This window comes from Bradyrhizobium sp. USDA 4503 (assembly GCF_054055815.1).
In genome coordinates this window covers 8,042,015-8,099,685 of the sequence record NZ_JBSRXS010000001.1, presented here as the reverse complement: position 1 = coordinate 8,099,685, position 57,671 = coordinate 8,042,015, and the positions used below count along the sequence as shown (strand labels likewise).

Sequence of the window (57,671 nt, the reverse complement as noted above, 5' to 3'; positions counted from 1 at the left end):
TATGACGTGGCCCTACTACGAGACAATGATGTGGAGCTGTCGAAAAAGCAGCTGGCTAACCTTACCAAGGCTAACATCCCGATTTTCCAATGGGATGGCAACAAGCCGTTCGAAGCAGCGCTCCTCGAATGCTGCCCCGCCGTCGCGCTGCTTGAATTGTTAGATATCGCAATAGAGGCCCGCGGCCAGGATACAGTGGACGCGGATATCCGGGCCGTTTCGGATGGGGCGATCAATTTGGCGATGTGCCGAGATAACCTGGCCGAGGAGGTTTTGAGAAAAAATCTCATTGCTGCATCTACCAGGAAGAGTGACGATGGCACCATCACGAAGAACTGGTTCAAACTCATAGAGCCCGCCGAGCGCGTTGCTCATGAAGTGTACGCGAAACACGCCGGCCAGTTCGGGGCTGCCTTTCGTAAGGTGGTGAACGACCTGAAGGCCTGGGTTGATACGTCTGCACCCGATGAAGCTGCTGCAGCCAAATAATTGGCGCGGAAGCGTTTCCGCGCCAGCAGGGTATGGCAAAACCCATGCAATTGTCGAAGTCGTAAAATCAACTCAGGATAAGCCCGCGCTTATTCTGACACATACGAATGCGGGAGTGCATGCTCTCCGGGAACGATTACAAAAGGAAGGCGTTCGACAATCCGCCTTCGCGTTGACCACGCTTGACGCGTTTTCTCAACGGATTGTGCGCGCCTTCCCGGCACGGTCCGAATACCAGATCAATCCCACGACTGCTCTGTCGTACGTAGAGATTCGTCAGGCTGTTCTTCGAGCGCTGGCCGCTGGGGCGCTAGATCAGATACTGCCTGCTTCATTTTGTGGTGTACTCGTTGATGAATACCAAGACTGCGACCTCCTCCAGCACCAGCTTGTCACGGCGATCGACCTGCGGCTGCCCGTTCGGGTTTATGGCGATCATCTGCAGGCCATCTTTGAGTTTGGGGAGGAGCTGGTCGACTGGTCTCTTGTCGAAAAGGCATTTTCACCCTTAGACCGACTAACCAAACCGGAGAGGTGGGAGAGAGCTGGCTGCCCGAAACTCGGAGAATGGCTGCATGAAATCAGGCAAGCCATCGAAAATGGTCAGTCGGTCAATTTTGATGGATGCCCAAGAGCGCATGTTACGCTGAAAACGCACACAGACGATCAAATCGAGGGGGAACAAGACGCTTTGTCCCACATGAGATTAGCAAGAGGCGAAAAGTTATTCATCATTGAGAATTCGCCTGCGATGGCCGTGCGACGCGATTTCGCTCGGCGGCATCCGGGAGTCACGATGGTGGAAAGATCTGATCTGCCGGACCTTCAACAGTTCTGCAACGAGGTGGTGGACGCGTCTGATGATCCCAAAAAGATCGTGAATTTAGCCATCCGGCATGCGGAAGCGGTCATGACGTCGGTTCGTGGGACCGTTCTGTCACAACGAGTGGAAAGCCTGCTGAGTGGCCGTGCTAGGAACGCTCCTGACCAGGCAGAGCAAGCTGCCCTTTCTTTCTTATCAGACCCCTCGCCGAATGGCCTAATACAAGTCCTAATGTCCCTCCGAGCAAGAAGAGGTACACGGCTGTTTCGGCCGGAGCTTTTCGAGGCTACCACTCAAACGCTGTCTCGCTGTCAAGCATTCAGCGAAATTCAAGCTAGCGCCGATATCATCAGAAACAGACGTCGCTTTGTGCCCCGGGCTCTTTACCAAAAATCTATCGGAAGCACCTTGCTGCTAAAGGGCTTGCAGTCACACTCAGCGATCGTACTCGATCACGGAGCCTTGCCTACACGCCATCTCTATGTTGCCCTGACAAGGGCTTCCAACAAACTCCTTGTATTATCCTCGCGCTAGAGAAGCGGCGTTGGACGAGATAAAATCGTACGCGCCGAACCGTGACGTCTGCGTCAGATGGCGCGCCTCACTCGGCGGCTTCAGCGGCCTGGTTTTTAAGCTCCGCGAACTTCGCGGCCATCGTCGGGTTAGACCGGGTCAGCTTCTTAATCGTCACGTCTTGCGCCTTGTCGTTCGCAAGGCGCAAGTTGCGGTCCGCGCCGATCAGCGCATCCTTTGTTTTCTGGAGATGATCGATGGACTTATCGATCTCAGTGATCGCCGTCTGGAAGTGCCTGGAGGCAAGATCGTAGTTCTTGGCGAACCCGTTCTTGAACGTCTCAAGCTGGTTTTCAAACTGTGTGATGTCGATGTTCTGCGCCTTAACGAGCGCCAGCTCCGTCCTGTACTTCAGTGAGTTGAGAGAAGCATTCCGCAGAAGCGTGATCATGGGTAGAAAGAACTGCGGCCGGATGACATACATCTTCGGATAGCGATGGAAGACGTCGACGATGCCCGCGTTGTAGAGTTCGCTGTCAGGTTCGAGCAGTGAGACCAGGATAGCATATTCGCAGCCCTTCTCATTGCGATCCCGGTCGAGCTCCTTCAGAAAATCTTCATTCTTGCTCTTCGTCGCGGTTCTATCGCTCTCGTTCTTCATCTCGAACATGATCGAGATGATTTCGCTGCCGGTCTCGTCCGAGTCCCGAAAGATGTAATCACCCTTGCTGCCGGTCCGCGCGTCGTTGTCTTTCTCGAAATACGCTCGTGGAAAGGCCATCGATCGCACCCGGTTGAACTCGGTCTCGCAGTGCTGTTCGAGGGTCTCGCCAACCATCTTGGTCGACAGGCGGGCCTTCATATCCTTTAGCCGTTCGATCGCGTCATCGCGATCCTTGAGCTGCGTTTCGTACTTGTCCTTGAGCGACTGTTCAGAGAGCTGCTTTTCAAGCTGTACCTGCTTGATGCCGTTTTTCAGCTCATCGCGCTCCTTTTCGATCGTGCCGACGGCCTCGGTCACGGCGAGCTTTTTCTCAAGCTCGACGCCTTGGAGCTTGGCCTTCAGCTCTCGGATTTCCTCTTCCTTGGCGGCGGAGACTTTGTGCAGCTCGCTGGCCAAAAGGGCCTCAGCAAGCTCTGAGGAAGCTTTCTTCTCGCGTTCAGCTTGCGCGAGCGCGTTCGCTAGCGTGTCACGCTCTTTTTCCACTGCACTAAGGGCTTCGGTGACGGCGAGCTTCTGAGTAACCTCACTCGCCTCAAGCTTGGACTTCAGCTCCTGGATTTCGGCATCCTTGGCGGCCGCGGTCTTCTGCAAATCGCTGCTGACCTTGGCCTTGGCCAATTCCACAGCGTTCTGCTTTTCCCGCTCGGCCAACTCCAGCCGTTCGTGCAGTTGTTTCTCAAAATCGCCGTCACGGACCTGCTTCAGAATCTCGGCATAGCCGGATTCGTCGACTTTGAAGGCCTTTTCACAGTGGGGACAGATGATCTCGTGCATTTTTCCTGTCCGAAGGGTTGGGGCGGCTGCTGTTGTCTAGAAAGCTTGGGGGGAACCCGACCCAACCTGGCTGATCGGCTTTCTGATAGGCTCCCTTGCGCATGAGAACAAAATTAGAACTTGCCGCTTTGGACGGTCAAGCAATGCGCAACGTTTCCGGGCATTTTCCCCGGTTTTCCGATCGGGCGAGTTGGTTTGGCGGGCGTAGGGGGAGAAAAGCTGCCCAAACGGAGGGCTCCGTCCTACCTAAGGAAAGGAAAACCAATTATCCTTTACTTACACGAATCGTAAGGAAAGGATAGCTTTCTTGGCTAATGCGACCGGAACCCGGCTGGGTACTTTCATCGAAAGCGCCGTGGGGGGCGAGGTCGTGCGCGCCTTCATGCCGCCCCCTCTCCCGCCGGTTCCGCCCATTGACCTGGTCAAGATCGTCGAGCTGCTGGATCGGGCGACGGCCGCCTTAGGCCGTCTGGACGGCGTGACCACCGTTCTACCAGCCCCGCCACTTTTCATCTACATGTACGTTCAGAAGGAAGCGGTCCTGTCGTCCCAGATCGAAGGCACGCAGTCCTCGCTCTCCGACCTCCTGCTCTTCGAAGCCGATGAACTTCCCCACGCTCCGATCGACGATGTCGAGGAAGTGTCGAGCTACGTGGCCGCCCTCAACCACGGCCTGCGCCGCCTGCGCACAGATAATTTTCCTCTGTCGCTGCGGCTGATCAGAGAGATTCACGGCGTACTGCTCCGCAACGGACGCGGAAGCACCAAACAGCCAGGCGAGTTTCGGCAATCCCAGAACTGGATCGGTGGAACGCGACCCGGGAACGCAACGTTTGTGCCCCCTCCCCCACATCTCGTCATGCAATGCCTTGATGAGCTGGAGCGCTTCCTTCATGCGGAGCATCAGGGCATTCCTCTCCTCATTAAAGCCGCTTTGGCGCACGTTCAATTTGAAACCATTCACCCATTCCTAGACGGCAACGGCCGTCTCGGCCGCCTGCTCATCACATTCCTTCTTTGTGAAGCGGGTGCCCTCAAAGAGCCTGTGCTCTATCTCAGCCTCTATTTCAAAACTCATCGAAAACGCTATTACGAGCTGCTTCAACGAGTCCGCGAGACCGGCGATTGGGAAAGCTGGATATCCTTCTTCCTTGAAGGCGTGATTGAAACCGCGACCCAGGCAACCGAAACCGCGCGCCAGCTATTGGAGCTGTTTGAAAAGGACCGGCGCGCCATATCCGCGCTTGGCCGGCCTGCGGCATCGACGCTGCGTGTGCATCAGCTTCTGCAGAAGCGCCCACTTCTATCGGTGCCGGCGACGACAAAAGAACTTGGTCTTTCGAAGCCTACTGTCGCCAAGGCGATGGAGCATCTGGAAAAACTCGGCATCGTCCGCGAAATCACCGCCAAGCAGAGGCGGCGGATATACGCCTACGTCCGCTACCTCGACATTCTCAATCAAGGCACCGAAGCGCCAGCATGAGACCATAACCACCAGCACGTCACCTTGGTCCAGCGCGGCGATGGCACGGGCGAGCTGTGGCCGATCGGCCCTCATACCGCTCGTCTTTTCACTGAAGACCTTGACGGCGCCGGCAGCCTTTAGAGCGTCGACTTGCCCAGCATGATCCTGCTCGGAGGTCGACACGCGGGCGTAGCCGTGTTTCACTGTCTGTAATTTGCAACGGACTGGTGCAACAGTCAAAGCGGCTACGAAGACCGATGACTACCAGTGTTGCAAGTTTTTGACTTGTGCAACAAGCTCGCCAGTGACTCACACATCATTCATCGTCGTGCGAGTCATCCTGATCCGATTCCAACTCCTCCTCGAGTGTTGGGATGAGCTCATCGTTCTCGCGAAGCGTTGAACGCTCGTTGGCATCTATAAACTTCACGGCCGTTACGGACTTGGCGGCTTCGAGTGCTTTGGACTGCAAAGCGCCATAGCCGCCCGAAGCCAGTTCGAAAAGAATCCAATCGTGATCGGCCATCCGGCAGCGCCTGCGCGACGCCGAGGCCATCCACAAGGCAACAAAGGGAGACCCAGATACTGGCCGTCATCGAATCCACGGTGGGAATGGTCGGCGACCTTCAGGCCATAGCTGGGAAAGCCATGCCAGAGATTCCAAGTTTGGAGGTGCGCTTGCTGGAAAGCGACAGCGAACTGGAGAGAAAGCTAGGATAGCACTGCAGCAGCTGGTGCTCCGGGGCCACAGGGCTAATCGCAGATGCTTATGTCAGTTTTCGGAGTCGATCGACCAGTTGAGCGTACCGGACGCCGCTTCCGCCGGAGAAGTGCCCGCACCACGCGGCAAGGAACTGTTTCTCTAAATCCAATCTCTTTTCGCGCCGTAGAATGATGGCAATGCGCCAGGGATAGTGCGGGGCCGGGACTTCGCCCATCTTCAGGTACTTGGAAAATGCGTCGGCAACGATGGCCGTCTGCTCTCAGAGATTGTTATCGATTGCCTTCAGGTGGTGTCGGAATTCGCTTTCGCTTAGGGAAAGAAAAGCGGGCTCGGACGAGGCTTGATTCCAGCTTTCGCCGCTCGCGAGCATTCGCTCAATGACGGTATCCTGGTTGGCGGACAAAACAACGATCTCTTCGTGAGATAGCGGTGGCGTCTTCTCCATACAGTCGATGAGTACGCGCAGTGCATCATAGTCCGCTTCACTCACCTTGGTTTCAGACATAGTGGGAGCCCCTCTAATCGGCACGATAATAAGGTACGCCAGATCAAATCGTATAATCGTAAATGCGATTTCACGATGATGGTGAGCTAACTCGTTGATAAGCCGCTGCGCCGCACGAAATCGGCCAAGCGTGCACCGACTTCAGGAAACAAAAACGATAGCGCAGGCATCCATTCTTGAGGCGGCGCGTACTTTGGATCTCCCTTGCGCAATTGGGTACGCATTACCTTACACCGTGAAGCCCACTTCCCGGTCGAATCTTGGCTTTTCAGCAACTCCTTGTGGCCCGCCACCTCGACAGCAAAAGCAAACGCAAGCAGGCTTTCCGGGTGCTTTTCGGCAGCCTGGTGCGCGCACTGTATCAACGTATCAAACTGCCATCCTACGCCGTGGCCCTTCAGGCCACTCAACACGGCATGCATCATACCCCTAAAGCAACTATCCCATGCCGGGCGGTCTGGCACGGCGACGTGGCGCTCGGCAAGTTTCCCTTTGATAGCGAGCCAGCGATCCTGATGTCCCGGCCTTCCCTCCATCTGCCGGGTCATATTCTCCGTCCAATAGGCAATGACTTCGTCACGCAACTGCCGGTCCAAAGCCTTCGCTTCTTCCGCCTCATAATCGAAATAGTAGGCGCGTTGCTGCTCGATCTCCTTCTTGACCGCGCTAAAAGGAACCACAGCTTCCTGCCACTTGTCGCCGACGGAGCCGGCATTGCAGAACGGAACGCGGTAGTGGCATCGCAGGTGAAACTGTTTGGTTTCTTCCGACAAGCGAACCGTTTCCTCGTCGACGACAAAGACGTTTGAGTTATTGGAGAACAACAGGTCGTCAGTGGTCATGCGCCTGTAGCCTTCGGAGAAACTCGCCAAAACCCAGATCAGGTGCGCTCCAACCTCGCGATAGAACATCCGACGACTGACCACGACATCCAGAAAGGTCGTCGATAGCTGGGCCTCAAAGGCAAACTGTCCTTCAGTCGAGGTCGCCTGCAGATCGGGCTTGCGCCAAGTCCGGGGATCGTCCGCCGCACTCCAACGTTTCTCTTGAACGATTGTCTCTGTGTCGAATGCCGGGTCGGCCCGCAAACTGCGTTCAATAAGCTGCTTGATGCGCTTGTGTGCTTCGCTTTCGCGCAGACCATGATACTTTCGCGCGCGGATTTCTTCTTCGCTTAACGCACCCCGCGTTATCGCGGGGCATGAGCCATCTTCTGTCTTATGGCGAAAGAAGAAGCGCTTGCGCATGTTGGCGACTAGGTGCACTGGCGTACCGCAAATCGCGCAAATATGCCGTGGCTGTCCCTTCTTCATCCGCTCGCGCATGGCGACACGCGCTTCCACCAATTCGCTGTAGCGGTGCGACGCTATGAACGTTGTTGCGCGCTGTACCTCACCTGAATTGAGGTCGATAACCTCTGCGATCTCCGGGTCATTCACTGGCGCCGCGAAAGCGCGCGGTTCGATGGTGACGTTATGGCCCTTAAAGGTCATTGGCGGGTGCTCAGGCGGGGAGGTCGAACAGACGACAAGCTTGGCCGATTCGCTCGTAATATGGTTCAATGATCTGGCTGGCCACGACTTCACTAATCCAAGCTGCCTATAGGGAGTGAAAGATGATTCCCACTAGGAAGCCCATAATGCCCGTCCATTCATGCGACCAACTCTCGACAAACGGTCGTGCGAGACCGAGCCAAAACAAGAGGCTGGCGATGCCCACGATCATGGTGAGCAGGATGCTGCCACCGATGAGCATCCGCTCCCGCGTCGTTCGCAGCAAAGCTGCCGCATCGTCATGAAGGACCAACATGGCGACCCCGGTTTTGGCAGAAACCAGTACTATCGCCAGGATGACTGCTGACCAGAACCGGCCGTTTAGTGGAGTGAGGTGCGAGATCAGCCACCCCGCCGGTAAAACGAAGACTGACTTAAACAGGCCGTCCGCTGCTCCGTCGAACTTACTGGTCCACCATCGAAGTAGCGCATTGGGAACCTCTTCGGGGCTTCGCTTAAATTGGGTCAGAAAGCAGCCACCTATTGCGGAGCCAAATGCGAAAGAGCCGAAGAACGCGGCTGCTATAGAGTATTCTCGTGCTTCAGAAATAAGTGCGATCGCAAATAGGACCATCGTGTAAAATGCGCTGACCGTCGCCATGCCCCAAGATGGACCGTCTTCGATCCTGTGTGGGTTCATCTCGGTCCACTTCTTGGCAGGGATGAGGAATGCGGTAAGTATGCCCAGGAATAAGAGGTTATTGGCAAAAGGACTCATAGATTGCAGCCCCCGCGAGCCTTCGCAATAGGCAAAGCTGTAACTTCGATGTATCAACTATAACGAGTATGTCCGCCCTACTATTACTCGCAAGAACATTCTGGCGATAGCCGCGCTTAAGGGTCAATGCCATGGCGATGTCCGTCGTGCCCCGGCTCTGATACGCTTCAATGCGAACCGTGCCAGTGCGGCCAATACGTCCCAATTCCCTGACCAGGGGACACTTGCCAACCAGCGTCGGCTGGATACGCTAGTGCCATAGCCACGCCACGATACCGACGATGAGGATGGCCGCGACGATCGCCTGCCATCCCTTGGCATCGAAGTCGAAGCCGGGATCTTTGAATTTCAGTTGATGGTCGGACATACAGCTCTCCATTGAAAACCTTGAGAGCCGGTGGGGATTCCTATGTCGGGGTTTCGGAGCTGATCCGCAACGCACATAATCGGTTATGCACGTTTCCCACAGGCAGCTGTGCGAATCCCGGTTTTCGTCAGTTCTTCCAGTTGGTTATGAAACTTTATCCCCGCTATATACAAGATTTTCCAACACCCGCCGCTGAACCCGTCAGCGAGCACCGGCTGGCACATTGCGCACGTGCTGCATCGTCAGCACCTCGTGGGCTTTCCCGTCTTCCCAGCTCATCGTAAGCCAGTTGGTGGAGGTCGGGTACGATATGACAATTCTGGCTGGTCGGTACTTTGCCCCCTGTAAGAAGGGATGCTTGCTGACATCGAGCGGTTCGAGCAGCAACACAAAAACCAAGCCCATGATGCTGAGCGCCAGAGCTTCGATATCGTCTTGCGCATTGGTGAGTGGCTGCAACTGAAAGCGCGACTGGTTCAGCAGCGTATCGCCCGTGTTCATTACACAATAGAGCCCGGCCCCGTCGGGCCAGTGACGCGGATCGTCGAGCATGTCCAGTATCGCCGCGTCCCGCGAGAACGTGCCGGAAAGCCGCTCCCGCCCCCTTGCAAGATTCTTCGAGACGGCAGCCGCTTTGGCCGTTTTCAACAGCCAGCGCTCAATGTCGTGCCCCGACACCAGGGCATGCCTCATTCCCGCGTCGTGCTCAAGATACGATTTCAGCGACGCAAAGAGATACTGTGCCGCATCGTCGAGCGGATGCAGCGCGCTGTTGTGCTTGGTGCAAAGGCAGTTGGTCCGCAGGCTTTGGGGCGCCAGTATCTTGGTCTCGTCCGGCGCAAGCCATGGCAGGCCGGCAACCGAGAATTCACCGTCCCCTTTTAACACCCGGATGACCGACTCTGAGATGATGTGTTCGCCGGATATTGGGGCAACACAAGACCCTAATTCCTTCATGTAACACTTGGCGACACTCGATGACGGCGGAAGCGACCTTAGCCCGAGAGAGGCGGCAGGCTTGTGCCAGTCTTTGCCGTTAAAGCAGCAATGGCGGGCGGTCTTCTGCGAACCGCACGGACAGGGGCCGTTTAAAACCGCTTCTCGCCTTCGCTTCCGCTCGCCCATCACGTACCCGCATGTTACGCCGCTTCAAACTTGTTTGTCGCATCTCCTCAGCGCTACGGGTCAAATACCGCGCCCATCTTGGGTAGGGGATGGGTGATCGTTGGCGTCAAGCCACTTCATGCTGAACGCCGATCAGACCGGGCCTTCCTGCGGCGCCGCCGCGACCTGCGACGGCGATCGCAGGGAGCAGTATGTGGCTTAGCGGCATCCAACGCATGCGCATGGAGTTCGTTGGACGAGGGATCGATGGTTGATTGGGGCCGCTCTCTTTGATCGGCGACCGCTTTTTCGAGCGCAGAGAGGAATTGCCGCCCCTCTTGCGTGATTTCCCAGCCGAGAGCGTCACGAATGACAAACTTCGCCGAAAAGATATTCAGATCCGGGGCATGTTCGGCCAACCGCTTCATGCGATCGGTCCAGTCGCGGCCGCTGTTCATCAGGATCTCCACGGCGCGTCGGACTTCGGCAACAGAGGCCCGCCCGGTGGGCTGACCGGCCAGCACTTTCAGGACGGTCAGCTGGAAGGACACTTGCCGTGTCTCCGATGGGCTGTGTGTGCAGTTCCCGTCCAATGGTTCAAGATCAGGGAAACGTCGTCAACAACGTGCCGCCGTTAACCTCAACTATATTGGCTAACTACGAGCGCCGGCGTCCTTAAGATTGCTCGCCTGCTCATGCGCGAGCGGTCCTCGAGCGGGCACGCTATCAGCACGCCGCAGGCTCGTATCGTCCATAACGGACGAACTCGCCTCGGTGAGCTCGTTTTAGAATCGACAGCACAAGCTTTGCGTCGGCCGTTGCAGCAAGTTGCTACAAGGACATGCGCGGCGTACACCTCCTGGCCCGCTGGGCAGGAGTGTACGGTTCGGACCATTCATGGCACCGAGGATATTGTGTCAGGTCCACACTGCTCCAGGGCGGGCAGAATCCGGAACTGCTGTGGCACCGGCGCGCAATGCCTTGATTAAAGCCGCCACGGGGCTTGCGGCAAAGCCTCAGTTGGAAGCGACGGTCGTAAAGAACCGCCCGGCGCACCAGATCAAGGCATCGCCGGACAGGCGCGAGATCACAAGTTGCAGAGGGCAGCCCGCAGGTGCACTTCAATCAACCAACCCGAAGATTCTCAGCTGACGTCTTGCCCGAGCGCCCGGCCTTGAGCTCGTAACTGACGCGCTCCCCCTCTTCGAGAGTGGTGTAACCGGCCTTTTCCACGGCACTGATGTGTACGAACACATCGGCGCTTCCATCCTCCGGCCGAATGAAGCCATAACCTTTGCTGGAATTGAACCACTTCACAATACCCATTGCCACGGCGGCATCTCCATCAGTGAACCTTCGTGATCTAGCGAAGACTCTCGCAGCCATCAAGGTGGGCGGCAAAACGACGCTCGTCCGCCGCGGCAATCACGCCCTCAACTTTTTGCCCGATGACCAAAGTGCTGACTGTTTTGTGCGACGGCCGGCAGCAAGACCCTGACGTCGCAAATCTTCGTTTCAGGGGCGAGTTCCGGATGGGCGTTCGGCCCGCGGCTCAATCATCGCGCGCCACCTTGTTACAGGATAGTTGCAGAGCCGACGACGTCGCATGCGCATCCGGAGCCGAGCTTGCGCGAATGCTGCGGTCTCCCTTGCAGAACCAGGCGACGGCAAACTCCTTTGCGCAACTCGGAGCAGGATCAGCAATCCGTATCATCTCTGTACGAAACGTACACTCACTCTTACCATTACACGCTTCTGCAAGCGCATCCGTGGTGTTGCCGCGCGCTGACATCCAGCGGCAATTGCCGCCATACGTACCGGAAACGACCGAAATACCCGATTGCGTGATGGCATCTCCGGTCGCATCCCGCAGTGCATACGCGGCCGCCGCACCAACAAGAGCGGCAAAGCCGACAGTTCCCAATCGCACTACGAGCCTGCGCTGTTCCGCCGAGGCCGACTGATAGGCGCCGCGAATTCGCCGTCGGGCCGGCACTTCGAAGCCGAAATGCAACAGGATCGCGGCGCACGTCGCCAGGGCGAAAGCAAGAGCGAGTGCACCGAGATGGCCAACCAGTTGACTCGCCGTTTCCCAACGCACCACCGGAAAACGCCGGAAGATGATGATGTGTATCAGATAGAGGGCAAAGCTGGCCTCGCCCAGAAAGACAAGCCACCTTGCTGACAACAGCCGTCCTGCAGTGCTGTTGGGCTGAGTCGCCGCGACAAGGATGAGCGCAACCGGCGCCGCCAGGGCGATATTGTTGCGCGCAATATCGAACAGGCTCATGGAAGCCCCAAATGGCGGCTTGTGGGCGGTAAACCAGAACACCCAGCTAATCGCTCCGACGCCAACAATTGTTGCGATGTCGAGCAGAGCGCGAGACGGTCTAAAATCCTGCGCCGACCACACTTCATGGAGCCTTGCCAAGCAACAGCCGAGAACGAACTCCCACACCCTGCAAAACGGCGAAAAGTAGACGATCCAGAGGATGAGCGTGTTCTTCCAGTTCGGCAGAGCCGCCTCGGTTCCATAGGCATGAAGCGCAAACAGGTTGATGCGGCCCTGCAGCATGAGCACGACAAGGTCGATGCCAAGCTCGACTGCGACGGCTCCAATGGCGCACAAAACCGCGGCGGGCACAGTTCTGACCCGCGCAAGGAGAGGGCAAACGAGGGGAAAAACGAGATAGAAGAACCATTCGGTGCTCACCGACCAGGAGACGATGCCGACCTCCTCGTACTGCCAGACGGGAGCCACACCGGCGATATTTGCAAAAAACCAGGTTTGCACCATCCCGAGTTGAAACGGGATGAGGTGCGTTGAGAATCCTTCGGCCGGCGCCTCGGTTCCGAGGAGCCACGGCCAGACAAACGGTCCGGTCAGCAATTCGACGAGAAACAGAACAACGAACAGAGGATAGATTCGCGCTATGCGCGCCACGAGAAAGTCCGGGATCGCTTTCCGCGGGCTGCTCACAATCGAGCTGCCATAGTTATATTGAATGACAAAGCCACTCAGCGTGAAGAAGACCGACATTCCGAGCAGGCCGAGTGTCCCGACGCTGATATCGAGTCCGAGGCTCGGTCCCTGCAAGAACACGCTGCCGCCGTGAGACAATGCGACCGCTGCCGCCGCGACAAACCGGATACCGGTCAGCGCGGGTATCTGCTTAACCATCGATGTCGCTCGTCATTTGCGAGGTGGGTACAAATCCTGGCGATCGATGGCACCAAAGGCCGGCGGTTGGACTGACCGCTAAAGGCAGGAAGGCTGATCGCATCGAGCGAGCGTGCCATGCGATCAGCCAAACTCCAGCGGTTGCTCAAATCCGTAATCAGAGCGCCCTCGCACCTTATTGGGAAGTCGGCTAGCGCTGAAACTCTGACTTCTGGTAGGGGCTGCTCGGATCGAGGTCCATATTCGGTCGGTGCTGGCCCACGCTACGTCCGCTGACCTGTCATACTTGAACCGCGCCATTGTCTCACCGGAGGCCTCCCTAAATGGGTTTGCGCCAGCCAATTTGCTCCTCTGCGAAGGGAGCTTGCGGCGCAAGGTACCCGATGAGAGCCCAGGTCAGAGCAACACGCTGTCGTCTCTGGCAGTCTCACAACGGATACATACACCAGTTCACGTCCTACGCAGAAAAACGCGAAGGCGATCATCAGCCAGCCACCAGGAGGTTCATGTGCAGAAGCAGAGCGCACAAGGCGCCTATCCTCGTGACACTCCTTGCGACGAGGTTCATTCTTACGCCCCCGCCGCCAGCCGGCCCAAGGCTGCTGAGCCTGAGATCGCGATACCTGAACGCATCGCAAAAGGAAGGGCGCAGCTATTGCTGCCGGCTCGGGCAGCCGATCCGAATCGCGCGTTCAATCTTTTTGACAACGACTGTCAAGGAATCTCGCTGCGGATTGGTGCAGCAATTTACTATTCTTGTCCTGCACGACTGGCCGCGCCTTCGCTTGGGCCTGGCGTGCCAGAGAAGGAAAGGAGCATATGATGAAAAAGAAGATCGCTGAGATCAAGACCACGATCCGCACCACCACTCCGTACACGGGTACGCTCTAGGTTGGTGTGACGGATGCCTTGGATGCATCTACCTGATGAGAGCATGGCGGCATCGGAGGGTGGTCGTTTCGACCACCCTCTTTTGTGACAGTTGGGGAGAGTAAAATGGTTGATCTGATCCAGCAGCGCGTGCTTTCAGCCATATCAGCATCCGTCGAGCTCAGTCCGATTACGATTTTGAAGACGGAAGCGGGCATGGCACCGGTGCCAACGATCAAATCGGCACTCGCGAGCTCCAATTCCAACTTCTCTATCACTGACGGCGACTGGCGGACCGGCGGCTATCTTGCCGGGCTGCAAGCGCTCGTTGACGCCGAACTAAGGTGGGCCAATGAAGCTAGGCTCAAACTGGTTGAGGCGGCACAACAATCCTTGAAGCGGCTATTCCCCCTCCTAAACAGCGACGCCTTTACCGTGCCGAAGGATCTCACCAATACCTCGAGCAAGGAGGAGCGTACCCGGTTCTATCATCATGAATATCAAAACAAGCTCCTGGTCGGACTAGCCGAATTCCTGATCAACTGCGCCCAACAGCTCAACGAGCGTCACATTATCGTCATCGATCGGGCGGCGGCCCTGTCCGGCTCGGCCAGGAACCTGATCAAGCTGCTCGTCAGGCTGGACGACGATGCGCGGCTATTTCGCTTCGTTCTGATTGACTATGAACAACGTCTCTATTTCCCGGACGCCAGCGAGGTTCATTTCGGCAGATATAGCTCGCAAGAGCTAGGCTCGATCCTTGATCGAGACCTACCCGCCGAGAAACGACGGCAGATCTACGAGGCAAGCGGCGGCAATCCGTTGATTGCGGAGGCTTTGAGCAAATGCGCTGCGGCAGGATTACCAGTCGTCGGCTATCTCGACCCGACCGCGACCGTGGATCTCTATCTGGCCAGCCTTAACACGGGGGAACGGCATAGCCTTCTCAAATCTTACATTGAATCCGATTGCGCCGCGCCCGATCTGATCGCGCAGCGAAACTATGCGATCTTCGAGCCGGCGACCGCAGATCATCTGCACGAGCAGTTGCACCACGCGTGCCTGGAGCGTTATCTGGCGGGCAAAGCGCCTCTCGTCCTGCTTCATGCGCTATCGGTACGGGACAAGTACAAGCGTCTGGAGCTGCTTGCAGAGCCGAGTCAGATCCTCCAGAGCATTGGCCTGTATGATGTCTGGTTTGGCTATTTCGGGGAAATTTTCGCCGACCCTGCGCTTCGCACCTACGGTTCGGGGGATGCTCCCGTGAACGCCGCCTTCATCAACGCGGCTTTTGTGCTGTACTCACTCGGCTGCGGGCGGGTGTCGGTTCCCTATCTGGATGAATTTGACAAAACCTTCCCAAAGAGCCGGTACACGCCAACGGTTCTCTATGCCCAATCAATGACGTATGGACGCTATCAGCAGCCGGTCAACCTCACGCTGGCCGAAGAGTGCGCGTTACGGAACCTGGAGACCATCGAGCGGGATTTCAGGGAGCACGACAAGTACGACTACATCAGGGTGTTTGCAGAGAACGCCTATGCTTACATCAAGGCCAAACAGCAGAAGTACGACGAAGCCCTCGCTCTTTGCGCCGAAGGCCTTGGCAAGATGCTCAAGGCGTATGGCGACGAGCGCTTCAAGCTTCACCAATCGATTCTGGTCTACAACACCAGTCAGGTCTATGAGCTCATCGACGAACTTTCTCGGGCTGAGACGCAGTTGCGTGAGGCCATTGCGTACGATCCCTACTATGGAGAGTATCACAACGACCTGGGGAACCTGCTTTCGAAAGTGGCTGGGAGGGAAGCTGAGGCTTTGGAGGCCTATGCGCGCGCCATTGAACTTTGCCCACCCTATTATGAGGCTCACCTGAACAGGGCCGCACTTCGCAGCAGAATGGGAGATGCCGCAGGCGCCCTCGCCGATCTCGACAGGACACTTGTCATCAAGCCAAACGAATGGCGGGCTCACTTCGAGAGGGGCAACATCTTGATGCGGCAGGACAGGCCGAAGGCTGCCCTGGAGTCCTATCTCGTGGCAGCCGAGATCAATTCCAAAAACCCCGACCTGCAGAGCAATATCGGCCTAGCCTATTCCGAGCTTGGCAAGGCGCACGAGAGCATCGCACACTATGTTCGAGCTCTTGACCTTAACCCTCGACATGCGCTCACCCACAACAATCTCGCCATCGAGTACTTCAACGAAGGCCGGCCAGATATGTCACTGAACCACGCGACAGTCGCTGTCGAGATAGGAGGAGATCCAGACTACGTCCTCACCCGTGAGCACATTGAAAAGAGCCTGCAAGCTGACCTGGCTTCGCGGCGGGAGCGAGTTTCTGCATCTTCCGCGAAGCCGCGGTGAGCTTGCGGCTCATAGCACTCTTGCCATCGAGCTCGAGCGACGTGAGACAGGATCGCTAAGGACATGGGTGCTGCACCTCACAGCTCCGGCGGGGTCTACCGGACGCTGTTGCGGCAAGCGCTGCAACTCAAACTGACCGGCAAAGCAAGCGCCTGGGCCGGCATATCCGGGAATGACCGAACGCCGACAGGGAGGTAGATAGGTAAATGCGGTGCCTTTTGCCAAACCGTCCTGTTGCGAGAGCGTTGATCGTTGGCTTGCGGGCTCATCGCACCGATGTCGCGTCAAAAAGCCAGTGCCATCCAGCTTCCCTTCCGCGTCAAGCGATATCCAATGATCCTCGATGAGTTAAGCCAACAATGAGTGGGGCGAGCACACGGCAGTTCATCTATCTCTCGCATTTGATCATTCAGATCGGCGGTTGGGCGTTCCGTATCGGCATCCTGATCGGCCTTCTGCAATCCGGCATGAGCGCCGCGGGTCTCGGCGTTGCGATTACTTTTGCGCCTATCATGCTCGGGAGCCTCTTCCTGTCGCCGTTGGTCGACCGAGGCGATCCGATCTCGGCCATGATGATCGTCAATGCTGTTCGCATATGCGCGCTGCTCGCCATCTTCGGCAGCGACGGAGCCGATTCCTTTCAGAGCTATACCGCAATGGCCGTCCTGAGCCTGGTCCAGCCGGTCTATTTGTCTGCAGAGGTTGCTTTCTTCCGTCGTATTACATCGGAAGACGGCATGATCTCGGTGCTACGCAACATCGCCAATATCGACTGGCTCACCTATCTTTTGGGAATGTTTGCAGGTGCCATGCTGTCCGATCAATTGCACTTGCCCGGCGTTTTGGCCTTCAACATATCGGCGATCATGCTGTCCTTGATTGTGCTCCTTGGCATCAAGCAGCAGTTCAGAAGAACGCCAGCAGTGCTTGAGGCGCGGCCTTCGGGAACCGTCCAGGACTTGGCACCGCTCTATCCCGCATTCTTGGCTGTTTTTCTGCTCAACCTCGGCGCCGGCATCATCAATGTCTATCCTGCGATACATGCCACAGCTGACGGGGTTCTCGACAAAAGCGTTCTATTGACGATTGTCATGACGAACGGCGTTTTTGCCTTGCTGGGCGCGCTAGCCGTCAAGCCGATTTACGACCTGCTAGGCGCTTTGCCGACCATTGCCGGGGCCGCGATGCTGCTTGCGGCATGCCTTGCGCTGATGTCACTCGATGCCGGCCTTTCCGTGGTCATCGCGTCCAGCAGCGCGATGCTTGGTTTTGGCCAGATCTTTGCGGCTGCCGCTCACGCGCACATGGTGTCTTCAGTGGCTCCTGACCGCGCCGGTCGCCTCTCTGGGATATTTCAATGCTGCACCTATAGCGGCGTTGCGGGAAATGGCATTGCTTTGTCGCTTCTAGGTGATTGGCTTGCTCTCGGCACGATCGTTCTCCTATGCGCGGCGAGCGTATTTGTTGCCTTCGCCGTTGCGACCTTCGCGGTGGTCAGATCAATGGATTCTCAAGCTTCATGTCCTGCCGATCGCTAGATCAGGGATCCACACCATGCCATGGGATCAGCTGTTCCTTTTAGAACGCCCTTTTTCGGATCCGGCCTTGCCGGGACGACAATTCTACTGCTGGCAATGTTTGCTATTGGACGGGTTGCTATCCGCGTTTCCAAGCCGCGCTGCGAGGCTCGACGTTCGCCGGATTTCCTGGGCGAGACCACGGGCCGCGCTTATCGAGAGGCTTGGGCAGGATCATCAGTCCGCGCCCGTTCTGATTTTGGAGAAGGAAAGCTCTTTACCAGTGAATGCGAAGTACGCGAACGGGCTCACCTATGTCGACGATGTGTTTGCAATCCTTGATCTTCTGGCTGCGCGCCACGGATTTCCTGCGTCTTACCGTCGAACAGTCCGCAGCTGGTAGGTCCATGATGGCCGTCAACGACTTGATGCCAGCAGGGACCCATCCGGCAGACCCTTCGATTGAGCGGCTTGCTTGATCTGCCGAGTCGGTGCCTCGAAAGGCGATGGCTGATGATTCGGCATCAGTATTTCTGACAGCGCCCAGCGCTCAAACTGTTTGACGGACGCGCTATTGCGCGCGTGCCCATTGACGAACATATAGATTGAGCGATTAACCGGCACGAAGCCGAATGGAGCTACGAGCTCTCCTTTCTCAAGGTTGCTTCTGACCATAATTTGCGAGGATATTGCGGCTCCCAGCCCACTTTTGGCCGCCTCCATAGTCAAGGAAAATGTATCGAACACGACCTTGCGCGATGCTTGCAAACATATTGCAGCTGCGCTGGCCCATTCGCTCCAGGCGTCCAGCCTGTCAGCCTCGTGCAACAGAGAGATAGACAGAATATCTTCCGGGCTTTTGATCGCCTCGAGCGTAGCTGGCGCACAGACTGGGCCAATCATCTCATTTGATGCGTGCACCCCGCGGACGGGAAGCGGCCGCTTCAGCGGGCCGGCGACAAACAATACGTCCAACGCACCAACAGCCAGCGCGTCAAGATCGGCTTCGGTTTCAAAGACAAGGTCAATGTCCGGATAGAGTTTGCGGAACCGACCGATACGGGGCAACAGGCCGTGCGACAAAAACGTGGTTGAGCACCCGACCACCACAGAACGTCCTGCATGGCGCCTTCGCAGCTCGTAGCATCCCTTCTCGAGCATAGTGAATGCGCTTGCACAGTTGCGCTTGAGCTGTTCGCCATCGGATGTCAGCCGCACGCCCGAACTGTGCCGCACGAATAGTCTCCTGCCGAACCAATCCTCAAGCAGGCGCATCTGGTAGCTTACTGCGCCGGTCGTCATGTTTAGCCGCTCGGCCGCCCTTGAGAAACTTGGAAACTCGCTGACTGCCTCAAACAGATGGAGGCTTTTCAGGATCGGTAGCTTGCGCATCTTCTTTCCTGCCTCTCACTGGGATAGCTATTGTGGAGCCGTGCAGTGTGCACCGATCTTCTCCAGCGCCAACAACCGCTATCGCTGACTGCCGGGACCGCGCACGACTGAGACTTCTTTCGGGTCGGCCTGTCACGGCGAACTCAACGACCTGGCTCCTTACCCCACCCACAGGACCAGATATCGATCCAGGTACACAAATCTTCGAATCTTGGGTTCCCTAAGGCACAGTTGGATTTGAGACCATTCGGTGCAGGGTTCATCGCTACGCGATTCTCCAGAAAAGCCAGGACGGAGCTTTAGGTTTGGAATCCCTACTCATGGGCCAATCCGGATCAGCAAAACTACGGTCCTTCATGGGGATGTGCTGCCTGGCCAGCCATATTGCATGACGAACTGGACATTGCGGGCTTGTGTTCGAACACCTCTAGCGCTGTCGGGATTCGTCCAGTTCCCCTTGAGATCTGCGGCATCTTGCCTGTCGATTGGCTGGTTCTGTGTATCGCCTCGCATCTCGCCTCAATGATTCAGCTGGCGGACGTGGTGACCAGGGATCATGAATGGTCTGGAGCCTGGTTCGATTGACCCGCCGGCTCATTCAGAACAAAAGCCGCCTCGATGCGTAGGTGTATTCAAGGGCTAGTCGACGCGCCGTTTCGATGAGGTTGGCCGCCGCGCTGTGCCCCCCATCGATGTTCTCGTAATAGAAGTAAGGTTGGCCCAGGGCGGCGAGCTTTGCTGCAGCCTTGCGGCCGTGCGCGGGATGCACGCGATCGTCCTTGGTGGAGGTCAGAATTAATGGCGCGGGGTATGGCTTGCCCGGCACCAGTTTCTGATAGGGCGAGTAGCCTTCGATCCACGCGCGCTGCTCGGGAAAATCGGGATCGCCGTATTCGCCAATCCAGGAGGCGCCGGCGCCCAGTTTGGTGTATCGAAGCATGTCAAACAGCGGCACCTGAATGATCGCCGCGTTGAAAAGCTCGGGACGTTGGGTGATTGCGGTACCAACGAGTAGCCCGCCCTGGCTGCCGCCAATGACGCCGAGCCGGCGCGGGCTTGTGATCTTGCGGCGGATCAGGTCCTCGGCAACGGCGATGAAATCATCCCACGTCGTCTGCTTCGCCGCCCGCTGGGCTGCTTGATGCCATTGCGGGCCAAACTCGCCGCCCCCGCGCAGATTTGCAACGACATAGGCATTGCCCTGTTCGAGCCAGAGCCGCCCCACAGGGGCTAGATAAGAGGGCAGAAGCGAAGCCTGGAACCCGCCATAGCCATAAAGAAGTGTCGGAATGGCGCCGTCAAATCTTGCGTTTTTCGGTCGCACCAGAGAATACGGTATTGACGTGCCATCACGCGAAATCGCTTCGAACTGCTCTACGACATGCTTGGAGGCATCAAACGCAGTAGGTGTCGTCTTCAATTCCTCGAGTTTTTGAGTTTTGGCATCAAAATACCAGACCGACGTCGGCCTGAGATAGCTTGAGACGGCGAACATGGCCCGGTCCGCTTCGTCGGAGGCGGCTGTCACACCTACATTGGTATGTTCCGGCAGCGGGATCGGCGTCGCCGACCACGCTCCCTGATCGTACTTGTAAACGAACGCTTTGCTTTGAACGTTGTCCAGGATCGTCAGGATCAACAGGTTCTTCGTGAAGCTAAGCCCGCTCAGCGCCTGACGAGGCCCAGGCTTGAAGACAAGCGAGGCTTTGGCGCGCAGCGGATCTGCTTTCCATTCGGTCAGGTCATACGAAATCAGCGAGCCAGCAATAAAGTTGAGATCACGCGACGGCGTCCACTCCTCGTCAAGTTTCACAAGCAGGCGGCCCCTCACGAGGCCTACGAGCTCCGCTTTCTTCGGCAGATTGAGTTTGACGGGTCCGTCGGGGCGGAAGAGCACGTACTCATGCTCGAAAAATCCGATCGCATGAATGGCCCCCGTCGCATGAACATGACCTTCACTGTCTCGAAGCACCAAAGGCACCGCCCGAACATCGCTGGGTTCGCCGCGAAAGACCTCGCGCGCCTCGCTGAGCGGTTGACCGCGTTTGAGCTCCTTGACCACAAAGGGGTAGCCGGCCTGCGTCAAAGAGCTCTCGCCCCAGTCCCGTGCAACAAGGAGCGTGTCACGATCGACCCAGCTGACGCTCTGCTTGCCCTCTGGAAGATAAAAGCCGTTCGCAACGAACGTCTTGGCCTTGCAGTCGAACTCACGTATGGACGCGGCATCCTTGCCGCCGTCGGACAGGCTGATCAGGCAAAGGCGCTCTTCAGGCTGAAGGCAGCTCGCGCCTTGAAAGATCCAGTTCTTGTTCTCGGCAACAGCCAAAGCGTCCACGTCAAGGATGGTTTCCCACTGTGGGTCCTGGCGACGGTAGCTTTCAAGCGTGGTGCGCCGCCAGATGCCGCGCACATGGTCCTCGTCTTTCCAAAAGTTCTGCAACCCGCGACGTCCCAGGGAAACGTATGGAATTCGATCCTTGGCCTGCAGGATAGAGAGCGCCTGTTCGTAGAAACGCTGATAGCGGGGATCTGCCTGGAGCACGCCGAGTGTCTTCTCGTTCTCGGCGCGGGCCCAAGCCAATGCGCCTTGTCCTTCGATCTCCTCGAGCCAGAGGAATGGATCGTCAGTGATCGTCGCAGCCTTTCGCTCCTGTGAAAGCGAACGCTCCTGTGAAAGCGCAATGGCGGTGAAGCAGGCAATCGAAAGCAACGCTGCGGAGAGGACTGACGTGTTCATGGACTTGCTCCGGCTGAGATCGAGCGGCCACGCGGGCCTGCGCGTCAAGCCGAAGCCGCAGAAAGTACGCAACGCATGACATGGCTCGGCTCGCGCTCCCTCGCGAACCGGTCACTGCAAGCTGCATGCCGACCACAGCGCCGCAAGTTTCGGCCGCTCACGGCTGCACGAGGATGTCCGCTTGCCGACATTGGTCGCCAAACAGACAGGGCGATGTCGGCAAGATCGAGTGTCAGACAGCACCGTCGGCTCTTTTGCGGCCAAGTACCGGAATAGAGGACGCTCCTCGCCCGCCATCGGAACGCTTACCTCCAAATAGAAGCTATAATCTTTCGAGTTGGGTCATCGGGCAGACTTGTCGACGCGCGTCAGCATGGCATAGAACAGCACGTTGATCATCAGCCAGATCGCGATCAGGCTGATGGCAGTGTGCATGGCGATTTCCGATTCGTGACTGTAAGGATTCGCTGCGACGTTCCGTTCACCATGCGGGCCAGCGCGGGCCGAAAGAACCGCGCCAGCCGCCAGACCTGTATTGTGCCTCTCGCCTGCTACAAAAGCGCAATCCGCCGTGCTGTTCGCCGCGTCAGTCCTCCCCGGCGCCGGACTGTCAGGCGCCCGGACCTAGGCGAAGCCGTCCGGTGCTGGCGGGACCCAGAGTCTGTCCTGCGTATGCATCAGCGGACCCGCCAGCGCCTCAAAGCTTGACTTAACATCTGCGTAGGCAGCCTCCTTCAAGGCGGCATCCGCGGGGTCGACCTCGTTGAAAGCAGTCAAAGCCGTGGCATAATTCTGGTACAGCGGCATTTGAGCTTCGTTGGTCCAGCCAAGACCGAGATGGTGGAACTGATCAGCCGGAACGGTGACGCGGCTTTTGTCCAGTTCGCTAACGTAGTCCGCCGCCCAGTCGTGGATGGTGTAGGATTCAATCTTGTCTATCATGGAGCGCCAGCGGGTGACACGCTCCTCAAGCGGCATGTGAATCGCCCTCGAAATAGCAGCTGCGATCTCTTCAGGGTGGTTCGGATCCACCAGAAGTGCTTCGTTCTCGTTGAAGTCTTCAGCTGCGCCCGCAAACTTGGACAGGACCAGCACGCCGGGATCCTTCGGGTCTTGTGCCGCAACATATTCTTTCGCCACAAGATTCATGCCGTCGCGCAACGGGGTCACGACGCCGACATGGGCGGCGCGGTAAAGACGCGCGAGTGCCGCTTGGCTGAACGAATCGTTCTCGTAGTGGATCGGGCTCCACCTGTCTGTGCCATGCTCGGCATTGACGCGGTTGATCGCGCGCTCCACGTCTTCTTTATATTTCTGATACTGCTCGACATCGGCGCGTGAGGACGGCGCGATCTGCAACAGCGAGATGCTCTGGGGCTCCGTCCTTAGAAGCTGATTTAACCCTTCGACCCGCTTGTCGATACCCTTGGTGTAATCGAGCCGGTCCACGCCGATCGCAAACTTGGATCCCTCGAAGTTTTGCAACAGTGACGAGACTTTTTCTTGCTCTGCAGGAGAGAGATCTGCAGCGAGATAGTCTGCGAACTGCTTGGGATCGATCCCGATTGGGAACTTTTTCAGCCGCGTCTGACCGTGCTCCGTGGTGACAACGCCATCCTTGGTTTCCAGTCCGAAATGGGTTCGGAGGTACGCCGAGTAGTTATTCAGATCTTGGTTCGTCTGGAAACCGAGCAGATCATACTTCAGGGTCTCCTTCATCAGTTCGCGATGATTGGGTACGTACTCGACCATGTCGGGCTCGGACCACGGCGTGTGAAGGAAGAAGCCGGTCGGCCGGTCGATGCCGAGTTCACGCAGTCGGGCTCCGAGCGGGAACAAATGATAATCATGCACCCAGAATGCGTCCCGGTCCCGTACGTCGAAGACGGCACCCGCAATAAACTCGTTGGTCCTCTGATAGCTGTCATAATCGTCTTCCGAGACCGACATCTGCTCCGGAAGGGAGTGCAATGCCGGCCATAGCGTCGAATTCGAAAAACCTCGATAGTAGCCGCGATAGTCAGCGGCCGGTAGATCGAGCCTGGCGACAAATCCCGCACCAGTCGCGGCCAGTGGCAGGGGCACCTGGGTCCCGTCGCCCCGGTTCTCCGAGGAGCCGACCCAGACCGCGCCGGACCGTTGCACGACCGGCTCGAGGGCCGCGGCGAGGCCGCCGGTCTGGGGTTTACTGGGGTCGAAGGGTGCAACGCGGTTCGAAATGACGACCAGCTTCAAATCAGGTTGCTGGTTGACCACATTCGTCACCTCGTCCGAGGCAATAGAATGGGCGGGACCTGCGCCGGCTGGCTCATCCGGCTCCGGCGCTATCTCGTCCAGCTGATGGTCAAAAGCGTGCTGGTTTATGGTTTCATCTTGCTGGGCAGCGCCTGATGTACTGCCGTGAGTCAACGTTGCCGTGTCGAGCGCATCATGAATTCGAACCATCTCAAAACTCCGTTTGACGATGTTTGCGTTTGATTCAGTCGCAGATCAGCCCCGAACGATATCCCCACGACGCCAGGATGGCAGAGCTAGCTTTCGGGAAGCTGACCGGACATATCCCGATGACTTCGACGCGATCGTGCGGGAAGGCCCCGACGTGTCGAATGAAAGCAAAACAATGTTTAGATTCAACGGCTCGATGAGTGAACGCAGGATGCCGCTGTGATAGGGTCGAGACACAACGGAGCTCGGCCCAATTTGAAGCTCTGCGCGCTATCGTGAGTTCACCCTCCTGATCGGAGGCATCATCAGTTGAACGGCATCGACGCATCTACGGAGTGTCACTTCGAATGGCGCAGCTCTTGGGCGCCGGCATCGGACCGCCCACCGCCTGCGACGGTGCGTGATCGCCGGCCATGGCAGGGCCCTTGGCCCACGTGGTGCCGCGTCATCGACCGAGACAATGATCGTTGTCCTCTTTTGCCCTCGCAGCCCGTTGTTGCGCACGAGGTGCGGTCGATCATCTGTATGTCACCATCATTGGCGGCGGTCACGGCATCCATTATCCCACACACCCGCTGTCCGGCGTCGCACAAAGTGGTCGTAACAGGTGACGCGAGGGCCACAACGCCTGTCGTCGGACCGAAAGCTTGCCCCTGAAAGCCGCCGACCGTGCTCGCCCGAGTGTCAAAAAAGCGAAGGTTGTGTGGAAGCACTCCGGCCCAGAGGCCCCCGTCAGGTCCGGCGCCCGACCCGCTGCGCGACGTGGCGCACGCCATCCCGGCATGAGAGCTGGAGGGCAACCAGCTCGGCGAGCTTGGCCGCGACGTCTGTCATCGGATTTTCTGCAGTACTCAGGCCGGTTCGCGTCGCCATAAGTCGTGCCATGCACGATCGGGACGAGTTGGTCGCGCGCTAGAAGCACGAATAGCTCTTTGTCGGCGATGCCCTCCTTTTGAGGCGGCGCAGCAACGCCGAGGTCACCAGCACGATCCCAATTCGCGAATTCGCTAGTCTCCCTGTCGATTTCGTGGAACGATGGCGTGCCGAGGGCGACGTCCTTCTCGCAGAACCAATCCTTGACACCGCATGACTCGAGCGGATCGTGCAGCTCGTTGGCGGCACCCGGCCGATCATCCCTTGGATGGCGGAGAAAGGCGTACCGAAGCTCAGGCAGGGACCCTCGCTCTTCGACGCTTTCTTGGATCAGCGCGAGTGCCCGCAACCCGGCTGGCGTGTACGATACGGACAAGCCGGCTCGCGACCATCTCGCCCCTACGCTGCTGTCGGACCTGCTGCTGCTTCGGCGGCAGGCCGCTGCAGCCTTCGCGGAGCGATGGCCTTCTCCTGGTGCTCTGCACGGATGGAGTGTAGGTCGGAGCGTAGGACAGGTACGACCTGAGTCCGCGATAGCGTAGCCATACGGCCGATAATACCGTGAGCGCGTGCATTACGTACCGTTTTGTGGGTCGTTGGCAACATAACTGATTGAAATCCGAGCGGTCCGCTACATCGCTTTGCGTCTTCAGCAAAAAATAGGCTACGAGCAGACTACAGCCTTTCGTCGCCCGTGGTTGTCTCTGCAATATGCCGTCGCAGCGATGGTTCATTTTGCGTGCTTCGCCTCGACGACGGCCCCTGTTTCGCCCCGCGATGGGCGGAGACGCAGCAAATACGGATCATTCAGGGGACGTTAAGCGGCACGGGCAATCGAGCAGTCCAGACGGTCTGAGCAACATGGACGAGTTGACTCTCGTCAGGGTAATTCAGCCGCGCAAGTGACATTGGCGAAGCTGGCGAACGCCATCGGCCGAAGCACGTTACCTCCTGCGATTGAGCGCATGCAAGGCAAAGTCGCTAAAGAACAAAACTCGACGTGCAAAATGCGCGTCATCCTGCAGGCCAAATCCAGGTTTGGGCAACGCGCACGGGGAACGCATGCTACGTTTTAGAGTTGAGCCCAGCTCCGGGGACGGCAGGGCACGGGCCGTTCCGACTGGCGACCAAGGAGAAATGAGCTGCGCGTTGTTGCCGGCAGAGAACGAATGCACTGCGAGCATCGTCTTGAGCTTCCCGCAATGGGGACACCAAAGGAGCAAAAAACTGACCATCCGCAATCTCGAGCTAGCGAGCTTGCCTCATGGCTAGCAGGAACGCCGCTAGGGACGCTCTTGTGGCTGCAACCGCACTGCTGGCCGGAATCGACCGATGGTTTGCCTCTCAGGGGCAAGACGGGCGCTTGCGCGCGCTTCCCAGCGGACGAACAGCTAACTGAGTGCCCGATCAAGATGCCCTCTCCGTACGTATTCGTCACGCGTCGCACTCGGTTGCGCTTCAGTTTCGTTTTCCTTCACATGTTTGCCGAGAACGACGGCCCGGATCGCATCCGAAAGGCCGGCTCTGCGGCTCCACTTGCTACCGCACCGCAGAGTGTCAATGCCGACGCCCCTCGTCCCTGCTCGGATCGTGCTATGCGACAACACCCATTCAAGTTCGGGCTTTATCACGGAAGATTTCCTCGTATTTTTGACATAGGAGGATTTCCTGCGCTGAGCGGTCATCTCGCGGCGAAATTCGTTTCAAGCTGGAGCTGATCATGCAATACGATCGGATAGACGCCCGCATCCTCGAGATCGTGCAAAAGAATAACCGCCTGACCTCAGATGTGATCGGTGAGATGGCCGGACTTTCTCCTACGGCATGCCAACGACGGCTGAAGAGGCTCCGGTCGGAAGGCATCATCCAGGCGGATGTATCGGTTGTTTCGCCGAAGGCGGTCGGACGAGCTATTCAAGTGCTCGCATTGGTGACGTTGGAGCGGGAAAGCGCCGATATTATCGACAGGTTCAAGAAGGCCATCAAATCGTCGGTCGACGTCGTCAATGGCTTTTACGTCACAGGTGATGCCGACTTCGTCCTATACATTACCGCGCGGACCATGGAGGAGTACGAGGAGTTCACGCGGCGCTTCTTTTATGAGAATCGCGACATCAAGGGTTTCAAGACGATGGTGATCTTGGATCGCGTAAAGGTCGGATTTGCCGTTCCGGTTGAGCTTCCCTCAGATGATTGATTGCATTGCGGGCGAGCGTCTCGCCCGGGGCACCGAGGTATTGACCTGATCGATCCCCATGGCCTTTTGAACGATCTCAGTCGCCCGCAGAGCCACAGAGCGTCTTTGTCGTCGGACAGCAAAGAGCCCTTTGTGGGCTCCTTCGCGCGAGCCATGTCGCCCTACGCACATGCATAAGCCAAGGCGCCCTTGTCCGGGCACCTGCTCCCGCCATCCCGTCAGTCGGTTGCAAAGCTGCGATAGAAGGACGAGGCCTCGGTTCGGCGGACGCCGCTCTACTCGGCTGTTCCGAATTGCCGCTACCCACAGCAGCCAAGGGCAATGTCGTGAACGCGGCGATCGTCGCGCTCCCGAGAAGGTGCAAAAGCAAGAATGCGGCACCTCGTCCGAGCCGGCGCTCGCACCCAGCTTAAATTCCTCGAATACCGGCCTCTCAACGCGGGATTTGAGCGTTAATGCGTTACTGGTTGCATCAATCAAGATGAAGATGTTGCTACAGTCGTAATCACGTTCTCGTTACGGTCAGCGCGCAGGCTAGTCAACGCTTCCTGCCAGGAGAGGGACCATGACCGATCGCGTGCCCGCCGTCATCGAAGTGCGTGACTGCTCCCAAGATGGACTTCTCAAACAACTGCCCGGCACACGAGCGGCGCTTCAGCGCGCTGTTCCGGTGCATCCTGCGAAGCGGCCCTTTGTGAAAAATGTCATCTTGGCGCGTCTTTCGATCCAACAGCTTTCGGCAGTGGGGGAGTGCCTCGAGCCGGTCGTCCTGAAAGAGCGCATGGTTCTGCAAGAGCCAAAACGGCCGGTCGAACACGTCTACTTTGTAGAACGCGGCCTCGTCTCACTGAGAATTGTTGCCGCGGGCAGCATGCTTGAAACGGCCGTTATAGGCTATCGAGGCGCTGTCGGTACTTCGTTTTTGTGGGGAGGACATCTTTCAACCCATCAGTCCGTCGTCGTCTTTCCGGGAAGCGCGCACCGAATTCGGGTTGAAGATTTGCGCCGCGTGATGAAGGCACATCCCGAGGTCAGAGATCACCTGTTTGAGTACGTCCAAGCGCTGACATTCCAGTGTGTCCAGACCGGATTATGTGGCGTTCGGCACCATCGTGAACAACGGCTTGCGAGCTGGCTGTGCCTTGCGAGTGAAGCAGTGGACGCCCGCGTGCTGCCGGTTACCCATGATTATCTTTCCTCAGTGCTAGGGCTGCGTCGCGCTGGGGTCACGGAAACGTTGCTCCGGTTTGAAGAGCAAGGATTGATTCGTAAGATGCGCGGTGTCCTACAGATCGATGATCTCAAATCACTCGAAGACAGGGCGTGCTGTTGCCACAAGCTCGTGTCAGGTGCTTATGCCATGTCGTTAGTGCGCCCCCTCGGCGAAGGACACGCGAGCTAGCAACTCATAAGCAGCTTTCTGTGCCAACTGCTCTGGCAAGTAGACTTATCCGGCGCGCAGATGAAGCAGATTGGAGGCCTCGCTGGACAGTTCATCTACCGGGTCGGCGCATCCATTTTCGACATGACAGGCCCGATCTTCTCGGCGGCACCATGCTAAACGAAGACGTGCCGCTTCGATGACGCAACGGCCAAGCGAGAGCTTCTAACGACAGGCTGACGTTCTGCACCCGATCGGATCGTTCGCCAACGGCCCGCGTGCGGCGGCTCGATGTAGCTCAGCTGGTTAGTAGAAGTAGGAGCTGCGCCGGCGCAGTGGGTTTGGCGACAGAACGCTCGATGCGCGCGATCGCCCTTGGTGAGAGGCAAAGGCGCGGGTAGGTCTTGGCCGGGGCTCGCTTTTTGGTAGGACGGGCAGCTTCGATCCACGCGCGCTGATCGGCGATGGCCAGTTCTCGCACTCGGCTGTCTATGAGGCCACCTTGCGCAGTTCGGTGGTGGTATCTGGATGAACCCCGCATTGAAGCGCTCAGTCGTTGAATGGAATCAGCAGCCGATGCCATGGCCGCCGCTCCTGCGACAGGCCATGGCAGCGCAGCAGGCTTGCGAGAGCAGCGAGGCGCACATCGGTGATGCATTCATAGGCTTCGTCCTGGATCAGATCGGGCCATGAGGATCGTAGGTCTAGCGCGCCAAACCGAGCAGCCGAAATGAGCACATCCACTCTCGCCAGCCTGCACAGCCGGTCTAAGCCTGACAGCCCGAACACCATGGCTGCATGTCGATGCCGGCTTGCCGAGATGGGATCCAAAACCGACCAACAGTGTGTCGGGCCGGATTGTTCCGCATTCTCGTAGAGCGCCAGCGGCCTCGATCGTCAAAGCGGCATGGCGGGGATATAGCGACGCAGGCCGCTGGGCGGCTCAATCTCTACTTTCGAAAGGAATGCCACCTACGCTCTCGTTTCCACTGGCCGTTACTACAGGCCGCCTTCGACGCCGGTGTCATCGCGACAAAGAGCAGCACGTTAATCAGCAGCCAGATCGCGAGCAGGACAAGGGCAGCGTACATGAGGACCTCCGCATTCGATCATGCAAGGCTTTGCCAGTTCCAGAGCTAGTCGCGAACACCAACGATTCAGCTTCTCGCTTAATTCCAAGCCCACATCGTCCGAAAGGACTGTGCCTGCAATCTCTCACTCCGGAACGGCTTCAACGGTTCAACTCAGTGCATACGAGATAGAAACGCGTCAGCGAAGCAGCATGCAGTTCCGACACAAGACCCGCCTAAATCGTCCTGCGCACCCCGGATGATGCGAGCTTGGCAACTTGAGAGCTCCCGTTTGCTAATCTCTTGCCATTGATCAAACTGGCCGATCTGAATATTTTCGGCAGGCATTCTGCCCGAGCGATCCGCCATCAGCTCGCAACTGACCCGAGTCCTTCTCGTAGTCCGCTGTAGCGCGCTTTTTCAACTGCACCGATGTGCAAAGATACCACGTCCTCCGTCCTTTGGTCTGATGACGCGATCCCCTAAACCCCTTCACAATCCATCGCCACGGTACGGTCTCCAAATCGAACGGCGGACTGTAATCTAACCCGGAGTCTTGCAGCCCTGAGCTTAGCCGCATGAGCGCCATGTCGCTTGAGACGACGGCTCCATGAGCGGCGCCGCCGGTCAACCACTCGCACGATCGAAGCTGACGAGCCGGCGAGCGTATCGTTCGGCCGCGCCAAATGCCCGCCTCGCCATCGAAGTTTACCCCCCTCGACCAGTTTGCCCCATAGTCAAGAAGCCAAACTGCCCAAGTCGCCCCACAGCCGCAGATTCCCTGCGAGTATCGACCTCATGAGCAGCATTCCAGCTTTGTACATCGCTTATGGAAGTGGCCTTGGCGAGTCTGCCCGATTTGGACAGTTCAGTACGATCTAATTTGCTACTGTGGAGCGCGGTGTGAGGATTCGAGCTGTTCGGGTACAAAACTTTAGAGGCTTTGAAGACGAAACGGTCTCATTCAGCCCATGCACCTGCTTGGTTGGTCCTAACGGCGCGGGAAAATCGACGATTCTGTCTGCGCTGAACGTGTTCTTTCAAGAGGCGAGCAGTGCAACGGATGTCGCAACGCTCACGGCAGAAGATTTTCATGGTGGGAAGACGGACATTCCCGTTCAGATCACCGTCACCTTCGATCAGCTGAGCGAGGGAGCTAAGGAGGCGCTGTCCCACTACGTGCGCCATGGGGAGCTGGTGGTCACCTCAGTTGCGGTTTTCGACCCTCAAACCGCCAAGGCTCCGGTCGAGCAGTGGGGAGAACGGCTCGTGTTCAAGCAGTTCGCTCCGTTTTTTGAAGACGAGAAGAACAAAACGACCATCGAGCCTCTTCGCGCTCGCTTCCTGGAAGTAACTAAGGGATTAGCTGATTTTCCCGATGTTGGAAAAAAGCCGAGCAAAGCCGCCATGATCGATGCTCTGCGATCTTACGAGGAGGCCCGGCCAGAAATTTGCGAAACCCAGCGCAGTAGTGACCATTTCTACGGCGTCGGTCGAATCAAGGGAAAGCTCGAGCCCTTCGTGCAGTGGATCTATCTGCCGGCCGTGAAGGATGCCTCCGCGGAAGCGGAAGAAGCTGGAAACACCGCGTTGGGCAAGCTGCTTCAACGGACGGTACGTCAGAAAGTCAATTTTGACGATGCATTGGAGGCGCTGCGCACGCGCGTCCGGGCGGAGTACGACGCCCTGCTCGAAGCGCAGCAGGGCACACTTCATGAAATCTCGGACAGTTTGGCAAACCGGCTTGCCGTCTTCGCGCATCCAGATGCGAGCCTTATGGTCGAATGGCTGCAGGGCAGTGAGAAGTCTGTTTCCATCGGAGAGCCCAGGGCAACCATCAAAGCAAGGGAAGGCCTGTTCAAAGGTAGTATCTTACGATTTGGTCACGGCTTGCAGCGGTCGTTCCTACTCGCAATTCTGCAAGAGCTGGCCTCCGTCGAAAGCGCGTCAACAGTAGAAGACGGTAACGAAAAGCCAACGCTTATTCTGGGGTGCGAGGAACCCGAGCTTTACCAGCATCCACCGCAAGCGAAACATCTATCGACCGTGCTGAGAGAGCTTGCCTCTCTTGGCAATCAGGTCATGCTTACGACTCACAGCCCCTATTTTGTATCCGGCGAGGAGTTCGAGGAGATTCGGCTTGTTCGTCGGGAGGCGAACACGGGCAAGTCGAACGTAAAATCGACTGACTTCGACAGGTTTGCCCTGCGGATCGCCAAAGCCACCGGTAGGAAGCCGGATAAGCACCCGGTTGCAAGGGCCAAGCTGCTTGCCGCGCTAAGGCCCGAGCCTTCTGAGTTGTATTTCAGTCAACGCCTGGTGCTGGTCGAAGGTATTGCCGACCGCGCTTATCTCTCAGCGGCCCTGCATCTCGATGGTCAGTGGAACACGATGCGAAGGGCGGGGCTACATATTCTACCGACCGAAGGAAAGTCGAACATTCTTCAGCTGCTGACGATCGCTCAAGAGCTGGAGATTCCCTCCTTTGTCATATTCGATGCCGATGGTGATGAAACGCATTCCGATCGTCGGCGCCGCCATGAGATCGACAATACGGCTTTGGTTACAGCTCTCCAGCTAAAATGTGGTGCTTTCCCGCCGGAGATCGTTTGGGATGACTGCTGTGCGATTTGGCCCAACAACATTGAAGATTCGGTTCGGCTGTGTTTTGACTCTGCGGATTGGCTACGGATCAACAATGAGGCTCGGCGCGCCATTGACCCCTCTGCTGGAGGTCTTGGCAAAAATCCGGCATTGATTGGAGAGCTGCTTGCTCTGGCGTGGGCTGAGGGTAACAAGCCCACCGTTCTGATCGAGCTCATGAAGCGGCTCAAGGCATTTGGCCAGCAGCAGGCAGCCGCAGCATGATGAGAACACCAGTCCGATCGTCGACCTTGGTTTCCGTCGGCTACGATGAAGCCAAGCAAGTGCTGGAAATCGAATTTCGAAGGAGTTCCGTCTATCAATATTCAGGGGTGCCGATGCCGATCTACAAAGAGCTGATGGCCGCCTCGTCGAAGGGAAGTTATTTTGACCGGCGCATCCGAAATCAATTCAAGACAATGAGAATTTCCTAGGCGCAAATGTGATTGGAGCAAGGTGCTGCACCGACGAGCCGCTCATCTGGTCACAGCCGACGGTCAGCGCCGCAGTGGATAAGTTGTTGAGGACCTACGTAGACGGCGCCTGCCATCTCGACTGTGCAAGACAGTCCACCTCGTACCCGAAATGTCATTTCGAATGGCATTCTTGCCTTAGGGGCAGAGTGACACCAGATGCTGCTCTCTCTCCTTTCGCAAAGCAGAATATAAGATCGTCGAGGCGGCGTCCAAGCTGGCGCCGGCGAGGCCGAAGGGCCACGAATGGTCTGTGGGGATTGTGACGCTTGCCGAGTGTAACGGCTTGCGACGGGCCGGCTAGGTCAAGAACCGTCGGCGAGATGGCATCGTCACTATGCTTGGCATTCATGATGGGCGTCCAGCGCGCTCGGATCGAGCAACCTGAAGGATCCTTGCTTCGTCAGATCTGGTAGGAGAACTCGGTTTGGGGTTGACGTATCTTTCACCCTGCACACCCGTCCTCTGCCCGGCGCTAGAGCGACAAGTTATGGGCGTTGGCCGAGGAACAGATATTTGAGGCTACTGCATGGCGGGCTCTCGCCAGCCATCGTGCAACATACCCCCCAATTCAAGAATCAGGTGTCGATCACTCAAGGTGAGCCCGCATTTTCACATCTCGGGAGGATACATGGTGATGATACAGCTTTTAGATCCTCCTTCCCATGGCTCCGCCCCGCGCGTCGTGTTCGTGGGGAGGAACCGGCACGGTAACTGGATTGCACGTGAACAAAGGGGCGCGTTTGGCGGCATCTTTATCAACCGCGCCGAAGCCGTAAAATTCGCCTTGTTCGAGAACGGCCATCGCCCAGAGAATATCATCGAAGTGACACGAGAAATCGAACTTTGCTAGCCTGGTTCACCAATGTCCGCGCGCTGCACGCCGCATCAAGACCATGCGAGACGGCGGCATCATCGACGCAGCGCGCTCTTCAATCCTAGCACGACCAATTTGCGCACTCGTTTTCTGCACATCTCGGACTTTTCGATGTGTAGCCAACCTTCTGACGTGATATCGAGATATTCTAGAAACGCGAGCAAGCTGCCGATCGATGCACGATCCTGCCGACCGCAATCGACGATCGACATTTCGAGCGACGCTGAGTCGCTTTTGAACCCATACGCGTTCCGCGAGCCGGCTACCATTTTCCGGCCCGCAGCGAATCGAACGAGGATCGGCCAGCCTACGGACTAACCCGCAATACGTTATTGAGCCTCTCGAGTGTCAGCTGCTGGGACGTCGCGATTATTTCCGGGTTGCGGTCCGGCGGCAGAACTCTAGGTCTCACAACCAATGTCGGTTGGGGCTTTGTCTCGTCGATTTTCTTTTGAGCGTCCTTGATCGCCTTCTCGTCAGACTGATTTTCTTCTTGTAGGGTTTTTAGCGTGCGCAGCTGCTCGAGCTGTTCTGAGTTTAAGCTGAACTCCCTTTGCTGCCCCGGGTCTGTCGGCAAAATGCCTTGTATGCTCATTCTGTCGAAGTTGGGCACCTTCTCAATCAGCTCTTTGTTATCGGGAGCATTCAGCTTTGCTGTGCGCTTGGCGATGTCTTGCTCTTTCTTTGCAATCAGCTTCTTCAGTTCAGCGATCAGCTCGCGCTCCGCCTTGGTCAATCCGACGATCAGATCGGGCAATGGATCAACGGCAGGCTTGGCGATGACAACGTCCACCACGCCGTCATCTACTCGCTCGCCTGATATGGATGGATTGATACCGATGGTCGGGGCTGGACCAATGACGAAGCCGGCCCCGGCACTCGCGTTTAGATCGACGATGAACTCAAAGGTGTGGCCCAAACTGGAAATCCGCTGCGATTCATGATTCTGAATTTCCCCGCCGTACTGCGCGGCATCGAATGCTCTGTCCATCCATTCAGCAAAGCCGATTTTTCCGGTAAGGAACGGATGATGCGAACCATGTGGAACGTCTGCGCAAACCGGCTCTCGCTTGACGCTGTCAAACGCCAGGCTGAATTTCATGACGGCCGTTCTGTTGGCAGTTGCCGTTGCTGCCGCTCCCAGGCTTGCGTTTATCGCCAAATTCTTCGCGGGAAGGAATGGGAACGTATTCGATAGAGCCTTGGCGCTCCCGGTCTCGTTGCTTTTCAATGTGACGCCGTACTGACCCTGCCACCCCGCAAGGAACGTTCGACCCTTGACGTATTTCTGCGCCCAGACGGCCTGCTGAAACTCGCAGTCGATGTTCGCTATCAAGACTTCCAGCGGCAGAGCTTGCCTGCTTGTAAGCTCCGGCAGATATGTCCCACAGCCCGTCAATACGGTCGACAGCGAAAGTATCGCCCATTTTCTCATATTGCCCCCTTCCCCGTTGGTTCACGGGGATAACAACTAAACATGGTACTTGCAATCTTAAGTTATGGCTTGAGGCCAATACCCGTATAAATACGGTCTGGACAATTGAGCGCTCTTCCCAGTTCTCGCGCGCTAGCACCATCTTCAAATTGCATGGTGTCGCCCTCGAGAATCAGTTCGCCGAGGCGATATCTATTTCCTTCGGAAAGCTCCGTTGAGTGCGCGATCAAAGATAGCCCCTTTATCTCTGCTGCTTGCATGTCTTGCCAGTCATCGCCGACGTCTTCCACCGCGTTTCACGCTTGATAGAGGCGGTATTCTGCGTTTTTGACGCCGTTGCTGCATTCCTTACGCAGGCTGACGATGCGCCATCGAGATGGCGGCAACTCTCATCGAAACGCGCTTGTGGGCAGGAGCATCCAGTGCTTGATTTTGGAAGATCTTCGACGATTGAGGTCCTGGAGGCGTACGGCTGCAGGCGCCTGAGCCTGGCGCCGGCAGCTTTGTTAAGCTGCGCAGCGCAGCTGATCATGGCTTGCTTCCATTGTCCCAGGCGGCGATATCGCCCGACTGAACTTGTTGGGAAGCGAGCCTGCTGAGCGCGGGCTCGGAAGCTTTCGCCATTGACCGGTTGTCGAACAAGCGTCCCGTGAGGCGGTCACGGTGCGGCGCGATATCAGCGTCTGCCAATGATCATGTGACCTCACATCAGGACAGACGGTCATAGATCCGACAGCATCGCCTCAAGAGGATTTCACAGCAGCCCAAAGACTTGCGTCGAGGGGCCATAGCATCGCCATGCGGCTCCTCCCGTCAGCCCTTACGCATTACGAAAGCTCACGATGAACACTGCGATTAATCGTCTGCTTTAGAGACGATGAAGTGGAACAAGCACGCCAAGGAAATCGTCCATTTCCAAACTTTGCCAGGAGCTTTGCCACGATCTGATAAGTGTCCGGATTTGAAGAACTCGAACGTCCAGAGCGGGATGCAGGGTCCTTCGTGGCTGTGTCAGCTACCAGTTCTAGCAATTGAACGAGATGACAGACACGTGTCACCTCTTTCGTGATGACAGTCGGGCGGTCGAGCCATAGGCAATCTCCATGCAAGACCATTCACCATTTCCCGTTGCCGATAGCATTCATCAACCTGTGCATCGCTCTCGAGTTGATACTCTGCGCGCAGAAGTCTGCTGCAACAACAAGCTCTCCTTCCTTATGGAGGCACATGATGGTCTCTCGGCCGCGATCGCAGAGCGTGGGGGCTTCAAGGGCCTGTGGGCATCCGGCCTATCGATCGCCTGCTCTCTGGGCTATCGCGACGCTAACGAAGCATCGTGGAGCCAGCTTGTTGATGCAGTTGAACGCATCGTCGATTCGAGCCAACTTCCCGTGCTGGTCGATGGCGACGGCGGCTTCGGCAATTTCAACAATGCGCGCCTGCTGGCTCGCAAACTTTGCCAGCGCGGCGCGGCGGGTATTGCACTGGAAGACAGTTGTTTTCCAAAAATGAACTCTTTTGTTGGCGACCGTCATCCACTCGCCGATGTCGACGAGTTCTGTGGCCGCTTGCGGGCGGTGAAGGATACCATTGCAAAAGACCTCGTTCTCGTAGCCCGGATTGAGGCGTTGATCGCCGGCCACGGAATGCACGAGGCCATCTCGCGTGCTCACGCCTATAGGGAAGCGGGGGCGGACGCGATACTTATTCATTCGCGAAGCAGTTCCGCGGACGAAGTCCTTTCGTTCGCACGCGCCTGGCAAAACAGATTGCCTATCGTGATCGTTCCAACGAAATACTATCGGACACCCACTTGCGAGTATCGCCGCGCCCGCATCTCGACCCTCATCTGGGCCAACCACGCCATGCGGGCGGCCGTCGCCGCGATGCGTCAGGTGTGCGGCCGCCTCGTCGCCGAAGAGAACGCGGCAACGGTCGAGCCGGAGATTGCGCCGCTCGACGAAGTCTTTGACATATTCAACTACGATGAACTTGCCAAGGCTGAAGCGCGGTACCTTCATCCTGACAAGCTGCGCCAATGAGGCCGTTCGGCCAAATAGTGGTTGGCTTGATCGATGCCGGCTCCATGTTCCGCGCAACACTCACGGAGATGATACGCAAATTGCCTGACGCCCGAGAGCGAAACGGATATCCGTTCGCGGTGGGGGCAATCGGATGATGAGCAATGTCCCTAAGAAGGCCGTCATTCTTGCCGCTGGCGTCGGCTCTCGGCTAAAACCGCTGACAGAGCTGCGCCCAAAGCCTTTGGTCGAGGTCAACGGTACGCCTATTCTCTATAATGCCCTGCGTAACCTTGACACGGCCGGCGTCGAAGAGGTGACAATCGTCGTCGGCTACCGAAAGGACGCCATTCAATATGCGTGCGGTCGGCGGTTCGGCACGCTCAAGGTTCACTATGTCGAGACGCCGGCGTTCGAGCGTACCGGAAGCGCCTATTCGCTGTGGCTCGCACGCGACGCACTGCTTGCGGGCGACTGTTATCTTCTCGAAGGAGACGTCTTTTTCGAGGAGGACGTTCTGCGCTGCTTGACGATGGACGAGGCTCCCGATGCCGCCGCTGTCGCTCCCTTCACTGACCTGATGGAAGGATCGGCAGTTATGCTATCGGATAGTGGACTGATTTCCGCGTTTCTGATGAAGCAAACCTCGGCAAGCCGCCCTGCCGACGGTCCCCCCCTCTTCAAGACACTCAATGTGCTGCGATTCGCGGCTTCGACCCTCCGGAGCACGATCGTTCCAGCGCTCAACGAGATCATCGGCTCCGGCGCAACGCGGTCCTACACTGAGGAATTGCTCGCTTTTCTGATTGAACGGCGCGGACTGCAGCTCGCGGCGGTGCGATGTGATGGTCTTAAGTGGTACGAGGTCGACACACCTGCCGATCTAGAGATCGCCGAGGCCATCTTCGCGACTCGGGCAGTATCGCAGCCGCGGCCGAGCTCACAAAATGACTGAGAGATTGCCGGGTTCGAGATCCCGAGCGAACCGCAGTCAGAGCCAACAAGGCGCGTCCTACGCGACCACATCTCCGCCGCCTGGGTGCTCCTTCCTAGTCCTACGGTCTGCCTCTCCTTCGGCCCAAGCGCGGCTAAATAGGGTGAAGGAACGGATCAGCTTGGGTGTCCAAAGCAGAATTTTTCAGAACGCGATTGGTGAAGACCTTGACCTGTCAAAAGCAGCGGCCCGCGGCTTTGGCGTATGGGTTGGCGCAGCAACGCACCTCGCCAAGGATTAGATGACCGGAAGAGTGAAGAGATGATTGAACATCTGGCTGATCGTGCAAACGCCGTTACCGCCTGCTCTTTTTTCTTCGCTGTCATCGGCGTCTTCCTGGCCCTTAACGGTCAACCGGAACTCGGCGCTGCGGCGATGCTTTGGACCTGGTTTTTGGATCATTGGGACGGGCACATCGCTCGGACGACCCGTCATAAGCGTCTACCCGGAACGGCAGCGTTCGGAAAAACTTTCGATGGCTTTGGCGATTTTGTTCACGGCGTCTGGTTCCCAGCCGTGGCTATCATCCTTGTGGGGGACGGTTCGGTGATTTCGTTTGTGGCCAGCCTCGCGCTCGTCATAGCGGGCGCGATCAGGTTAAGCTATTTCGAGAATGTCGGGCTGACTGCCGAGGCGAAATTCATCGGAATTCCGGTTTCATATGCTACGCCGTTGCTCGCGGTGATATTTCTGCTGCGGCCACTCATCTGGGCCGAGATATTCCCGACGATGCTGGCTCTTGCTTTCTCGGCGCTTGCGGCTCTCTACGTTTCGACCTTTGTGCAGGTTCCAGCGATCCAGGGCCGGGCAATTCCAATTGCAACGATGGCGGCCATCGCGCTGTCGCTCGCCCTGATCGCGATCAGTTTGTCGCGGGGCACCACATAAAGCCTGCCCGGTGCCGGCAGTGGCGACATTCCAAATCACCGCAGGGAGCAATGATAATCACGCAGCGCCGTTCTCGGGAGGCGATGTGCTCCTGGTCCCATGCTTTGCGAGGAGGGAGCGACGTACCGCCGGCAAAGCAGACAAGCGCAAACTGCTCCAATTGGCCGGGCGTGACGGAGAGCTCGCCTTGCTGAAGGCAGGCTGGTGGCCTTGAGGCAATCCCGATTGGGCTTGCGCACGGTCGCAAGCAGGCTCACTTAGATTCCGCGTGCGTCCACTTCAGAGCGTTTCCCCCGGCGTTAAATCGAGATTGGTCCGATACCGCCGCTTGCATCACTTAGAAAGGTTTCACGGTGGTCGATAAATTGGTGGACCCAGATCTCCGCGGTGATCGCATTCCAGAGCCAACGGACCTCGACGGACTTGTAGGGCCTCTTCCCCCGTCTCAGCAACCGTTGCACGTCCGCAATGTTGATCACTCTAATCTTGGCCTGCTTGCCCGGAGCAAATAACCGCGCGTACAGATCGTCGATCACGTCGGCCATTTCCCTATCATACGGAAACTGTTGAATGTATTTCTTCCTGTGGGTGACAGAATGTGGAAGAACCGCTTCTGCCGCCTTACGCAAGATCGCCTTCACCTGACGTGGGCCGACCTTCTGACCGTCCGGGATGCGAAGGGCGAGATCGATAAGGTGTTTGCTGGCGTATGGCATGCAAGATTTCAAGCCAAATTCGGCCGCGAGCATCTCCTGCCCACCCATCCTATTGTCCCATGACGTCAATGCCGAGCATAACATCCGAAAAAGCGGCGCGTCGTCATCAACGAATGCCATTTCCTCCGCCGCCAGACGACTTTGATCGGGACCTGCGGAGCACGGAGCTGGCAAAGCGTGTCTGCCGTTCGTGGCATGGAAGACTGCACGGGCGAACCAAGAAGGCGGAAGGGTACCTGAAAGCTCGGCAGCGCGCAGCTCGCGCAAAACCTTCTTGGCGCCCGGCACATGGCGTCCAAGCCATAGGCGGCGATGCGCGGGCATTCCTGCGAACAGCGTGTCGCACATATTTCCAGAGAACAGCGTGTCGACCTTCCCGGCCGCCTTACGCGCCAACGCGTAGAGCTGCGGGAACTCGTCATAACCGCCCGGATCTTCCAGGCACCAGACGGTCGTTGGAAGCAGCTCGATTAGATCCTTGGGCCTCACGATGATCTCATGGTGACAAGTTTGGAGAACCGACGATGTCTGTCGCGCACCAATGATGTCCGGATCAGATTCGCCGTGTCCGACGGTGAAGCTGCACAACTGCGCTTGAGGAAAGCGCTTGCGCAGCAGAGCCGCAATCAGCGCCGAATCGACGCCGCCACTCAGCGACACGCCAATTCTGGCAGTCATCTCATGGGCGTAGGAGTTAACAGATCTTTCCACCGCTTCGAGGACGGCTTTGGCCGTGACAGGCTCGCTCGGCGCCTCGTAGTCACAAGGCCGCGGCTTTGTGCGGACAACTTTCGGCGCGTTCGTGCCGACGATGACAGCACTGCCGGGCAAGATGGGCCGGATCTCCTTGAAGAAGGTGCGACCAGCGGGGGCCCAACCGTTGTAAAGAAACGTATTGATCGCCAAGAGATCTGGCTCGGAGCTGATCTGCGATAATGCAAGAAGCGTCTTGTAATGCGTGGCAAAGGCCGTCCACCCCTCGCCCTGGGCAAGGACCAGCGGCATCACCCCAAAAGGGTCGCGGGCCAGCACTAAACTGTGAAGCGAAGCATCCCAGAGCGCGATCGCATAATGACCTTCCAAACCGTCAAAGAAACGGATGCCCAGCCTTCGATAACCCTCCGCGACGTCATGCACGGATATGGGCACACCTTCGGCATTCAGCAGGTGGCCGGTAGAGGCAATCAGCGCATTGCCCGCATGCGCAATGCCACCATCAGAGCCCGCGCGCATCGCGAAATGCGCCGAACCATGCTGGAAAATGTGAACTTCTGGTCCGCCTTGCGGGAGCAGCCGGCCCATTCGCTCGATCAGGACCCCGTCCAGGCATCCGATAAATCCGCACATACTGCTCATACAGGATCTCGCCCAGTCGACGGAGCCTTGCCGGGTGCGAGGAGAGGCGATGTTCTCGGCATTAATCGTGAGCTTCGGGAGCTGGGTAACGGAGCAAAGCGTGTTGCAGCATGATGAGCCGATGGCAGCTGCATTCCGCAAAGATCATCCGCGCCTGTCTGCGGCAAGCCAACTGCCAATGCTGGTGGTTGATCCCAACAGCAGAGCCATGCTTTGGTTGATCGCGAGCTGTCGTCAGTCAACGGAGCCCAACGTGAGCCATCGACGTGCTTGGTTGTCGTCATCGGTCCTGGTTCATGCCTTGGCCCATGAGAGGCATAACGATCCGTTCAGATTCGGTGTCAGCACGAGCTCGCTTCAGCGTGCCCAGTATGGACGCTTCGATATGGCTGCCGACCGGGCCAGCGGCCGGACTCCTGACCCCAGCGTATCAGCGCCGACTTTGGCGCTTACAATAAATAGCGAGCGCAGCCAATTTGCGTAGTTGCAGTCGCCACGACACGGCCCTGCCCCAGCGTTGGTCCTGTTGTCGCAAATGAGCGACAATCCGCTGCAACGTCCGCCTTGAAGCGCGATGATCACGGTGTATATGCCGGAGCGGTCGTGTCGGGAATGATATCGATGATTCTGGCATCGCGGATCGCATGGGGGTGCACTACAATGTCGCGATCATTGACGAGGATGATGCTGAAGTATGGCTCAACTTCGATATGCCGGACGATCTCGGTCTGAAAATCCAGCATCACTTGATGGGTCAGACCGGCCGCGACGGTAAATGGAATGCCTCGCCAGGAGCCGGCAACATTTCGGTGCATATGGCCGAAGAACAGGTGACGGATCCGCGACCTGAACGGGGCGATGACGTCCCAAAACTCCTCTTCGCCCCGTAGCGCGATCTGATCCAGCCGCTTCAGCCCCACTTTGACTGGTGCGTGGTGCATGAACATCAAGACAGGACGATTGCCGCTCGAGAGCTGTTCCCTCAGCCATTCAAGGCGCACACGATCAAAGGCACCGCCATGCGTTCCGATGGTCCTGGTATCAAGCAGCAGCCCGACGTGATCTCCCAGATCGAATCGGCTATGGGCGTAACCGTCAGACGCCACATGCTCCGGAAAGACTGCTCCGAAAACACTGCGACGGTCATGGTTGCCGACGGTGATATGCAGCGGCGGCAAGGAAAACTCAGCCACGACATCGCGAAACAGTTCGTAGGAGGCTTGATCCGCCAGATCGGTGACGTCGCCGCTGATGACCAGCGCCGCGGCATCAGAATGGTCGGCTTCGATCTCGGCAAGACAGGCACGCAGGCGTGCCTGCGGATCAATCCCACGCAGCAGCGTTCCCTTTGGGACCAGATGAGGATCGGTCAGCTGGATGATCTTCATTGGGTCGCCCTGCTTGCTGGGTTGAACGGCCCGAAGTCCATCACCAGGGCCGAATAAGGCGCCCAGGCAAGCCTGCGACGCTTGGCGTAAAAGGCGCCATTGTTGTGTAGGATGATGAAGGGGACCTCCTCGGCAAAGATCTCCAGGGCATGTCGAGCGAGCTCCTTACGTTGTTCGCGGTCGCTCGACTGCGCGAATGCGGCACCCAGCGTCTGGTATTGCGGCGAATCCCATATCTTGAGGGCGTGCTGGCTGCCGCCAGGAGCGTGCTGACGCCAGACCATGGATGTCGGATCGGGCCAGGATGGCAAGAACGATTCATCCCAGATCGCGTTCAATGGCTTCGCGTAGACCTGGCTGAAGTTCTCCATCGGGTGGAGCAGGACGTTGAGGCCGACCGCCTTCCACATCTGCACCAAAATCTGGGCCGTCAGCACCTGGTTTGGATACCAGTTTTTGAGCAGACGATGGACGATCGGATCGCCATTGTAGCCGGCCTGCCGCACTAGTGCGCGCGCCTTGTTGGGATCATAGGCGGGCGTTGGGAACGAGGGATCGTAGACGTCCCCGAACATTGGGTATTGTGCCCCATTGGGGACATCGATGCGTCCCCGCCAGAGCTGGGCGATGATGAGATCGCGGTCGATCGCAAGGCTCGCCGCCTGACGAATACGCCGGTCCGATAACCACGGAGCGGTTGTGTCGATCGCCAGCACCCGCAGATTGGCGATCGCGCCGCCGAGAATATCGAAGCGGGAGGCATCGATCGACTCGAACTGATCCGGGAGCAGGTCCGATATCAGATCATAGTCGCCTGCCAAAAGCCCATTGACGCGCGAGGCAACCTCGGGAACGATGCGAAACTCGATCTTCGCAAATGGCGGCAGGCCGCCCCAATAGTCATCGTGCGACTTGAGGACCAGACTAACGTCCTTCTGGTTGGAGATCACACGATATGCGCCCGCCCCAATCGGCGCGTTGAACCACTTTTCCCAACTTCCGGCTCTGCGAAAGGCGGCTTCGCTGACGATTTGCGCACTCCAGGCCGCGAGCTTCTTTTCGATCACGGGATCGGGGCTCTTTGTCGTGACGAGGACCGTGCTTGGCCCCCTGGCCTCAACCGCAGCAATGGTCTGCTGGTATTGGGCGGCAACCGTATTGCCGGTCCCGGTCGGACCGAGCTTTCGCTCTTTGCCGAGCGAAAACACCACGTCATCGGCAGTTACGGTCGAGCCATCGTGAAACTTGACGCCCGGGCGGAGCGTGAACTCGATACTTGTCGCATCAATCCGCCGCCAGGTCTCGGCAAGGGCTGGCTTGATAGCCATGTTGTCGCTGAAGTCGATGCGTAATAGACCGTCGAAAGCATTAGAAAGCATCCGCAATGCGGGCGTGTTATTGAGCATCACGGGGTCCGCATAGTCCGGTTGCGTCGGCACAGCGACGACAATGCTGGGCCGCTCTGATTGTCCGAAAGCCGGCGGAGGCATTACCGCGCCAATTGCTGCAGCTTTCAGCAATGATCTTCTACTCAGGCTGGGCATCGGCCGGTCCTTTTTTGATCATGGAACGAAGCAAAGTTCACCGCAGCGTCCGATCGAGGCGATCGCGCAGCCAGTCGCCGAGCAACGACACGGACAGTGCCACCAGCGAAATGACGAGTGATGGCAGCATCAAAATCCAGGGCGCGCGGGCGAGATAGTCGCGGCCATAGCCCACCATGGCACCGAGCGATGTCGACGGTGGCTGCACCCCGAGGCCAAGAAAGCTCAAGCCGCTTTCAAGGAGGATGATTTCTGGAAACGAGATGGTCATCGACACGATCAGTGTCGCGGCTACGTTTGGAAGAATATGGCGCAGATAGACGCGAAGAGGATGGGCGCCGAGCTGGCGGACGGCGCTAGCATATCCTTGAGCGTTGGCGCGGATCGCAAGACCTCTGGCGATCCGCGCATAGCGCTCCCAACCATGCAGCGCGAGCAGGCCGACAAAGACGAAAAGCGAGTTTCCGACGAAGGCAAGCACCGCAAGTGCCAGGATCAGAAATGGCATGGAGGCCTGGAAATCGACCAAGGCCAGAATGGCTTGCTCGACCCAACCACGAAAGTGCGCGGCAACAAAGCCGAGCGCCGTTCCAAGCACCGCTCCAAGGCCCGTCGCACCAAGGCCGATGACAACGCTCATCTGGATGGACAAAAGCAAGCGCGACAACATGTCCCGGCCAAGCTCGTCGGTGCCGAGCGGATGCGCGAGCGAGCCGCCCCATCCGATCGGTGGCGACAACCGGGCTTTCAGATCGATCGCCGCCGCGTCATAGGGGATGATGAACTGCGCGAGAGCGGCCGCAACCACAAGAGCCGCAAGATAGGCGAGCGCGAGTTGGACAAGCAGGGGCGTTCGTGATGGCGCAAAGCTCAGCTTGAAGGATAGCGGTTCGGACCTGGCCCGCTGCAGCATCATGCGTGCCCTCCCCGTCGGATCCGTGGGTCGAGCAGGCCATAGAGAAGGTCAACGACAAGATTGGACATGACCATGGTCAGCGCGATCAGGAACAGCACGCATTGCACGACCGGCAGATCCCGGCTCACAACAGAGGACACCAGCAGTCTGCCGACACCCGGCCACGAAAAAACACTCTCCACTAACACCGCGCCGGCGATCAGCTGGCCCATCATGAAACCGATGATCGTAACGGTTGGGATCGCGGCATTGGGTAAGGCGTGGCGGTAGACGACCAAGCGCCAGGGCATGCCTTTGGCAGTTGCGGTTCGGATATAGGGCTGCCCCAGCACGTCCAGCATGGCGCTACGGGTGTACCGCGCCAGAACGGCAGCACCACCAGCCCCCAAGGTAATCACTGGAAGGATGGCGCACGGCCAGCTGGCTGCACCGCCGGATGGCAACCAGCCAAGCTCTACGGAGAACACCAGCACGAGCAACAAACCAAGGACGAAGGAGGGAATGGTGAAGCCAGCTACCGTTGCAAGCATCACGGTCCGATCGAGAAGGCTGTTGCGGTGGAGCGCAGCTGAGACCCCCGCGGGGATACCGATCAGCACATTGATCAGGAGCGCTGGGACCGAGAGCACAAGCGTCATGGGGATGCGCCCGGCTACGACTGTGAGCGCGTCCCGGCCCTCACGCATCGAATTGCCCAGATTGCCGGTCGCGAGCTGTGTCAGATAGGCGAGAAATTGCATCCAGATTGGCTGATCAAGTCCCCACGCCTTGCGAAACGCTTCGCGGGCAAGCGGCGAGGCATCATTGGAGAGAATCTCAAGCGCGGGATCACCCGACAGGCGCAGCACAATGAACGCAAAACCGACCACAAAGAATATCGTGATCATCGCGCGCGCGAACCGCGTCAGAGCGAACCAAGCCATCAGTGCGCCCTCACGGGCTGGCCGGCGTTTGCTGCTGCAACCACGTGGCAGGCGACCTTGCGGGCGTAAGGTTCGCTTGCAACGAGCAAGGGGCGCGAATTGCTGCAGGCGGATACGGCAATAGGGCAGCGCGGGTGAAAATCGCATCCCCCTGGACGGTCAGTGGGGTTCGGCGGATCACCGGCCACAATGCTCCGCCGTGTCCTTGGCTTGCGCACGTCCGGCACGGCCGAGACCAAGGCGCGGGTATAGGGATGAAGCGGCGCGCGTAGGACGTCCTCTGTTATTCCCTCCTCGACGATGCGGCCGAGATACATCACCGCGATGCGCTTGCTGATCTGCCGGACGGCGCGCAGGTCATGGCTGATGAAGACCATCGCAACGCCAGACTGTTGCTGGATATCGATAAACAGGTTGATGATCTGGGCCTGGATCGACACGTCGAGCGCCGAAATCGGCTCGTCGCACACCAAAAGATCCGGCGACGTCGCAAGAGCACGTGCCAGGACAACACGCTGCCTTTGGCCGCCCGAAAGTTCATGCGGCAGGCGGGCGCCATGTTCCGCCGATAGCCCGACAAGCCTCAGGAGAGTTGCGGCCCGTCCCTTCCGATCGGCAGGACCGCCGATCCCATGAATAGCCAGCGGCTCGGCAATCTGTTCGGCAACGCTCAACCGCGCATCGAGCGCAGCTAGAGGATCCTGGTAGACGAGCTGCATCCTTGCCCGCAGCCGTCGCCAAGCCGCAGCTCTGCTGGGCGGCATGATCTCATCTTCGAATGTGACCAAGCCGGCATCTGGCTGTTCGAGCCCAAGCAATAGGCGTCCGAAGGTCGACTTCCCGCAGCCGGATTCGCCGACAAGACCGAGCGTTTCGCCCTTGTGAAGCGAAATCGACACCCCATTGACGGCAAGGACCTGCGAACGCGGGCCGAACAGACTTCCTCGCGAGGGGTAGGCCTTTGCAAGGCCCTCGGCCAGCAGAAGTGGACCCTTCACGCAACGCCCTCCAAGGGCCAGGCGTTCTCTGCCCGCACGCAAGCGACGTGCCTGCCATCGCGGTCCGCTCTCAGCTCAGGTTCCACGCGGTCGCAGGCAGCGGCGCGATCTGCGCATCGCGGGGCGAAGGCGCATCCCCCTTGACGCAAGCCTGCATCGGCCGCGCTTTCCGAAATCAGGTTCATTCGCTGCAAGGGACCGTCAAGGCTCGCAAGTGCCTCGAGCAGGCTGCGCGTGTAGGGGTGGCGTGGCGCAGCAAATAAATGATCAATGGGCCCGGCCTCGACGATCCGGCCGGCATACATCACATAGGCGCGGTGACAGATCTCGGCGATCACGCCCAGATCGTGCGAAATCAAGACGAGAGCCATGTCGGTTTCACGCTGGACATCCCGCAATAGATCCAAAATCTGCGCCTGGACGGTCACATCGAGCGCAGTGGTCGGCTCGTCAGCGATCAAGAGATCAGGCCCGCCGGCCAGAGCTATCGCGATCATGACACGCTGGTTCTGCCCGCCTGACAGTTCGTGGGGATAGGATTTGAGCCGTCGCTCGGCGTCGGGAATGCGTACGAGGTCGAACAGCCGCCTGGCTTCGGCCCGCGCGGCACCGTCTGACATGCCCCGATGCAGCTGCAATACCTCAATGACCTGGCGGCCAACGGTCAGAACCGGATTGAGCGCGCTTTGCGCATCCTGGACGATCATCGCAATCCGCTTGCCGCGGATCTTCGAAAGCCTGTTCGCCGATGCCTTAAGGAGGTCCTCACCATCGAACAGGACGCGGCCGATGATCGCTGCACTTGACGGCAACAGTCCAAGCGCACCGAGCCAGGTCACGGATTTTCCCGATCCACTTTCTCCGATGACCCCGACCGTTTCGCCCCTGCCGATCTGAAGATCGATGGTCCGTACGGCCTTTGCCTTTCCAAAGCTGACCGAGAGCTGCTCGATCATCACCAGTTCGCTCACGCCCCGTCCCTACCCTTTGTGCCGATCAAACCGAATGTCACTGCCGCTCCTCACGACCAGGAGATGTCTCGCGCAACGCGTCCACAGGCGCCAGTGGCCTGACCAGCGCAGTCGACGTGAGAGCACTCCAAGGCCCGAACTGCTACGCAGGCATGACATTCATCGAATAATGAGATGCAAGAATGCAAAGATCCGATGCCGTAACCTGCTTTCCGGATAATTCGTCACCGGGGAACATAGGACCAGGTCTCACATCGCCGCGACGAAGCAACGGGACTAGCCGGGACGGGCAGAGCTATCGGCGGGAGCCGCAGCGACCCAATGGGCAGCTGTCACCATCTATTCCTGCCAAGTCGGTGCAGAGATCCTCTTCGAGCCCGATGGGAGCATCGAGGCAGCGAGACCGAGGGGAAGGTGCCCGCAATCAGTGTGGCCGCAAGCGCCAGTCTCGTGGCTCAGCTCCTCAGTCGGCCGCGCAATAATTGCGCCGCAGGCTGTGTCGCTATCCAATAGCCTATCCCTTCAATATATCGACCAATTCGATGTTACCATCTAAAAGCGCGATGAGCCGATTGGTAGGTCCGCTTGATGGCAACTAGACTGATCAAGCTTATGCTCCGGCTGAATTTCTTGTCCTGAGGGTGGTCGCTTCCAGCCCTTGCTTTGCTTGGATGAAGTGATGCAAGCCGCACAACGAGCTGAAGGCTGATCCAACGCATAGGGATTTTTCATCATCTCTCCGCTCGCCACTGTCTATTGCAGCCGCTCGCCGTGCTCACCGATCGAGATGATGAAGTCGGCCGACGTCCCGACCTCGCCTTTCGAAGGCCGACGCCTTGTCGGATTCTCGCCTTTATACGGCTCTCTCCTGGTGATCCACTGATGTCCAGAGCCACACGTCTGCGCAGCTTGTATGGCCGAGACTGGCCTTGCCCACGTCATGGCCACGCACAGCCCCTTATCGGCAATCTTGGCGCAGGAAGCTGGATTTGACGGCCTTTGGGCGTCGGGCTTTGAGCTATCAGCGCTCTACGGCCTGCCGGACATGAGCCTGATCTCGATGACGCAGCACCTCGACATGCTAAGGTCGATCGGCGCGCGCACGACGCTCCCAATCGTCGCCGACATCGACACGGGGTTTGGCAACGCCATCAACGTCATCCATGCCGTCAGCGAATATGAGCGTGCCGGCGCCAGCGCTGTCGTGATCGAAGACAAGACGTTTCCCAAAATGACGAGCCTTGCTGCTGATGGCCGGCAGGAGCTTGTGCGCATTGCCGAGTTCCAAGGCAAGATCAGCGCCGCGGTCGCGACCAGGCAAGACCCTGATTTTCTCGTGATCGCTCGCACCGAGGCGCTGATCGCGGGATTGGGCCAGGAAGAGGCCTTAAAGCGCGCCATGGCCTATGCGGAAGCCGGCGCTGACATGATCCTTATCCACTCGAAGAAAACGAGCCCTTACGAAATCGAAAGCTTCTCTCATGCGTGGAGCGGGTCCGCACCGCTTGCGATCGTGCCAAACGCCTATCCGGAGCTTGATGCGTCACGCATCAAGGCACTCGGCAATATCAAAATGACGATCTATGGCAACTATGGCATAAGGGCTGCGACGACCGCCATGCAGAACATTTTCCGACGTATCATTGCCGATGGCGGCGTGCAGAACGTACACAAAGACATCGTCAATGTTGAAGAGATCTTCCGCCTTCAGGGTATGGATCAGGTCAAGGATGCCGAAAAACGCTTCCTAAAGTGACAATGGAAAACAGCAAATGGGATCGGGCCGCCCTCTTGCAGCGTCAGAGAGTGATTTAGGCGTCCATATCGGCAACGAATCGGGCCGATGGTCAATCACGTTCAATCTGGAAAAAATCGAGGCGTTCAAGCGAGCCTACGGAGCCGGCACCTTCACCGAAATTGCATCTCGTCACGTTGAAGCGGAATGCAACAGGCTCGGTCTCATCGACGATCTTTGGTTATGGCTGGAAGCCGTTCGAGCAAATGGGCGAGCCGACTAAGCGCAGATGCGCCGCTGATCGTGGCGTAGCTTGCCTGAGCTACACGTGAGCGCAGCAACAGCTGAGATTTTAAGCCTGAGCCAGTCCGGATTTGAATCAACCGCGCCGGCGCGCTCGATGATCTGCAACGTCGAAGCGTGACCTTTGATCGGATTTGCTTAACGCACGCAAAAATTGGCAACTCACGAAAAAGAACTCCGATGGGCAATACCGGAGTTCCTTTCTTGAAGATTTTGAGCCGAGGCCAGCCGCCTCTGAGACAGACGCGTCGGGAGTTGACGAGCTTCTCCAGACATGCCTTCCCTCCCCTTGTTGACCTCACCTACCAGTTGCGCTGAGCCCGCAGCAGCAGGGTCACGGTACTCTGATCCTTCAGCTCATAAATGGCCGTCGGCTTGGCGGTGCTCGCCTGCGCCGGCAGTGTCACAGTACTTCCGCTGTTATACTTCTGATCGAGCATCGTGTAGGCCAAGTCGGCCGAGAAGGTCAGATTCTTGACTGGGGTCCAACGCGTAATGAGGCCGACGGCACCAAAATTGAAGTCTGGGTTGCAGCCGGCAAGGCCACTCGAAAGGGCGAGATCGGCGATGAAGGCGCCGCAGATGTAGCCTTTTGCCACGCTGCTATAGCGAACGGCTGCCCATCCACCATAGATGCCCGTATTCCAGTATTGATTCCAATTATGGGTATAACCGGCGCGGAAGCCGTAGGTCGTTGTCAACTCCTGTGCGCTGCCATTGATGAACACGGAGTCGGATAGACCGGCAAGGCCGAGGCTCTGATAGACGCCCGGTAGACCCGTTCCGCCGTACATGGCATAGCTGGTCGACATGTTCTCATTGAAGTCGTAGCGGCTCGCGCCCTTGGTGTAGGCGCCAGACATGTTGATTGTGTCACCCGGTCCTGTCGGAATGTTCTTGATCGACAAAGCGAGCTGAGCGGCCCAACCCCATCTGTCGCGCGGATGAAAGGTTGTTTCATCACCGCCATGGTAGGCAGCATGGTTGTCATGCGCGGCAACAGACGCCTGAAACAAACCCCAGGCCTGATCAACGCGCAGCATCGCGATAAAGTCCGGAGTGACCGTTCCGCCGAGGTCATTGCCGCCGTATGCGCCTGTCGCAAGGCCGGCGGCTGTCGCGGCGCTTACGTTCCAGACGTTGGTGGTTGCATGGGCCACTTGATCCTGGGCCGAGAAGGATGCCGTGATGCCTTGGCCGAAGTCGGCTGTGTAAGTGAATTGGTTCACGCCGGTGACCCAGCCCGTGCCGCCAGGCAAATCATCGAAGTTGTTGGCGGGATAGTTGGTGCAGGGCACCGAGAACTGCGAGATCGCTTTTCCGATGGTGAAGCCTGCAAACTGGATGAATGCGGAGTAGACACCCACCGTACCGCCGGCGATCGCGCCGGCGTTGGCGTTGTTCGGCGCCTGAACGCCGCCGATCGAGGCGTAAACGGTCGCACCTGTTCCGGCGCCGCTGTAGGTCGCATCCGTCCAGGTGAGGCCGGTCTCGAAGAAAGTACGGAGCGTGCCGTATTCGGTCGCGGTGCGTGTATCGATGTTCAGATCACCGCGAGAGCGCGACGTATACGCATTGCCGAGCCGAGTCCGGGCGCCCGCCACCCCATTGATGGCCGGGTCGAAATCACTGTTGCTGTTAACGACCAAGTCAGTGCGCAGGTAACCGCCGAGTTTGACGCATGTGTCCGTGCCCGGGACGTAGTAGAAGCCGGCGCCATAGAGCGAACACGCCTTCACGTACTCGACCGCCTTGGCCTTGACTGGCAGGTCCGCCGCTTGGGCGGCGCTGCACACCACTAAGCCCGCCGCGAAACTTAAGACGCTCCACCCTGTCCTGCTCTTGACGTCGAAATGCTTACCGAATGTCATTGCCCTCTCCATGCCAGCGCTCGTGCGGCCCGCCCCAGTAGCGTCGGGGAACAACCGTTCGGTGACACGCATCTGATAATGCGATCGAAACCTCCAGTTTGATGATGCTTTTAGGTCGGTTATAGCCAGTGGTTTGATGGCCATCTAAATGGCTGCCTTGGCGCATGAGAGCTCGTGCGCTTGTGGCCTACAATGTGCGCCGGATCCGCGTTGAGCGCGGTATTCCGCAGGAGCAACTCGCCTACGATGCTGGGATCGATCGCTCCTATATGAGCGGCCTTGAGCGCCAACAGGCTAACCCGACCATCGATCTTCTCGACCGCCTTGCCGGGACGCTGGGTGTTGCTGTGTCGGAGCTGTTTGTTCGGCCCTCCAAAGGGGCGCCAACACCGCCCACCTTGCCGAAAGGTCGCAAGCCCGAACGCCAACGTCGCAAGCGGACTTAGCACTTTCTTACAGCCAGGACGCTCTGCTGGGATGGTAGATCAAGCATCATGCGACCGGATGGGGATTTTGTGCAAAATGGACTATTGATACGCGGCAATCCGGCTATGAACATCGAATAATGTGATGGATGTTCATACTGAGGCCGGAGCGGAGGATGGCGGTTCAAGACGATGACGTTCCTTTAAACGCGATACGCGCTTTTGTGACCGTCGCACGCGAAGGCAGCGTCACGCGCGCCGCCACCACTTTGGGCACGACGCAGAGCTCGGTCAGCCGCTACTTGTCGGTACTGCGGGAGTATCTGGGTGCGGATCTCATCGAGCGGCGGGGCCGGCGCAGCGATTTGACTGAATTCGGAAGGTTATTTGCAAACGCAGTGTCAGAACCGCTCGAGACGGTCGGTTTCACTGCGAAGAGAATGCGCCGGCGTGCGGGCGTAGGGACCAATCGAATTGTCGTCCGCACGTCACTATCGACCTTTGCTTTTTCTCTTCTGATTCCAAATCTGCAGGCGTTCTCTGCTGAAGCAGGCGGGGTCATCGTGGACGTCGTCAGCTCGTTCTCGCTGCCGACATCCTCAGACGATTTCGATATCCTGATTACACGCGACCTTTCCGTGATTGAACCCGCCGACAGCTGGGAGATCTACAATGAGGAACTGGTATGCGTAGGCCCGCCAAGCCTGGTTGCGGGCAGAGAGCTGTCAATCGTTCGCTCAACTCCGATACTCAACATCACATCTAGGCCCGACATCCTGCCGACCTGGCTGAGGGCCATGAACCTGTCGTCAAACGACATACGAGCGGGCGCACGATACGATCACAATTATCTTGCTCTGCCAGCGGTCATGACAGGGAAATGCCTTCTTGTCGCACCGGAAATCATCGTGAGTGATCTGGTGCGCAGGGGCGCTTTGCAAATCATACCCGGCTCGCGCGCTCCAAGCGGCATGCAGTATCGCGCCTATGCAGTGGATCGGAGCGAAAATCCTGAAATCGCTCGTTCTTTCTGCCGTTGGGTCGCTCGTCTATGCAAGAAGGCGGCGCTTGCGCAGGCTGCCTGACGCCTGCTAGGCGCTCAACCAGCCTGCAGCGGTCAGTACCGCCCGGCATTCACGCCGAGAGCGCTCAAGGCTCGAAAAAAGCATCCGAACAAAATAGCAGCAGGCCCGTTCCGATAAAGATGATGCCTCTTTGTTGCATCGATGCCGGAGTCATGGGGTCGACATAAGTAATCGACACAAAGACCTCATGCGATCGCCGATCGTGCCCTTCCGGCGACAGAATTAGTCGTCCGTTAAGAACGCGATTTCAGCGGTGAGGGGTTGCTCGTGGCTGCGATGAGGGTGGTCAGGATCAGGCACCAAAGAGCCCTCAGCCAGGCGAGGATGCGGCGGAGGTTGTGGCCGACGGCCGAGAGGATGACGTTGGCGGCATCGCCGGCGCGGCCTTTGAGGTAGCAGCGGCCGAGGTAACCATCGGTCTTCAGATGTCCGATGATGGGTTCGATGGCGGAGCGGCGGCGCAGCTCGCGCTTGATGACCCCGAAGACGCCGCGCTTCTGGCCGGAGATGAAGATCCGGCGGGGATTTTGTGCGTCGTGGCCGCGGTATCCCTTGTCGACATAGGCCCACTCGATCGCGCAGCCGGTGAGTGTCTCGGTGCGGTCGATGACGTCGCGCAAGGTGTGACCGTCGTACGGGTTATCGGGTAACGCACTGGCATGCAGCACGAACAGGCCGCCGGGAGTCCGGCGGTTGATGGTGACGATGGAGGCTTTGACACCGAACTCGTAAGGCGCGGCTGCTTTGCCCTTGCCGATGCACTCGACCTCCGCAGCATGGAAGGAATACAGCTTCCAGCCGCGCCGGCGCTGCTGTTGCGAGCGGATCTGCGAAGCCCGGCTGAGCGGGAGGACGAAGGCGTTCTCGAGCACAGCTCGACCTTCGATCTTGCGGCCGATATCGCGGATGATCCGGCCCAGCCGGCTGCGCAGGATGCGCAACTGCCGCTGATGCCGCCTGAATTGCTTGGCATGGGCGTAGCGTCCCGCCATCATTGCCGCGGTCTTGGCGACGCGCAGATAGGACTGCCGCAGCTTGACCCCGTGCTTCCTCGCCAGGCGGTTGAGCCCCTTGATCGCTGCGTGCAGCAGCTTGGCATCGGTCGGGAAGGTGATCGCCTTCGGCTGCACGGTGGTATCGACCGTGACACGCTTGAGGTCCTGGCTGCGTAACGCGCCGGCTTCGTGCGCCACCCGCAAGCTCTCGGCCAGCAGCAGCTCCGGCTTGTCGCCGAGCCGCTTGCGCCAGTGGCTCAAATCCGAGCGCTCGTGCGGAAATGAATGCTGGAAGAACTCTTCGCCGGTGAAGTACTGGAAATACGGGTCGTGGACCCAGCGCTCGCACACCCCCTCGTCGGACAGGCCGTAAATCTGCTTGAGCAGCAGCAGCCCAACCACGAAGCGGGTCGCGATGCCTGGCCGGCCGTTCTCGCTGTAGAGCGGCGCGATCTCCCCATCGATCCAGTCCCAGTCGACCCTGCCGGCGAGCTGAACCAGCTCGTGCTTCATATTGATGATCTGGTCCAGCCTGGCCCGGAACAGATCGCCCGATCCCGTCGCCTTCTGCTTCTTCGGCCGCATCGCCCCCTCCGATGCGACCACGGAATCATGACTGGCGATTCGACGGAATCCTGAAAATGAAAATGCAAGGTTCCGATCCCCGAAGCATCAAAACCCTGCAATCGCAAAAAAGCCGGTCTGCCAGATTACGATTCCACATCAGTCACTTGGTCGCTCTTAACGGACGACGAATTAGCTCCGTCGAACGGAGCAGAAGCACATGCTATTGATCGGTCCGAGAACTCAGGATGTGTCATCAGTCCATCTGCCCTTACACAGCAAAGTGCGGCAGCGAAGGCGCATAAGGCGCCGCCCGGTCTTTACAAGTCGAATGGTTCGGCTGCGCAGATCGTCTGTTTTCCAGCCCCGCGCGGCAATACGATGACTGCCGAACAGACCTTGCGCGATTTCTCGATAGCTATTTCCCTGCTGCCATCCATCGAGTGCGCGCAGCGCGAGGATCAGTCGATGCCGCCTCAAAGCCGGTAAAGCAAGAGGAGGCGTTCCGAGCGACCGATGCTCAAGGGCAAGCCAAAATCGACGTGCGGCCTGCAAACGAAGCTGGAAAGTCCTGTCGAGCGGCAGATCGAGAACGACAGCAGATCCGCTCGCGGGCAGCTTGCTGAGCCAGAGGCGATGCCTTGCACCTCCGAGCGGCACGATGACGTGCCATCCGTCCGGCGCGCGACGAAGCTCGCTGTCCGGCATGCGTGCGAAATCAAGCTGATAGCTTTGCTGAGCCCCGGATTTGGCGGCCCGCACAGGCAACACCGTCGACAGCACCTCTGGTGCCCAGAAGACTGCTTGCTTGTCGAATGTCTTTTGCGGATCAGCTGGAAAACGAAAGCCCCCACTTCCGTCGGAACTGGTCCGTTGTTGCACTGGATCGTTCGCGACGAGATAAACGCCCATAGTCCTTTTGGTAGTCGTGGTCTCGGCGCAGCCACTCCCAGGCAAGGTCGGCAGCTTCCGCCTTCTTGAGGCTGCGGTATGCTTCCTCCGATCTCCAGTCAGTACCCGGCATCGCACCATTTTCCCGCATGATCTTCACCGCGGCGAAGTGCAGCCGATGATTGTGGCCGTTTCCGGTTGCGTTCCTGCCGCGAGTCCGCCTCGGATACACTTACTCGATGAAACGATCACCTTTTGCGATTGCAACGAATTCCGATCCTGACATCCGCCGCGCTCAGTCCTTCGGCCAACCGCCCCGCAGCAGATCACGATAGCCGTGGGCCGCTAGCCACTTGGCCCGAGCCAAGTGACTTTCGAGCGTGCGTCGCGCACGATCCGGTTCAAGGGTCGGGTCGAGCCCAAGGACAATACGCGCGACTTCGCGCCAATCTGCATTGTCAGCATTGGCATCGAGAAGGCGCATGTAGGTAATCGCGTGATCCTTGTCATATGACGTGAGCTCGTGCGCGCTGGGCGCCAAATCTGCGATCTTCGGATCGGCCGGCACTGCCTGAAACTCCTACCAAACTGAAAAATCTACTAAATCCGAACAATGATAACCAATCCGGGAGCATTTTGGTACCGCTCGAATCGTCGCGACCAACTCTTTTGGCCAGCTCCAAGAGTGCGATCGGCTCACAATGATCTTGCTGCCCATCGTGCCCACTTGCCATCTCGTTGTTGCCAATTTCCACGTCGGGTCCGATCGGCAGATTTGCCTCCAGCTAGCAGTTGCTTTTCACGCGAGCCGACAGAGATGAGGGTTTGGCGCTCCAGGCGCGTTGGTGAAAGGCCGGACGAAGCGAAGTAGCGAAAATTCGTTCTCACTTTCGAGTTCCAACTGAGAGGCTTTCCTATTTAATCCCTGCGCCGGGGCTAAACCTCTGGCTTATCATTCCTGCTCCGGCACCAGCCTGGCTGACGATGACGCCGTGCACGGCCGTGATAGTTTCGAAGGCCCGCGTAGAGCTTGCCTCTAACGTGTGCTGTCATGGAAGCTATCGCGTGAAGCACACGCATCCGCATCAACTGGCTAAGCCTATCGCAATACTCTGGCTATAACCAGTGGTTTAATATCCTTCAAAATGGCTGCCTTCACGCATGAACGCTCGTGCGCTGGTGGCCTGGAATGTGCGCCGGATCCGTGTAGAACGCGGCATTCCGCAAGAGCGGTTGGCTTATGATGCCGGGATTGATCGCTCCTATATGGGCCGCATTGAGCAGCAGAAAGAGAACCCGACCATTGATCTTCTCGATCGGATCGCTGGAACTCTGTGTGTGCATTTGTCCGAATTGTTCGCGCAGCCCGCCCAGGGTGCGATGCCGCCCAAGCCTCTATCCAAAGGACGCAAGCCGGCATGGCCTCATCGGAACAAGGCGTAACTATACGACGTGGAGCCATGTTCGCCACTGAAAGGGCGAGCAGTCGATGGTCCGCCAGCTGCACGCTCGACAATGGAAGTTCGGTGACAAGGGCATAATCTGAAGCAAAATGGCTCAGTCAGTCTCGGCTTCCGCAATAGTGCAGCCGTGCACTCAACTTGAAAACTCCGTAGCAAGAGCAACGGCTTGCAATTGAGATTCTCCCTTCACGTAGACGGCACGGCATCAGGATGCCCGCGATTGGATGCCTCGTCCGGTGCCCAGCGGCTGCACTCCACTAGATCGCCCAGACCGGAGTCATTACACCCTCATCAATACCCATCTTGAATACCACTCTTTGAACGCTTCGTACGGAGGTAATTACACCTCGAGGCTTCTTCCTGCGAGGTCAAGCGCACTCGTTGTCACATTCCGGCGGTGTGCACCA

The 57,671-nt window shown here is 58.0% G+C and carries 47 protein-coding genes and 2 pseudogenes (1 of these 49 cut by a window edge); 20 read left to right on the top strand and 29 right to left on the bottom strand.

The window, feature by feature from the left end; translation table 11 throughout:
* Positions 1-489, top strand: the final stretch of a protein-coding gene (locus ACVMIH_RS38360) for an ATP-dependent nuclease (protein ID WP_456865705.1). 1,266 nt of this gene lie to the left of the window's left edge; the window shows 489 of its 1,755 coding nt (coding positions 1,267-1,755); its start codon lies off the left edge, out of view; its stop codon occupies positions 487-489.
* Positions 467-1,846 carry an AAA family ATPase gene (locus ACVMIH_RS38355; protein ID WP_456865702.1) on the top strand — a complete coding sequence of 460 codons (1,380 nt, stop codon included), beginning with the start codon at positions 467-469 and terminating at the stop codon, positions 1,844-1,846. The genes ACVMIH_RS38360 and ACVMIH_RS38355 overlap by 23 nt, the downstream gene beginning before the upstream one ends.
* Before the next feature lie 67 nt (positions 1,847-1,913).
* On the opposite strand, the gene ACVMIH_RS38350 is transcribed toward ACVMIH_RS38355, so the two are convergent.
* Complete coding sequence (locus ACVMIH_RS38350) at positions 1,914-3,323, bottom strand: DUF2130 domain-containing protein (RefSeq protein WP_456865699.1); 1,410 nt, start codon at positions 3,321-3,323, stop codon at positions 1,914-1,916.
* Positions 3,324-3,630: 307 nt separating this feature from the next.
* Here ACVMIH_RS38350 and ACVMIH_RS38345 point away from each other — a divergent pair, with 307 nt between their 5' ends.
* Positions 3,631-4,806, top strand: coding sequence for a Fic family protein (locus ACVMIH_RS38345; RefSeq protein WP_456865696.1), 1,176 nt, complete (start codon positions 3,631-3,633; stop codon positions 4,804-4,806).
* An 18-nt stretch (positions 4,807-4,824) separates the two neighbouring features.
* Here ACVMIH_RS38345 and ACVMIH_RS38340 read toward each other — a convergent pair.
* From ACVMIH_RS38340 to ACVMIH_RS38300, 9 genes and pseudogenes are all read right to left on the bottom strand, one after another.
* A pseudogene (locus ACVMIH_RS38340) lies at positions 4,825-4,971 on the bottom strand (recombinase family protein); the annotation flags it as partial.
* Positions 4,972-5,104: 133 nt separating this feature from the next.
* Complete coding sequence (locus ACVMIH_RS38335; RefSeq protein WP_456865693.1) at positions 5,105-5,314, bottom strand: hypothetical protein; 210 nt, start codon at positions 5,312-5,314, stop codon at positions 5,105-5,107.
* A gap of 457 nt (positions 5,315-5,771) precedes the next feature.
* A complete protein-coding gene (locus ACVMIH_RS38330; RefSeq protein WP_456865690.1) occupies positions 5,772-6,017 on the bottom strand; it encodes a hypothetical protein in 246 nt (81 codons plus the stop codon).
* A gap of 86 nt (positions 6,018-6,103) precedes the next feature.
* A complete protein-coding gene (locus ACVMIH_RS38325; RefSeq protein WP_456865687.1) occupies positions 6,104-7,510 on the bottom strand; it encodes a DUF6035 family protein in 1,407 nt (468 codons plus the stop codon).
* Positions 7,511-7,616: 106 nt separating this feature from the next.
* Positions 7,617-8,288: a hypothetical protein gene (locus ACVMIH_RS38320; protein WP_456865684.1), complete on the bottom strand. Its 672-nt coding sequence runs from the start codon at positions 8,286-8,288 to the stop codon at positions 7,617-7,619.
* Positions 8,289-8,856: 568 nt separating this feature from the next.
* Positions 8,857-9,612, bottom strand: coding sequence for a hypothetical protein (locus ACVMIH_RS38315; protein ID WP_456865682.1), 756 nt, complete (start codon positions 9,610-9,612; stop codon positions 8,857-8,859).
* A 284-nt stretch (positions 9,613-9,896) separates the two neighbouring features.
* Positions 9,897-10,310 carry a hypothetical protein gene (locus ACVMIH_RS38310; protein ID WP_456865680.1) on the bottom strand — a complete coding sequence of 138 codons (414 nt, stop codon included), beginning with the start codon at positions 10,308-10,310 and terminating at the stop codon, positions 9,897-9,899.
* 574 nt (positions 10,311-10,884) lie between these two features.
* Entirely contained in the window at positions 10,885-11,091 is a 207-nt protein-coding gene (locus ACVMIH_RS38305) for a cold-shock protein (RefSeq protein ID WP_456865678.1), read from the bottom strand.
* Between the two features lie 220 nt (positions 11,092-11,311).
* Positions 11,312-12,940: an acyltransferase family protein gene (locus ACVMIH_RS38300; protein ID WP_456865676.1), complete on the bottom strand. Its 1,629-nt coding sequence runs from the start codon at positions 12,938-12,940 to the stop codon at positions 11,312-11,314.
* A 996-nt stretch (positions 12,941-13,936) separates the two neighbouring features.
* Here ACVMIH_RS38300 and ACVMIH_RS38295 point away from each other — a divergent pair.
* From ACVMIH_RS38295 to ACVMIH_RS38285, 3 genes are all read left to right on the top strand, one after another.
* Positions 13,937-16,177, top strand: a complete 2,241-nt coding sequence (locus ACVMIH_RS38295; RefSeq protein WP_456865674.1) for a tetratricopeptide repeat protein — start codon at positions 13,937-13,939, stop codon at positions 16,175-16,177.
* A gap of 359 nt (positions 16,178-16,536) precedes the next feature.
* Complete coding sequence (locus ACVMIH_RS38290; protein ID WP_456865672.1) at positions 16,537-17,715, top strand: MFS transporter; 1,179 nt, start codon at positions 16,537-16,539, stop codon at positions 17,713-17,715.
* A 16-nt stretch (positions 17,716-17,731) separates the two neighbouring features.
* Positions 17,732-18,097 carry a DUF3088 domain-containing protein gene (locus tag ACVMIH_RS38285; protein WP_456865670.1) on the top strand — a complete coding sequence of 122 codons (366 nt, stop codon included), beginning with the start codon at positions 17,732-17,734 and terminating at the stop codon, positions 18,095-18,097.
* Between the two features lie 14 nt (positions 18,098-18,111).
* On the opposite strand, the gene ACVMIH_RS38280 is transcribed toward ACVMIH_RS38285, so the two are convergent.
* The 4 genes and pseudogenes from ACVMIH_RS38280 to ACVMIH_RS38265 form a co-directional block, all read right to left on the bottom strand.
* Positions 18,112-19,086 (bottom strand): LysR substrate-binding domain-containing protein, encoded by a 975-nt coding sequence (locus ACVMIH_RS38280; RefSeq protein ID WP_456865669.1) that lies wholly within the window; start codon positions 19,084-19,086, stop codon positions 18,112-18,114.
* Positions 19,087-19,684: 598 nt separating this feature from the next.
* Positions 19,685-21,823 carry a prolyl oligopeptidase family serine peptidase gene (locus tag ACVMIH_RS38275; protein ID WP_456865667.1) on the bottom strand — a complete coding sequence of 713 codons (2,139 nt, stop codon included), beginning with the start codon at positions 21,821-21,823 and terminating at the stop codon, positions 19,685-19,687.
* Positions 21,824-22,447: 624 nt separating this feature from the next.
* Entirely contained in the window at positions 22,448-24,268 is a 1,821-nt protein-coding gene (locus ACVMIH_RS38270; RefSeq protein ID WP_456865665.1) for an alpha,alpha-trehalose-phosphate synthase (UDP-forming), read from the bottom strand.
* Between the two features lie 448 nt (positions 24,269-24,716).
* A pseudogene (locus tag ACVMIH_RS38265) lies at positions 24,717-24,925 on the bottom strand (IS5/IS1182 family transposase); the annotation flags it as partial.
* A 1,936-nt stretch (positions 24,926-26,861) separates the two neighbouring features.
* Between ACVMIH_RS38265 and ACVMIH_RS38260 the strand changes: the two are divergent.
* Together ACVMIH_RS38260 and ACVMIH_RS38255 are read left to right on the top strand one after the other, a co-directional pair.
* On the top strand, positions 26,862-27,338 hold the full coding sequence (locus ACVMIH_RS38260) for an Lrp/AsnC family transcriptional regulator (protein ID WP_456865663.1): 477 nt from the start codon (positions 26,862-26,864) through the stop codon (positions 27,336-27,338).
* Between the two features lie 565 nt (positions 27,339-27,903).
* A complete protein-coding gene (locus ACVMIH_RS38255; protein WP_456865661.1) occupies positions 27,904-28,740 on the top strand; it encodes a Crp/Fnr family transcriptional regulator in 837 nt (278 codons plus the stop codon).
* Positions 28,741-29,268: 528 nt separating this feature from the next.
* Here the strand turns inward: ACVMIH_RS38255 and ACVMIH_RS38250 are convergent.
* Entirely contained in the window at positions 29,269-29,511 is a 243-nt protein-coding gene (locus ACVMIH_RS38250) for a hypothetical protein (protein WP_456865659.1), read from the bottom strand.
* A 1,181-nt stretch (positions 29,512-30,692) separates the two neighbouring features.
* On the opposite strand from ACVMIH_RS38250, the gene ACVMIH_RS38245 reads away from it, so the two are divergent.
* From ACVMIH_RS38245 to ACVMIH_RS38235, 3 genes are all read left to right on the top strand, one after another.
* Complete coding sequence (locus ACVMIH_RS38245) at positions 30,693-32,657, top strand: AAA family ATPase (RefSeq protein WP_456865657.1); 1,965 nt, start codon at positions 30,693-30,695, stop codon at positions 32,655-32,657.
* Complete coding sequence (locus tag ACVMIH_RS38240; RefSeq protein ID WP_456865654.1) at positions 32,654-32,866, top strand: KTSC domain-containing protein; 213 nt, start codon at positions 32,654-32,656, stop codon at positions 32,864-32,866. The genes ACVMIH_RS38245 and ACVMIH_RS38240 overlap by 4 nt, the downstream gene beginning before the upstream one ends.
* 670 nt (positions 32,867-33,536) lie before the next feature.
* A complete protein-coding gene (locus ACVMIH_RS38235) occupies positions 33,537-33,758 on the top strand; it encodes a hypothetical protein (protein ID WP_456865652.1) in 222 nt (73 codons plus the stop codon).
* Positions 33,759-34,089: 331 nt separating this feature from the next.
* On the opposite strand, the gene ACVMIH_RS38230 is transcribed toward ACVMIH_RS38235, so the two are convergent.
* Both ACVMIH_RS38230 and ACVMIH_RS38225 read right to left on the bottom strand, forming a co-directional pair.
* Positions 34,090-35,217, bottom strand: coding sequence for a hypothetical protein (locus ACVMIH_RS38230; RefSeq protein WP_456865650.1), 1,128 nt, complete (start codon positions 35,215-35,217; stop codon positions 34,090-34,092).
* A gap of 62 nt (positions 35,218-35,279) precedes the next feature.
* Complete coding sequence (locus ACVMIH_RS38225) at positions 35,280-35,507, bottom strand: hypothetical protein (protein ID WP_456865648.1); 228 nt, start codon at positions 35,505-35,507, stop codon at positions 35,280-35,282.
* Positions 35,508-36,320: 813 nt separating this feature from the next.
* On the opposite strand from ACVMIH_RS38225, the gene aepX reads away from it, so the two are divergent.
* The 3 genes from aepX (at position 36,321) to ACVMIH_RS38210 (ending at position 39,120) form a co-directional block, all read left to right on the top strand.
* Entirely contained in the window at positions 36,321-37,259 is a 939-nt protein-coding gene (gene aepX / locus ACVMIH_RS38220; RefSeq protein ID WP_456865646.1) for a phosphoenolpyruvate mutase, read from the top strand.
* 133 nt (positions 37,260-37,392) lie between these two features.
* Entirely contained in the window at positions 37,393-38,193 is an 801-nt protein-coding gene (locus ACVMIH_RS38215) for a phosphocholine cytidylyltransferase family protein (protein ID WP_456865643.1), read from the top strand.
* Positions 38,194-38,493: 300 nt separating this feature from the next.
* A complete protein-coding gene (locus ACVMIH_RS38210; protein WP_456865641.1) occupies positions 38,494-39,120 on the top strand; it encodes a CDP-alcohol phosphatidyltransferase family protein in 627 nt (208 codons plus the stop codon).
* A gap of 299 nt (positions 39,121-39,419) precedes the next feature.
* On the opposite strand, the gene ACVMIH_RS38205 is transcribed toward ACVMIH_RS38210, so the two are convergent.
* Positions 39,420-41,138: an asparagine synthetase B family protein gene (locus ACVMIH_RS38205; protein ID WP_456865638.1), complete on the bottom strand. Its 1,719-nt coding sequence runs from the start codon at positions 41,136-41,138 to the stop codon at positions 39,420-39,422.
* Positions 41,139-41,241: 103 nt separating this feature from the next.
* On the opposite strand from ACVMIH_RS38205, the gene ACVMIH_RS38200 reads away from it, so the two are divergent.
* A complete protein-coding gene (locus ACVMIH_RS38200) occupies positions 41,242-41,676 on the top strand; it encodes a hypothetical protein (RefSeq protein ID WP_456865636.1) in 435 nt (144 codons plus the stop codon).
* Between the two features lie 94 nt (positions 41,677-41,770).
* Here ACVMIH_RS38200 and ACVMIH_RS38195 read toward each other — a convergent pair whose 3' ends face one another.
* The 6 genes from ACVMIH_RS38195 to ACVMIH_RS38170 are packed head-to-tail and all read right to left on the bottom strand — an operon-like array spanning position 41,771 to position 47,932.
* The gene (locus tag ACVMIH_RS38195) at positions 41,771-42,580 is read right to left on the bottom strand and encodes a phosphodiesterase (RefSeq protein WP_456865633.1); all 810 of its coding nucleotides are present in this window, start codon (positions 42,578-42,580) and stop codon (positions 41,771-41,773) included.
* Entirely contained in the window at positions 42,577-44,124 is a 1,548-nt protein-coding gene (locus tag ACVMIH_RS38190) for an ABC transporter substrate-binding protein (RefSeq protein WP_456865630.1), read from the bottom strand. The genes ACVMIH_RS38195 and ACVMIH_RS38190 overlap by 4 nt, the downstream gene beginning before the upstream one ends.
* A gap of 37 nt (positions 44,125-44,161) precedes the next feature.
* The gene (locus ACVMIH_RS38185) at positions 44,162-45,040 is read right to left on the bottom strand and encodes an ABC transporter permease (RefSeq protein WP_456865627.1); all 879 of its coding nucleotides are present in this window, start codon (positions 45,038-45,040) and stop codon (positions 44,162-44,164) included.
* Positions 45,037-45,963 carry an ABC transporter permease gene (locus tag ACVMIH_RS38180; protein ID WP_456865624.1) on the bottom strand — a complete coding sequence of 309 codons (927 nt, stop codon included), beginning with the start codon at positions 45,961-45,963 and terminating at the stop codon, positions 45,037-45,039. The genes ACVMIH_RS38185 and ACVMIH_RS38180 overlap by 4 nt, the downstream gene beginning before the upstream one ends.
* Positions 45,963-46,961 carry an ABC transporter ATP-binding protein gene (locus ACVMIH_RS38175; protein WP_456865621.1) on the bottom strand — a complete coding sequence of 333 codons (999 nt, stop codon included), beginning with the start codon at positions 46,959-46,961 and terminating at the stop codon, positions 45,963-45,965. Before ACVMIH_RS38175 ends, ACVMIH_RS38180 begins: the two co-directional genes overlap by 1 nt.
* Positions 46,958-47,932 carry an ABC transporter ATP-binding protein gene (locus tag ACVMIH_RS38170; RefSeq protein WP_456865619.1) on the bottom strand — a complete coding sequence of 325 codons (975 nt, stop codon included), beginning with the start codon at positions 47,930-47,932 and terminating at the stop codon, positions 46,958-46,960. Before ACVMIH_RS38170 ends, ACVMIH_RS38175 begins: the two co-directional genes overlap by 4 nt.
* 913 nt (positions 47,933-48,845) lie before the next feature.
* Here ACVMIH_RS38170 and ACVMIH_RS38165 point away from each other — a divergent pair.
* Together ACVMIH_RS38165 and ACVMIH_RS38160 are read left to right on the top strand one after the other, a co-directional pair.
* Positions 48,846-49,688, top strand: coding sequence for an isocitrate lyase/phosphoenolpyruvate mutase family protein (locus ACVMIH_RS38165; RefSeq protein WP_456865616.1), 843 nt, complete (start codon positions 48,846-48,848; stop codon positions 49,686-49,688).
* Positions 49,689-49,704: 16 nt separating this feature from the next.
* Complete coding sequence (locus ACVMIH_RS38160; RefSeq protein ID WP_456865614.1) at positions 49,705-49,950, top strand: hypothetical protein; 246 nt, start codon at positions 49,705-49,707, stop codon at positions 49,948-49,950.
* A 322-nt stretch (positions 49,951-50,272) separates the two neighbouring features.
* Here ACVMIH_RS38160 and ACVMIH_RS38155 read toward each other — a convergent pair whose 3' ends face one another.
* Positions 50,273-51,841, bottom strand: coding sequence for a porin (locus ACVMIH_RS38155; RefSeq protein ID WP_456865611.1), 1,569 nt, complete (start codon positions 51,839-51,841; stop codon positions 50,273-50,275).
* 164 nt (positions 51,842-52,005) lie between these two features.
* Between ACVMIH_RS38155 and ACVMIH_RS38150 the strand changes: the two genes are divergently transcribed.
* Positions 52,006-52,287 carry a helix-turn-helix domain-containing protein gene (locus ACVMIH_RS38150; protein WP_456865608.1) on the top strand — a complete coding sequence of 94 codons (282 nt, stop codon included), beginning with the start codon at positions 52,006-52,008 and terminating at the stop codon, positions 52,285-52,287.
* A 155-nt stretch (positions 52,288-52,442) separates the two neighbouring features.
* On the top strand, positions 52,443-53,351 hold the full coding sequence (locus tag ACVMIH_RS38145) for a LysR family transcriptional regulator (RefSeq protein WP_456865606.1): 909 nt from the start codon (positions 52,443-52,445) through the stop codon (positions 53,349-53,351).
* A 233-nt stretch (positions 53,352-53,584) separates the two neighbouring features.
* Here the strand turns inward: ACVMIH_RS38145 and ACVMIH_RS38140 are convergent, their stop codons facing one another.
* The 4 genes from ACVMIH_RS38140 to ACVMIH_RS38125 form a co-directional block, all read right to left on the bottom strand.
* Complete coding sequence (locus ACVMIH_RS38140; protein WP_456865603.1) at positions 53,585-54,931, bottom strand: IS5 family transposase; 1,347 nt, start codon at positions 54,929-54,931, stop codon at positions 53,585-53,587.
* A 222-nt stretch (positions 54,932-55,153) separates the two neighbouring features.
* On the bottom strand, positions 55,154-55,822 hold the full coding sequence (locus ACVMIH_RS38135; protein WP_456865602.1) for a DUF2285 domain-containing protein: 669 nt from the start codon (positions 55,820-55,822) through the stop codon (positions 55,154-55,156).
* Positions 55,740-55,934: a transcriptional regulator domain-containing protein gene (locus ACVMIH_RS38130; protein ID WP_456865599.1), complete on the bottom strand. Its 195-nt coding sequence runs from the start codon at positions 55,932-55,934 to the stop codon at positions 55,740-55,742. The genes ACVMIH_RS38135 and ACVMIH_RS38130 overlap by 83 nt, the downstream gene beginning before the upstream one ends.
* 162 nt (positions 55,935-56,096) lie before the next feature.
* On the bottom strand, positions 56,097-56,369 hold the full coding sequence (locus ACVMIH_RS38125) for a DNA -binding domain-containing protein (RefSeq protein WP_456865596.1): 273 nt from the start codon (positions 56,367-56,369) through the stop codon (positions 56,097-56,099).
* 593 nt (positions 56,370-56,962) lie between these two features.
* Between ACVMIH_RS38125 and ACVMIH_RS38120 the strand changes: the two genes are divergently transcribed.
* Complete coding sequence (locus tag ACVMIH_RS38120) at positions 56,963-57,244, top strand: helix-turn-helix domain-containing protein (RefSeq protein ID WP_456865594.1); 282 nt, start codon at positions 56,963-56,965, stop codon at positions 57,242-57,244.
* Positions 57,245-57,671 lie beyond the last annotated feature (427 nt).

Coding starts and splice junctions, on each gene's coding strand:
- ACVMIH_RS38300 (WP_456865676.1), bottom strand. CDS start 12,940: ATGGTTAAGCAGATACCCGCGCTGACCGGTATCCGGTTTGTCGCGGCG.
- ACVMIH_RS38275 (WP_456865667.1), bottom strand. CDS start 21,823: ATGAACACGTCAGTCCTCTCCGCAGCGTTGCTTTCGATTGCCTGCTTC.
- ACVMIH_RS38250 (WP_456865659.1), bottom strand. CDS start 29,511: ATGGTGTTCGGGCTGTCAGGCTTAGACCGGCTGTGCAGGCTGGCGAGA.
- ACVMIH_RS38180 (WP_456865624.1), bottom strand. CDS start 45,963: ATGGCTTGGTTCGCTCTGACGCGGTTCGCGCGCGCGATGATCACGATA.
- ACVMIH_RS38235 (WP_456865652.1), top strand. CDS start 33,537: ATGGTGATGATACAGCTTTTAGATCCTCCTTCCCATGGCTCCGCCCCG.
- ACVMIH_RS38260 (WP_456865663.1), top strand. CDS start 26,862: ATGCAATACGATCGGATAGACGCCCGCATCCTCGAGATCGTGCAAAAG.
- ACVMIH_RS38210 (WP_456865641.1), top strand. CDS start 38,494: ATGATTGAACATCTGGCTGATCGTGCAAACGCCGTTACCGCCTGCTCT.
- ACVMIH_RS38325 (WP_456865687.1), bottom strand. CDS start 7,510: ATGACCTTTAAGGGCCATAACGTCACCATCGAACCGCGCGCTTTCGCG.
- ACVMIH_RS38145 (WP_456865606.1), top strand. CDS start 52,443: ATGGCGGTTCAAGACGATGACGTTCCTTTAAACGCGATACGCGCTTTT.
- ACVMIH_RS38200 (WP_456865636.1), top strand. CDS start 41,242: ATGTTCTCGGCATTAATCGTGAGCTTCGGGAGCTGGGTAACGGAGCAA.
- ACVMIH_RS38205 (WP_456865638.1), bottom strand. CDS start 41,138: ATGGGCCGGCTGCTCCCGCAAGGCGGACCAGAAGTTCACATTTTCCAG.
- ACVMIH_RS38165 (WP_456865616.1), top strand. CDS start 48,846: ATGGCCGAGACTGGCCTTGCCCACGTCATGGCCACGCACAGCCCCTTA.
- ACVMIH_RS38315 (WP_456865682.1), bottom strand. CDS start 9,612: ATGAAGGAATTAGGGTCTTGTGTTGCCCCAATATCCGGCGAACACATC.
- ACVMIH_RS38295 (WP_456865674.1), top strand. CDS start 13,937: ATGGTTGATCTGATCCAGCAGCGCGTGCTTTCAGCCATATCAGCATCC.
- ACVMIH_RS38240 (WP_456865654.1), top strand. CDS start 32,654: ATGATGAGAACACCAGTCCGATCGTCGACCTTGGTTTCCGTCGGCTAC.
- ACVMIH_RS38190 (WP_456865630.1), bottom strand. CDS start 44,124: ATGCCCAGCCTGAGTAGAAGATCATTGCTGAAAGCTGCAGCAATTGGC.
- ACVMIH_RS38215 (WP_456865643.1), top strand. CDS start 37,393: ATGATGAGCAATGTCCCTAAGAAGGCCGTCATTCTTGCCGCTGGCGTC.
- ACVMIH_RS38150 (WP_456865608.1), top strand. CDS start 52,006: ATGAGAGCTCGTGCGCTTGTGGCCTACAATGTGCGCCGGATCCGCGTT.
- ACVMIH_RS38135 (WP_456865602.1), bottom strand. CDS start 55,822: ATGGGCGTTTATCTCGTCGCGAACGATCCAGTGCAACAACGGACCAGT.
- ACVMIH_RS38160 (WP_456865614.1), top strand. CDS start 49,705: ATGGGATCGGGCCGCCCTCTTGCAGCGTCAGAGAGTGATTTAGGCGTC.
- ACVMIH_RS38285 (WP_456865670.1), top strand. CDS start 17,732: ATGCCATGGGATCAGCTGTTCCTTTTAGAACGCCCTTTTTCGGATCCG.
- ACVMIH_RS38280 (WP_456865669.1), bottom strand. CDS start 19,086: ATGCGCAAGCTACCGATCCTGAAAAGCCTCCATCTGTTTGAGGCAGTC.
- ACVMIH_RS38290 (WP_456865672.1), top strand. CDS start 16,537: ATGAGTGGGGCGAGCACACGGCAGTTCATCTATCTCTCGCATTTGATC.
- ACVMIH_RS38195 (WP_456865633.1), bottom strand. CDS start 42,580: ATGAAGATCATCCAGCTGACCGATCCTCATCTGGTCCCAAAGGGAACG.
- ACVMIH_RS38155 (WP_456865611.1), bottom strand. CDS start 51,841: ATGACATTCGGTAAGCATTTCGACGTCAAGAGCAGGACAGGGTGGAGC.
- ACVMIH_RS38330 (WP_456865690.1), bottom strand. CDS start 6,017: ATGTCTGAAACCAAGGTGAGTGAAGCGGACTATGATGCACTGCGCGTA.
- ACVMIH_RS38140 (WP_456865603.1), bottom strand. CDS start 54,931: ATGCGGCCGAAGAAGCAGAAGGCGACGGGATCGGGCGATCTGTTCCGG.
- ACVMIH_RS38320 (WP_456865684.1), bottom strand. CDS start 8,288: ATGAGTCCTTTTGCCAATAACCTCTTATTCCTGGGCATACTTACCGCA.
- ACVMIH_RS38230 (WP_456865650.1), bottom strand. CDS start 35,217: ATGAGAAAATGGGCGATACTTTCGCTGTCGACCGTATTGACGGGCTGT.
- ACVMIH_RS38355 (WP_456865702.1), top strand. CDS start 467: ATGAAGCTGCTGCAGCCAAATAATTGGCGCGGAAGCGTTTCCGCGCCA.
- aepX (WP_456865646.1), top strand. CDS start 36,321: ATGCAAGACCATTCACCATTTCCCGTTGCCGATAGCATTCATCAACCT.
- ACVMIH_RS38120 (WP_456865594.1), top strand. CDS start 56,963: ATGAACGCTCGTGCGCTGGTGGCCTGGAATGTGCGCCGGATCCGTGTA.
- ACVMIH_RS38335 (WP_456865693.1), bottom strand. CDS start 5,314: ATGGCCGATCACGATTGGATTCTTTTCGAACTGGCTTCGGGCGGCTAT.
- ACVMIH_RS38185 (WP_456865627.1), bottom strand. CDS start 45,040: ATGATGCTGCAGCGGGCCAGGTCCGAACCGCTATCCTTCAAGCTGAGC.
- ACVMIH_RS38270 (WP_456865665.1), bottom strand. CDS start 24,268: ATGGTTCGAATTCATGATGCGCTCGACACGGCAACGTTGACTCACGGC.
- ACVMIH_RS38350 (WP_456865699.1), bottom strand. CDS start 3,323: ATGCACGAGATCATCTGTCCCCACTGTGAAAAGGCCTTCAAAGTCGAC.
- ACVMIH_RS38130 (WP_456865599.1), bottom strand. CDS start 55,934: ATGCCGGGTACTGACTGGAGATCGGAGGAAGCATACCGCAGCCTCAAG.
- ACVMIH_RS38255 (WP_456865661.1), top strand. CDS start 27,904: ATGACCGATCGCGTGCCCGCCGTCATCGAAGTGCGTGACTGCTCCCAA.